Genomic DNA, 57671 nt, shown 5'->3' on the forward strand with positions numbered 1-57671 from the left:
GCGCCGGACGCGGCCCCAGCGCCGGACGCGGCCCCAGCGCCGGTCGCCGACTTTGCGCCGGACATCGGCGTCGTGCCGGACGCCGGGCTCGCGCCGGACTCCGGATTCCTGCCGGGCTGCGGCTTCGCGCCGGGCTCCGGCTTCGCGCCCGCCGGCGGCCGGGCGTCCGGCTCCTGGTGCATGCCCGTCTGTGGCCCGGTGTCCGGCTCCCGGCCAATCTGCGGCTCGGTGTCCCGTGCATCGTCCGCGCCGGTCGGCGGCCGGGCGTCCGGCTCCTGGAACGCGCCGGTCGGCAGCTCGGCGTCCGGCTCCCGCTGCACGTCGGCCGGCCCCTTCGCGCCCGGCGTCCGATGCGCGCCGGACGACGACTCCGCGCCGGACCGTGGCGGTGCGGACAGCGGCGCTGCCTCGGACCGCGGCGCTGTCTCGGACTCCGGCTTCGCGTCCATCACCTCGAAGTAGCGCTCCGTGGCCGTCGCCGCCTCCTGGCTCATCGCCAGCAGGAAACCGATCGACTCGACGGGCCACCGCAGGGCGAGCGCCGTGGACAGGAACGCGACCAGCGTGCCGGCCGACAGGTCGCCGTCGGCCACCTGCACCGTCCCGAGCACGAGGGCCGCGCCGACGGCGAGTTCGGGCAGCGTCGTGATGGCGGCGAAGATCCCCGCGAGCAGCCGCGCCTTGGCGAGTTCCGTACCGCGCAGCGTCCGGGAGAGCTCGCGAAAGGCGAGGGCCTGACTGCGATGGCGCCCGAACCCCTTGATGATCCGGATGCCGAGCACGCTCTCCTCGACGAGTGTCGTCAGGTCGCCGACCTGGTCCTGGGCCCGCCGGGCCACCTGCGAGTACCGCTTCTCGAAGAGCCAGCAGACGACCATCACGGGCAGCGCGGGCGCGAGCAGCACGAGTCCCAGCGTCCACTCCTGGGCCAGCATGATGAGGACGCCCACAAGGATCGTCACCGAGTTGACCAGCAGGAACGTCAGCGGGAACGCGAGGAACATCCGCAGCAGCATCAGGTCGGTCGTGCCCCGCGACAGCAACTGCCCGGAGGCCCAGCGGTCGTGGAACGCAATGGGCAGCCGCTGCAGATGCCGGTACAGGTCCGCCCGCATCGCCGCCTCGACCCCGGCCAGCGGCCGGGCCACCAGCCAGCGCCGCAGCCCGAAGAGCAGTGCCTCCACGATCCCGAGCAGCAGCAGGCACAGCGCGCCGAGCCACACGCCGCCGGTGCTCCGGTCGGCCACCGGGCCGTCCACGATCCACTTCAGGACGAGCGGGATGACCAGCCCCGTACAGGAGGCGACGACCGCGACGACGGCCGCGGTGAGCAGCCGTCCTCGCACGGGTCTCACGTACGGCCACAGGCGCAGCAGAGCGCGCACGGTGGAACGGCTCCTGGCGGGCTCGGTCTTGTGGGCTTCCTCGGTGGGCGCGGGTGTAGTCGGCATCAGCAGCGAGCCTACGGATCGGCACTGACATCGCCCACCGAGTTTTGGCCGGGTCCGGATCCGTCGCCGGTCCTACGACCTGCGTGTTCGAGGAGTCGTACAGCCGGGACCGTAAGGTGCACAGGCGCCACCGGCCGTCGCCGGGGAGCGGGGGATCTTCGGCGTCCTCGGCCCGTCCGGCGCGGGCCGGACCACCACCGGCGACGCCCCGCCGCGGTCCGGGCGACGTCCCGACTCGGTCCGGGCAACTCCACGACGCCGCCGGGCGGCCCCCCGACGGGGTCCGGGGCGACGCCCCCGCGCATCGCCCCGGACGCGCCCTCCTGTCACCGCACCCGCAGCAGCAGGACCGCCCGTCCGGGCACCGTGACCGTTTCCCCCGCCCGGTGCACCACCCCGGGCGGAGCGCCCTGCTCCTCCCACGACGTGTCGACGACGACCTCGTACGCCTCGGCCCACGGCGGGCCCGGCAGGACGAAGTCCGCGGGCCGGTCGCCCGCGTGCAGCACCGCGAGGAAGCTGTCGTCCGTCACGGGCACGCCCCGCGCGTCCCGCCCGGGGATGTCCCGGCCGGACAGGTACATCCCCAGCGTCCCCGCGGGCGCGTACCAGTCCCGTTCCGTCATCTCGGTGCCGTGCGCGGTGAACCACGCCAGGTCCCGCAGTCCGTCGGCCGAATGGGCCCGGCCGGAGAAGAAGGCGCGCCGCCGGAGCACGGGGTGGGCGTGGCGCAGCGCGATCAGACGGGACGTCAGGTCGAACAGGGCCCGCCAGCCGGGGTCGTCCAGCAGGCTCCAGTCGAGCCAGCTGATCTCGTTGTCCTGGCAGTACGCGTTGTTGTTGCCGCCCTGGGTCCGGCCCAGTTCGTCGCCCGCGACCAGCATCGGGACGCCCGTGGAGAGCAGCAGGGTGGTCAGGAGGTTGCGCAGCTGGCGGCGCCGCAGACCGTGTACCCGGGCGTCCTCGGTCTCGCCCTCCGCCCCGCAGTTCCACGCCCGGTTGTCGTCGGTGCCGTCCCGGTTCCCCTCGCCGTTGGCCTCGTTGTGCTTGCGCTCGTACGACACCAGGTCCCGCAGGGTGAACCCGTCGTGCGCGGTCACGAAGTTCACCGACGCGTACGGCCGCCGCCCGCCCCACGCGTACAGGTCGCTCGACCCGGACAGCCGGTACCCGAGGTCCCGCACGTCCGGCAGCGCGCCCCGCCAGAAGTCCCGTACGGCGTTGCGGTAGCGGTCGTTCCACTCCGTCCAGAGCGGAGGGAAGGCCCCCACCTGGTAGCCGCCGGAGCCGACGTCCCAGGGCTCCGCGATCAGTTTCACGCGGCGCAGCACCGGATCCTGCGCGATGACGGCGAGGAACGGGGACAGCATGTCGACGTCGTGCATGGACCGGGCCAGCGCGGCAGCCAGGTCGAACCGGAAGCCGTCGACGCCCATCTCCGTCACCCAGTAGCGGAGCGAGTCCGTGATCAGGCGCAGCACGTGCGGCTGGACGACGTGCAGCGTGTTCCCGCAGCCCGTGTAGTCCGCGTACCGGCGGGCGTCGTTCTGCAGCCGGTAGTAGCCGCGGTTGTCGATCCCGCGCAGCGACAGCGTCGGGCCCAGTTCGCCCGCCTCCGCCGTGTGGTTGTAGACCACGTCGAGGATGACCTCGATCCCGGCGGCGTGCAGCGCGCGCACCATGCGCTTGAACTCGCCGACCTGCTGGCCGTTGGTCCCGGAGGCCGCGTATCCGGCGTGCGGGGCGAAGTAGCCGATGGAGTTGTAGCCCCAGTAGTTCTTCATGCCCCGGCGCAGCAGATGGTCCTCGTGCGCGAACTGGTGCACCGGCAGCAGCTCGACGGCCGTGACCCCGAGCGCCACGAGGTGCTCGATCGCCGCCGGGTGCGCCAGCCCGGCGTACGTACCGCGCAGCTCCTCGGGGATGCCCGGGTGCAGCTTCGTGAACCCCCGGACGTGCAGTTCGTAGATGACGGAGTCCGCCCACGGCGTCTTGGGGCGGCGGTCGTCCGTCCACTCGTCGTCGGGGGTGTCGTCGTGCACGACGACACCCTTGGGGACGTACGGCGCCGAGTCCCGGTCGTCGCGCACGGTGTCGGCGACCTGCTGCTGGGGCCAGTCCCGCACATGCCCGTACACCTGCGGCGGCAGGCTGCCGTACTCGTCCTGTCCGGCGCCGTCCACGGCACGGGCGTACGGATCGAGGAGCAGCTTCGCGGGGTTCCAGCGAGCCCCCGTCCACGGGTCCCAGCGGCCGTGCACCCGGAAGCCGTACCGCTGTCCGGGCCGTACGCCGGGCACGAAGCCGTGCCAGATCTCGTGGGTCAGTTCGGTCAGCGGGACCCGGATCTCGGTGTCCCCGCCGTCCCCGCGGCCCTCGCCGTCCTCCGTGCCGAAGAGGCAGAGCTCGACCGACTCGGCCCCGCCCGCCCAGAGCGCGAAGTTGGTGCCCGAGACGCCGTCGGGCCCGGTCCTGAAGCGTGCCCCGAGCGGGGTCGGGGTGCCCGGCCACACGGAGACGCCCGGCTCCGACCGCGCCGTGCCGTTCAGCACAGGGCCGGGCTGGACGGGTCCGGGCTGGACGGGCAGCCCACGGCCGGGGGCGAGCCCCTCCCGCACTGCCTCCTGATCGGCTGCGCTCGACACCTGACGCCCTCCCGCGGCTCGGTCGGAGCGGCACGAGGAGGGCCGCGGCGTCCCGGCCGCGGCTCCCTGTCGTGTCGTCCTCCCCACTGTTCTGCCCAGAGCCGGGCTCGCACTCACGTTTCCCGAGGCGGGTGCTGACCGGCCCCGGCAGGCGGGCCGCGCCGCCTCACCCGTCACGGCGGGCCGCGGAACCACCCCACTTCCCCGGGGCCGCCTCGGTCGTTGGGTCCCACGTGATGCACGCACAGAGGCGCGCGCGGCGCGCAGGGGCCGCGCTGGCCGCCGTACTGACATGGGCGGGCCTGCTCGCCGGAGCCGCGGGATGCACCTCGCACGGCACGGACGGGATGCTCGGCAAGCCCCGGTCGGCCGAGGACACCATCCGCGTCTCGCCGGACGACGGCAGCCGGGGCGTACGCCCCGAGGAGGGGCTGAGGGTGCGGGTACCGGCCGGGCGCCTGGAGTCGGTGAAGGTCGTGAAGTCGCAGGACGCGCAGGACTCCCCGGTGCCCGGCCGGATCGGCGAGGACGGCACGACCTGGAGGCCCGACGACCCGAGGCTCGCGCTGGCCGCCAAGTACGCGGTGGACGCGGTCGCGCTCGACGGCCACGGCCGGCGGGTGGCCCGGCACGTGACGTTCACGACGTACGTCCCCGACGAGCGGTTCATCGGATACGTCGTGCCGGAGAACCGCTCGACCGTCGGCACCGGGATGATCGTGTCGCTGGAGTTCAACCGCCGGATCCGCGACCGGGCGGCGGTCGAGCGCGCGGTCCGCGTGACGTCCGTGCCGAAGGCGGAGATCGCCCCGCACTGGTTCGGCCGGAACCGGCTGGACTTCCGCCCCGAGACGTACTGGAAGCCGGGCACGAAGGTCACCGTCGAGCTGCGGCTGCGGGACGTCGAGGCGGCTCCGGGCGTGTACGGGCTGCAGTACCGGACGTTCTCCTTCACGGTCGGCCGCAGTCAGGTCAGCGTCGTCGACGCGGCAGCCCACACCATGGAGGTACGCCGCGACGGAGCGCTCCTGTCCACCGTGCCGATCACCGCGGGCGCCCCCACGAGCACGACGTACAACGGGAAGATGGTCGTCACCGAGATGCTGGAGGTGACCCGGATGAACGGGGCCACCGTCGGTTTCAAACGGGCCGACGGCAAGGGCGAGTACGACATCCCGGACGTGCCGCACGCGATGCGCCTCACCTCCTCCGGGACCTTCCTGCACGGCAACTACTGGGCGCGGGGCGTGTTCGGCACCGCCAACGTCAGCCACGGCTGCGTGGGCCTGCGCGACGTGAAGGGCGGCAGCTCCGCGACCCCGGCGGGCTGGTTCTTCGACCGCAGCCTCGTCGGTGACGTCGTCGAGGTGGTCAACAGCGACGACAAGAAGGTCGCTCCCGACAACGGCCTCGGCGGATGGAACATGGACTGGAAGGCGTGGAAAGCGGGCTCCGCGGTGAAGTAGACCGACATAGGGGTACGCACAGGGAGGGATCCGGTGGCGCGGCCGGCACCGTGAGTTGGGACTGAACGGTGACATTCCCGGGAGGCCATCACGCCTGGCAGTGTGATTAATTAGCGCGATGCGCGGCGTGGGACGCGCGGTAGTGCGGGCCTGACCAGGCCGTGCGAGGGGAGAACGAACTTGAACGGGCGACCGATATCGGGGGCGTCGGTTGGCGCGCGGACACGAAGTGGCAAGGGGGCCCTGGCACTTCTGCTCGGGGTGCTGCTGCTCTTCGTGGCCGCCTGCGGCGGGGGAGGGGACTCGGACTCCGGGTCCGACGAGGGGAAGGGCAAGGGCGAGGATTCGAGCCAGGCGGACACCAAGGTCTCGCAGGCGGTCGTCACGATAGCCCCGAAGAACGGCACGGACGCCGTGAAGACCAGCGGCGCGCTGAAGGTGACGGCCGCCAAGGGCAAGCTGACCGAGGTCAAGGTCGAGGACACCAAGGGCAACCCGGTCGAGGGGAAGATCACCGACGGGGGCGCGACCTGGACGCCCGCCACGCATCTCGCGGCGTCCACCAAGTACAAGGTCCACGCGGTGGCCAAGGACTCCGACGGCCGGCAGGCCGCCGAGGAGTCCGCCTTCACCACGCTGACCCCGAAGAACACCTTCGTGGGCATCTTCACGCCGGAGGACGGTTCCAAGGTCGGCGTCGGCATGCCCTTCTCGGTCCGCTTCACACGGGGCATCACACACCCCGAGGACATCGAGAAGGCGATCGACATCAAGACCGAGCCCGCGGTCGACGTCGAGGGCCACTGGTTCGGCAACGACCGCCTCGACTTCCGCCCGGAGAAGTACTGGAAGCCCGGCACGAAGGTCACCGTCACGCTCAACCTCGACGGCGTCGAGGGACGGCCGGGTGTCTACGGCGAGCAGGCCAAGACCGTGAAGTTCACGATCGGCCGCAGCCAGGTCTCCACCGTCGACGTGAAGACCAAGAAGATGGTGGTCAAGCGTGACGGCAAGGTCATCAAGACCATCCCGGTGACCACGGGCAAGCCCGGCTACGAGACCTGGAACGGCCAGATGGTCATCAGCGAGCGCCTCAGGGTGACCCGCATGAACGGCGAGACGGTCGGCTACGGCGGCGAGTACGACATCAAGGACGTGCCGGACGCGATGCGCCTGACCACGTCCGGCACCTTCCTGCACGGCAACTACTGGGCCGGCGGCGCCTTCGGCAACTACAACGCCAGCCACGGCTGCATCGGCCTGCGCGACCAGCGCGGCGGCGGTGACCGGGGGGCGCCGGCGGCATGGTTCTTCGACCGCTCGATCATCGGTGACGTGGTCGTCGTGAAGAACTCCAACGACCGGATCGTGAGCCCGGACAACGGGCTCAACGGCTGGAACATGTCCTGGGAGAAGTGGACGGCGTGATCGCCAGGGGGCGCTGACTCCGCCCCCGCGGCCTGCGGGTCCCCGGTTTGCCGGGCCCTCAGGTCCTCAGGACCCCTACGGCCCCGGTGTGCCGCTCTGTGACGGAGCACACCGGGGCCGTTGTCGTTAGTCACCGTTAACCTGCCCTCATGACTGTGCATCTCGAAGTCGCCGAAGGTGTCGGCACGATCCGCCTCGACCGTCCGCCGATGAACGCGCTGGACGTCGCCACCCAGGACCGCCTCAAGGAGCTCGCCGAGGAGGCCACGCGCCGCGAGGACGTGCGCGCGGTGATCCTCTACGGCGGCGAGAAGGTGTTCGCGGCCGGCGCGGACATCAAGGAGATGCAGGCCATGGACCATGCGGCGATGGTCGTACGCTCCAGGGCCCTGCAGGACTCCTTCACCGCCGTGACCCGCATCCCCAAGCCGGTCGTCGCCGCCGTCACCGGTTACGCGCTGGGCGGGGGCTGCGAGCTGGCGCTCTGCGCCGACTTCCGCATCGCCGCGGACAACGCGAAGCTGGGCCAGCCGGAGATCCTCCTGGGCCTGATCCCGGGCGCGGGCGGCACCCAGCGCCTGTCCCGCCTCATCGGCCCCTCCCGGGCGAAGGACCTCATCTTCACCGGCCGCATGGTCAAGGCCGACGAGGCGCTGTCCCTCGGCCTGGTGGACCGCGTCGTACCGGCCGCCGACGTGTACGCCGAGGCGCACGCGTGGGCCGCGAAACTCGCGCAGGGACCGGCGCTCGCGCTGCGCGCGGCCAAGGAGTGCGTCGACGCGGGTCTGGAGACGGACATCGAGACCGGGCTCACCGTCGAACGGAACTGGTTCGCCGGTCTGTTCGCCACGGAGGACCGGGAGCGCGGGATGCGGAGCTTCGTCGAGGAGGGCCCGGGCAAGGCGAAGTTCCTCTGACGGGGCACGGCCCGGTCGGGTGACGGAGGCCTTCCGCCCTCTCGGAAAGGCCCTGCCGTGCCGCGAAACTCACCCATCAAGTTCCGCTGATCCACTTGCAGTTGACGCGATGTCTTACCCGCGTCCCCCGAAGGGGCGGTTTATCCGAGCCTTAAGGCAGCCTTAAGGGTTCCTTGTCGGGGAACGCGGGCGATTGCCCCCGCGAGGGCCGTCGGTGCAGGTCAGGTGGGCTGTACGGACGGCCGAACTGCCCCTGGCATATGCCGTTCGAATTCAGCGGAATGAATGCCTCCGGGGGGCGTATTCCTCCGGAACGCCCCCGGAACGACCCCTGGGCGGCCATGATGGGGTCATGGCGGGGCTGGAGGGTATCGAACAGCCGCGGCGGCACGGGAGTGCGACCGCGGCGCGCTGGTCGCCTGCTGTCGAGGACGAACACGCGCTGAAGGCGCTGGAGTTGTTCGGCAATCCGACCGAGGCGGAGGTACCCCTGCCGTCGCGGCCGGAGTCGGCCGCCACCGCGCGCCGGCTCGCCCAGGTCGTGGTGCTGCGCCACTGGGGACTCTCACCGAAGATGACCGAGGACGCGGTCCTGCTCGTCTCGGAGCTGGTGGGCAACGCCGTACGTCACACGGGCGCCCGGGTCTTCGGCCTCCGTATGAGACGCAGGCGGGGCTGGATCCGCGTCGAGGTCCGCGACCCCTCCCGCGGCCTTCCCTGCCTGATGCCGGTCCAGGAGACGGACGTCAGCGGCCGCGGCCTCTTCCTCGTCGACAAGCTCTCCGACCGCTGGGGCGTCGACCTCCTCCCACGCGGCAAGACGACATGGTTCGAGATGCGCGTCGCGGACCGCTAGACAGGGCCTGGGGGTCACCCCGGCATCCTCCGCCGCACCGGGCCCCGCCTTGAGTCTCCACCCGCTGGAAGGCCCAGACTCCAGAAATGATCGACGACGGCACCGGACTCTTCACCATCGGCGAGCTGGCCCGGGCCACCGGGCTGACCGTACGCACCATCCGCTACTGGTCGGACGTGGACGCCCTGCCGCCCGTGACCCGCTCCGAAGGCGGCTACCGGCTGTACGACGCCGCGTCCGTGGCCCGCCTCGAACTCATTCGTACGCTGCGGGAGCTGGGCCTCGGCCTGGACGACGTACGCCGGGTGCTGGCGGGTGAGACGACGGTCGCGGAGGTGGCGGCGACCCATGTGGCGGCCCTGGACGCCCAGATCAGGTCGCTGAAGGTGACCCGGGCGGTGCTGTCGACCGTGGCGCGACGCGGTTCGACCGCGGAGGAGATGACCCTGATGAACAAACTGGCGCGACTGTCGGCGACCGAGCGCAAGCACATCATCGACCACTTCATGGAGGAGACCTTCCAGGGGCTCGACACCGCGGACCCCGACATCCGCACCCGGATGCGGTTCGCGGTCGCCGACCTGCCCGAGGACCCCACCCCCGAGCAGGTGGACGCCTGGGTGGAACTGGCCGAGCTGATGCGGAACCCGGATTTCCGCCGGCGTATGCGCAGGACGGTCGAGTTCAACGCGGCGGACCGCGGGCCGCAGGTGCCGGCCGGGACGTCCCTGTGGTTCATGAGCCGCCTGGTGCAGCTCGCGGGCGAGGCACTGGAACAGGGCGTCGCTCCGGAGTCGTCCCGCGCCGAGGAGGTGCTGGACGGGCTTCTGGGCACCGCCGACCGGGCCGCCGTACTGGAACGCATGGAGTCCGCGGCGCACGTGGAGCTCGCCCGCTTCCGGGAGCTGACGGCGCTCGTCCGCGGAACGGGGCCCCTGCCCGCGCACACCGAGGAGTTCGCCTGGGTGGTCGCCGCGCTCCGCGCCCGGCCGGAACGTTAATCTGACCTCGTCAGATAGGCACCAAGAAGGGGCGGGTCCGGTGGCGGACATCGAGGAAGCACGCAAGGCGTTCGAGCGCATCGACGTGGACGGGGACGGCTACATCACCGCCGCCGAGTTCAAGAAGGCTCTGGCCCAGGGCGGGGACTGGAACGTCACCGAGTCGGTGGCCGAGGCCGTCATCGCCGCCCAGGACCTCAACGGCGACAAGCTGCTCTCGTTCGACGAGTTCTGGTCCCACGTCAACAGGTGACGTGAGGGACAGGGGCGCCCGCCGGTCCACGGGGGGCGCCCCTTCGTCGTGTCCGCCCTCCGGGCGCGGCCCGGAATAGCCCGATCCGTCCCGGGGTTGCTACTGCGCACAGGAGTCATCCACCCCCGAAAGGCGAGTCGGACATGAGGATCGGCATCATCGGAGCAGGCAACATCGGCGGCAACCTCACCCGGCGGCTCACCGCCCTGGGCCACGACGTGTACGTCGCCAACTCCCGGGGCCCGCAGACGCTCACCGAGCTGGCGCGGGAGACCGGAGCGACCCCGGTCACCGTGGAGGAGGCCCCGCGGGACGCCGAGATCGTCATCGTCACGATCCCCCTGAAGGCGGTCCCCGGCCTGCCGTCCGGGCTGCTGGACAAGGCGGCCGACGGGGTGAGCGTCATCGACACCGGCAACTACTACCCCAAGCAGCGGGACGGCAGGATCGCCGAGATCCTCGACGAGGGCCTGACGGAGAGCCGCTGGACGGCCCGGCAGCTCGGCCACACCGTCGTCAAGGCGTTCAACGGCACGTTCGCCCAGGACATCCTGGACCGGCACCGTCCGGCCGGCGCCGCCGACCGCGTCGCCCTCCCGGTGGCCGGCGACGACGCGACCGCCAAGCAGGCCGTACGCGACCTCATCGACGAACTCGGCTTCGACACCGTGGACGCGGGCGGCCTCGACGACTCCTGGCGCCAGCAGCCCGGCACGCCCGTCTACGGTCTGCGGGAAGGCGTCGAGGGAGTGACGAAGGCGCTGGCCGAGGCGTCGCCGGAGCGTACGACGGACTTCCGGGCGTAGGGCCGCCGCTCAGACGATCTGCAGGGGCAGGTGCGGCCCCTCCGGTAGATCGACCTCGACGGGGTCGCCGGGCCGCACCACCCCGCCCGTGACGACCACGCTCATGATCCCGGCCCTGAAGCGGGGCTTCCCGTCCCCGTCCCGGCCCACGACCTGCTTCATGAGCCCCTTCTGGAAGCCGTCGATCTGGGCGCAGGGATTCCGCAGACCGGTGACCTGCACCACGGCCTCGTCCCCGAGGCGCAGCAGCGTCCCCGCGGGCAGCCCCAGCAGGTCGAGGTTCCGGGTGGTGACGTTCTCCCCGAGTTCTCCGGCGGCGACCTCGAAGCCCGCCTCGCGCACCTCGTCGAACAGTTCCTCGTGGATCAGGTGCACCTGCCGCAGATTCGGCTGCGAGGGGTCCTTCGCCATCCGGAACCGGTGCTTCACCGTCGTCCCGGCATGGACGTCCCCCTCGACCCCGAGCCCGGCGAGCAGCGTGATGCTCCCGCGGTTCGGCTTGGTGAACGCGTACGTCCCGTTGCTGCTGACCGCAGCGATACTCCCACCCATGCGGGGCAGCCTACGGGGTCGCCCATTCGCGCAGGTCGGCGATGGTGTCGAAGCGTGCGACGTTCTTGTCCAGCGGGTCGTCGGTGTACTGGTGGAAGCGCCACTTGGCCTGGATGCGGGGCTTGCCCGCGGTAACGTAGTCGGCGATCCACAGACCGTCACCGGCGTACGAGGTGTCGTCGATGTTCAGCCAGAAGTGCCGGTTGCAGTACAGCACCACCCGGTTGTTCGGCCGGAGTTCCTTCACCTTGCGGATGAAGCGGTCCTTCTCGGCGTTGCTCGCGTGGGTGCCGTCGCTCGTCGTCTCCCAGTCGACGGCGAGGATGTCGCCCGCCCTCTCCGGGGCCTTGCCGACGAAGTACTCGGCCTGGGCCGTGATGTTGCCCGGCCACAGGAAGTGGTAGAAGCCGACCACGCAGCCGGCGTCCCGGGCCCTCTTCGCCTGCGCGCCCAGCTTCGGGTTGACGTAACTCCGGCCTTCCGTCGCCTTGACGAAGACGAAGGACAGGCCCTCGGTGCTGTACGAGGACGACTGGTAGGAGCTCACGTCGATGCCGCGCAGCATGGTGGTTCCTCCGTGCGATGGGGGGATGGGGCTGATGGTGCGTGTGGGGTCAACTCCCTCTGCTCCTGCCCCTCTTCGCCCGTCCCACCCTCAGCACTCGATGATGTTCACCGCCAGGCCGCCCCGGGCCGTCTCCTTGTACTTGACGCTCATGTCCGCGCCCGTCTCCTTCATCGTCTTGATGACCTTGTCGAGGGAGACCTTGTGGGAGCCGTCGCCGCGCATGGCCATCCTCGCCGCCGTCACGGCCTTGACCGCGGCCATGCCGTTGCGCTCGATGCAGGGGATCTGGACGAGACCGCCGACCGGGTCGCAGGTGAGGCCGAGGTTGTGCTCCATACCGATCTCCGCGGCGTTCTCGACCTGCTCGGGGCTGCCGCCGAGGACCTCGGCGAGGGCGCCGGCGGCCATCGAGCAGGCCGAGCCGACCTCGCCCTGACAGCCGACCTCGGCGCCCGAGATGGAGGCGTTCTCCTTGAAGAGCATGCCGATGGCGCCGGCCGCGAGCAGGAAGCGGACCACCCCGTCCTCGTCCGCGCCGGGCACGAAGTTGATGTAGTAGTGCAGGACCGCCGGAATGATGCCCGCGGCGCCGTTCGTGGGGGCGGTCACGACACGGCCGCCCGCCGCGTTCTCCTCGTTCACCGCCATCGCGTACAGCGTGATCCACTCCATGGCGTGGGCCAACGGGTCGCCCTCGGCGCGCAGTTGGCGGGCGGACATGGCCGCGCGGCGGCGGACCCTGAGGCCGCCGGGCAGGATGCCCTCGCGGGACATGCCGCGCGTGACGCACGCCTGCATCACCCGCCAGATGGCGAGGAGCCCTTCGCGGATCTCGTCCTCGGTGCGCCAGGCCCGCTCGTTCTCCAGCATCAGGGCGGAGATGGACAGGCCCGTCTCCTTCGTCAGCCGCAGCAGCTCGTCGCCCGTACGGAAGGGGTACTTCAGGACCGTGTCGTCCAGCTTGATGCGGTCCGCGCCCACCGCGTCCTCGTCGACGACGAAACCGCCGCCCACCGAGTAGTACGTCTTCGACAGCAGTTCGGCGCCCGAGGCGTCGTACGCCCACAGCGTCATGCCGTTCGCGTGGTACGGCAGGGTCTTGCGGCGGTGCAGCACCAGGTCGTCGTCGAAGGAGAAGCCGACCTCGTGCTCGCCGAGCAGGGCGATACGGCCCGACGCCTTGATCTTCTCGACGCGGTCGTCGGCGCCCTCGACGTCCACCGTGCGGGGCGAGGCGCCCTCCAGGCCGAGCAGCACCGCCTTCGGTGTCCCGTGGCCGTGCCCGGTCGCGCCCAGCGAGCCGTACAGCTCGGCGCGTACCGAGGCCGCCGAGGACAGGACGTCCTCGGTGCGCAGGCGGCGGGCGAACATCCGGGCCGCACGCATCGGACCGACGGTGTGGGAGCTGGACGGGCCGATGCCGACCGAGAACAGGTCGAAGACCGAGATGGCCACGGTGACTCCTCAAAACAGGGTGAAGCGGGTGGAACAGGGGTGGGGCGGATGGGCCGGTGAAGGCCCGGGGGCGCGGGGCGCCGTGGCGGGGCGGTGGTGGGTGACGGGCGGGGTACCGCGCACACCTTCCAGTGTGCGCGGTACCCCCGTGAAACGGGACTACTTGCCCAGACCGGGGTACAGCGGGTGCTTGTCCGCCAGTGCGGTCACCCGGGCCTTGAGCGCCGGGGCGTCGTAGGACGGCTTGAGGGTCTCGGCGATGACGTCCGCGACCTCGGTGAAGTCCTCGGCCGTGAAGCCGCGGGTCGCCAGGGCCGGGGTGCCGATCCGCAGGCCCGACGTCACCATCGGCGGCCGCGGGTCGTTCGGGACGGCGTTGCGGTTGACTGTGATGCCGACCTCGTGGAGGCGGTCCTCGGCCTGCTGCCCGTCCAGCTCGGACTCGCGCAGGTCCACCAGGATCAGGTGGACGTCGGTACCGCCCGACAGGACGTTGACACCGGCCTCGCGGGCGTCCGGCGCGGTGAGGCGCTCGGCGAGGATGCGGGCACCCTCGACCGTACGGACCTGGCGCTCCTTGAAGTCCTCCGAGGCGGCGACCTTGAAGGAGACGGCCTTGGCCGCGATCACGTGCTCCAGGGGGCCGCCCTGGAAGCCCGGGAAGACGGACGAGTTCAGCTTCTTCGCGAAGGCCTTCTTGGCGAGGATGATCCCGCCGCGGGGCCCGCCCAGCGTCTTGTGGGTCGTGGAGGTGACGACGTCCGCGTGCTCCACCGGGTTCGGGTGGAGGCCGGCCGCGACCAGGCCCGCGAAGTGCGCCATGTCGACCCACAGGTAGGCCTCGACCTCGTCCGCGATCCGGCGGAACTCGGCGAAGTCCAGCTGCCGCGGGTACGCCGACCAGCCCGCGATGATCACCTTGGGGCGGTGCTCCTTGGCGAGCCGCTCGACCTCGGCCATGTCGACCAGGCCGGCGTCGTCCACGTGGTAGGCGACCACGTTGAACTGCTTGCCGGAGAAGTTCAGCCGCATCCCGTGGGTCAGGTGGCCGCCGTGGGCCAGGTCGAGACCGAGGATGGTGTCGCCGGGCTGGGCCAGCGCGAACAGCGCGGCCTGGTTGGCGGAGGCGCCCGAGTGGGGCTGCACGTTGGCGTACTCGGCGCCGAACAGCTCCTTGACCCGGTCGATCGCGATCTGCTCGGCGACGTCCACGTGCTCGCAGCCGCCGTAGTAGCGGCGGCCCGGGTAGCCCTCGGCGTACTTGTTGGTGAGGACCGAGCCCTGGGCCTCCATGACCGCGACCGGAGCGAAGTTCTCCGAGGCGATCATCTCGAGGGTGGACTGCTGGCGGTCCAGCTCGGCGTCGACGGCGGCGGCGACGTCCGGGTCGAGCTCATGGAGGGACTGGTTCAGAAGCGACATCGGTCAGGAGTCCTTAGCTGCCGGAGAATTCGGTGTACTCGTCCGCGGAGAGCAGGTCCTTCGGCTCCTCCGAGGTGCGCACCTTGAACAGCCAGCCGCCCTCGAACGGGGCGGTGTTCACCAGCGCGGGGTCGTCCACGACGTCCTGGTTGATCTCGGTGATCTCGCCGGTGACGGGCGAGTACAGGTCGCTGACCGACTTGGTCGACTCCAGCTCACCGCAGGTCTCGCCCGCGGTCACCGTGGCACCGACCTCCGGGAGCTGGACGTACACGACATCGCCGAGCGCGTTGGCCGCGTGCTCCGTGATACCGACCGTCGAGACGCCGTCCTCGGCGCCCGACAGCCACTCGTGCTCCTTGCTGTAGCGCAGCTGCTGGGGATTGCTCATGGCCTGAATTCTCCTGTACGCCGGGGAGTGCTGATGCAGGGGGACTGGGGTGGCCGGGCGGATGTGCCCGGGGTCACGTCTGATGCTGTCGAGCGGCGCTGTCGCGCCGTGTCACCTGTGGAGTCCGCGGACCGGTGTCGTCCGGGGAGCCCGGACCGGGTGCCTCACTTCCGGCGCCCGCGGACCAGTGTCACTTCTGGCGCTTGTAGAACGGCAGCGCCACGACCTCGTACGGTTCGTGGCTGCCCCGGATGTCCACGCCGACACCGCTCGTGCCGGGCGCGGAGTGCTCCGCGTCGACGTACGCCATCGCGACCGGCCTGCCGAGCGTCGGGGACGGCGCACCGGAGGTGACCTCGCCGACGACCCTGCCGTCGGCGACGACCGGGTAGCCGGCGCGGGGGACACGGCGGCCCTCGGCCAGCAGGCCGACGAGGACGCGCGGAGGCTGCGACTCGGCCCGGGCGGCGGCCTCGGACAGCGCCTCGCGCCCGACGAAGTCGCCCTCCTTCTCGAACTTCACGACCCGGCCGAGCCCCGCGTCGAACGGCGTGAGCGAGGTGCTCAGCTCGTGCCCGTACAGCGGCATGCCCGCCTCCAGGCGCAGGGTGTCCCGGCAGGAGAGCCCGCAGGGGGCGAGCCCCACGGGGGAGCCCGCGTCGGTCAGCGCCTGCCACAGCTTCTCGGCGTCGGCCGGGGCGACGAACAGCTCGAAGCCGTCCTCGCCGGTGTAGCCGGTGCGCGCGATCAGGGCCGGAACACCGGCGACCGTGCCGGGCAGGCCCGCGTAGTACTTCAGCCCGTCCAGGTCGGCGTCGGTCAGCGACTTCAGGATGCCGGGGGACTCCGGGCCCTGGACGGCCAGCAGGGCGTAGGCGTCCCGGTCGTCGCGCACCTCGGCGTCGAAGCCCTCGGCGCGCTCCCGGACGGCGTCCAGGACCACCTGGGCGTTGGAGGCGTTCGCCACGATCATGTACTCGGTGTCGGCGAGGCGGTAGACGATCAGGTCGTCGAGGATGCCGCCGTCGGCCCGGCAGATCATCGTGTAGCGGGCGCGGCCCGTCTTCACGCCCCCGATGTTGCCGACCAGCGCGAAGTCCAGGAGAGCGGCCGCCTGGGGGCCGGTGACGGTGATCTCGCCCATGTGGGAGAGGTCGAAGAGGCCGGCCCGGGTACGTACGGCGAGGTGCTCGTCGCGCTCGGAGCCGTACCGCAGGGGCATGTCCCAGCCGGCGAAGTCGGTCATCGTCGCGCCGAGCGAGCGATGCAGGGCATCGAGCGCGGTCCGGCGCGGCTGAACGGGGGCGTTGCTGCTCATCGGTGGGGCTCCCAAGGCATGACGGCGAGGTCGTTCCTCCCCATCTGTCATCGGAACCTGAGAGGTTCGCCGTGAACACCCATGAACGTGGTGGTCACTGACTTGCACCTTGGGTGGAGCCGACGCCCTGGCGGTCAGGGGGCGGCCCGCTTTTCAGATGTGCCTCGCCCGCGCGGTAACGGGGCCTGAGAGATTCAAGGGAGGGACTTGCTCCTTCGGCGCCCGGGCACTCGTACACCTGCGTGTACACGTACCCGGAACTCTCCCGCGCGGATTCAAGCGGCCGGTATGCAGTTGGCGCGCACATCATTGCACGCATCGGACCGGGGCGGCAGGGGCCTCGGCGGGGCGGCGGACCGGCCCGTACCGGGCCGGACAGTGTCCGGACAGGGCTCACAGGCGTTCACAGTGATCTGTGACGGGGCTGTGGCAGGACGAGAACAGAAATGAGGGGACCAGCGCATTACCTTCTCTTTACACTCGACGGGGATGGGTCTCCCGACCCCATGGGGAGGACGATCAGGGTGAACAGGACCACGGCGTACGCGACCAGTACGGGCATCGCGCTGCCCAAGCAGCCCACCGCACCGGCCAGGGAGGCGTGCGACCCGCTTCCGGCGCCCGTCGTCCGTGATCTGCGGGAGCGCGCGGGTCACAGCCCTCACGGCCTGCGGTTCGGAGCCGCCGACCTGGTCGTGGTCACGGGCCTGCCGGGCAGCGGCAAGTCGACCCTGATGCGCCGGGCGGTGACCGGCCGCCGCATCGACTCCCAGGACACCCGCGACCGCTGGGACGGCAGGCTGGCCCGTTTCCTTCCGTACGCGGTCTACCGCCCCCTCGTGCGCGCCGCGCACTACGCGGGCCTGCGCGGGGCCCTGCGCTCCGGCGAGGGCGTCGTGGTGCACGACTGCGGTACGCAGGCCTGGGTGCGCAACTGGCTCGCCCGGGACGCCCGGCGCCGGGGCGGCACCCTGCACCTGCTGCTGCTCGACGTCGATCCCGGCACCGCGCTGGACGGCCAGCGCGAGCGCGGCCGGGGCGTCTCGCGGTACGCGTTCGCGCGGCACCGCGGCGCCGTCGCCAGGCTGCTGCGTTCCGTCGAGAAGGGCGACCTCCCCGAGGGCTGCGGCTCCGCCGTCCTCGTCGACCGCGCCGCGGCGGACGTGCTGCGGCGCATCGACTTCGGCGACTGAGCGCCGCTCCCGGTCGGCGGGTTCCGGCTTCCGCGGGTCTCGGACGCGGTGGACGGGCGGGCAGGCGCGTAATCTCGACAACCGCAGAAGGCGGTTCGAGCAGGCGGTAGAGATGGACTTCCCGGCACAGGACATTCCGGCGCAGAACTTTCCCACACAGGACTTTCCGGCACGGGCGCACCCGCATCCCCATACCGGCTGGCCCGGCAACGAGGTGGAGGAGGTGCTCGCGGCCTCCCTCGGGCTTCCCCCGTCGCCCTCGACGGGCGCCCGGATCGTGGAGGCCGTCGGGCGCGCCTTCCTCTGGGTGCCGCTGCCGGAGGGCGGCGGCCCGCACAGCGGCCCGCTCGACCTGCCCACGGTGGAGCTCGGCGGGCAGGCGTACGTGCCGGTCTTCACCTCGGACCAGCAGTTCCGCCAGGTCGTCGGCGACCACATGGCGTACACCGTCGCGCCCGCCGTGGAGTTCGCGCGCGGCCTGCCGCCCCAGGTGGGCATCGTGCTGAACCCGGACGGCACGGTCGGGGTGCCGCTGCCCCCGCCGGCCGTGGCCGAGCTGTGCCGGGCCGGGCGGACCCAGCTGGACGGGGCCGCGAGCGGCGGCCGGGTCCGGCTGTTCCAGCCCGACTGGCAGGACGACCCGGTGGACTTCCTCGCCGCGGCCTCGGCGGAGTTCGCCGCCGCCGGCGTCGTGCTGAGCGCCCGCCGCTGTCTGGCGAGCATCGAGGGCGGCGACCCCGTGATGTTCGTCGGCATCGAGGCGGTCCACTGGGACGAGAGCGCGCGCACGCTTCCGCTGGACGCCCTCGGCCGGGCCCTGGGGCGCGTTCCCCTGGCACACCCGGTGAGCCTCGTCTTCCTCGACGTGGCCCAGGACCCGGTGGGCGACTGGCTGAGGGCCCAGGTCCGCCCCTTCTACACCCGGACTTTCTAGGAGGGGCTCACCCGGGCGCGCCCCGGCAGGGGCGCGGGGAACGGCGCGCTCGACCACATCCGACCCGCGGGCGGCGGACAACAGAAAGCCCCGACCTCTCAACACCAAACCCAGCGGAGCGCAACGGTGCTGTCGGGATCGCCACTTAAGCTGGTTTCATGGCTCGGTCGGGGTGGTGTCGTGTTCACGTGAGCACAGCGCCCCGCCGAATGGACCCGTATGTCAGGGATGTCGCGAAGGGGCGGTAGAAGGTGAGCGCGTCGGGCACGGCCGCGGCCGGGCAGGTCGAGCACATGCTGCGCCAAGTGACGCCCGGGCGTTACGACGCCTACGAGGCGCTCCTTCGCGCGCTCGCGACCCCGTCGTCCGGCCAGGTCTGGATGCTGCTCTGGCACGGCCAGGCGGGCTCGCCCGACGCCCAGTACGGGAACATGCAGGTGGACGGCTTCGGCTACGCCCCCTGTGTGACCTCCGCGCAGGAGCTCTCGGCCAGCGGCTGGAACCGTTCGTACGAGGTCGTCGACGGGCTCGACGTCGCCCGGACCCTCTACCCCGACCACTACGGCCTCTGGTTGAACCCGCACGCGCCGGGCGGCGGCGTCGGCATCCCCTGGCTGGATCTGCGCCGTATCGCCACCGGTCTGGAGCGGCAGCCCGCGGGCCCGCTGAGACTGTCCGAACCGGGCATCGAGATCCCGCAGTTCTACGCCCTCCTCACGCAGAACGCCCACCGGACCACCGCGGTCCGCTCGCTGCGCCGCGCCTGGGTGCAGCCCTCGCTCGGGGCGCCGTATCTCGCCATCGGGCTCGACGTGTACGACACCAGTCCGCCCGCCGTGGACTCGGTGCGGGCGATGATGCAGCAGTCGATCGGCGCGGTGCCGGACGGCCTGCCGGTGTCGACCGTCGCCATGTCGGACGAGTACGACCCGGTGGCCCTGTGGCTGCGGGCGCACGCCCGGCCGTTCTACGACCGGGAGGCGCACGCGGCGCCCGTCCAGGCTCCGGCGGCCGGCGGGTACGGGTTCCCCGGCGCGTACTGAGATGATCGGGGTGGACCGCGTCCACCTCGTGGAGTTCCTCCTCGCATCCCCGCACCGCCTCCGGGCGGAATGTCCCGATCTACGCGGGTAAATGGGATGCAAGGCCCGTTCCGCCCCAAATGTCATGCGTCCGACCCCCGTTACCCGGCGTTCGGATAACGGAACCCCCCAGACAGCATCACGTTTGCGCATCCATTCACCGTCAGGTCTGGCTACAGATCGCTGAGGCGTTGAAGACTCCCGGTCCAGGGGGTTTCGCCCCTGTGTACGACGGACTGATCACGCCGCTACAGCGGCAAGCGTGGGCCGGCTACCGCCGGTTGAGAGGGGTCCCTGCCACGATGACGGCACCATTGCACGAGCCGACGACCGAAGCCGCCCCGAGTGCGGCCGAGGAGGCGGCGCTCGCCGCGGGCTCCGCCGAGGCGAAGGCGGTACAGGGGCGTTCCCTCGGCCGCATCGCCTGGGAGCGCCTGAAGCGGGACAAGCTCGCCCTGACGGGCGGTGTCGTCGTACTCGTGCTGATCCTGATCGCGCTGTTCGCTCCCGTGATCACGAGTCTGGTCGGCCAGGACCCCGAGACGCACCACGAGGACCTGATCGACCCGCTCTTCTCGACTCCCACCGGGTCCTTCGGCGGTATCAGCGGGGACCACCTCTTCGGTGTCGAACCGGTCAGCGGCCGCGACATCTTCGCCCGGATCGTCTACGGCGCCCGGGTGTCGCTCCTGGTCGGCTTCCTGTCGGCGTTGGTCGCGGTGGTGCTCGGCACCGTCCTCGGCGTACTCGCCGGCTACTTCGGCGGCTGGCTGGACGCCGTCATCAGCCGCGTGATGGACGGCCTGCTGGCCTTCCCGCAGCTGCTCTTCATCATCGCGCTGGTCTCGGTCATGCCGAACGAGATGCTGGGCCTGACCGGCACGGGTGTGCGCCTGTTCGTCATGATCCTGGTGATCGGCTTCTTCGGCTGGCCCTATGTCGGACGTGTGGTGCGCGGCCAGACGCTGTCCATGCGCGAGCGCGAGTACGTCGAGGCCGCGCGCAGCCTCGGGGCGGGCCGCTTCTACATCCTGTTCAAGGAACTGCTGCCCAACCTGGTCGCGCCGATCATCGTCTACACGACGATGATGATCCCGACCAACATCCTGACCGAGGCGGCGCTGAGCTTCCTGGGCGTGGGCGTCAAGCCGCCCTCCGCCTCGTGGGGGCAGATGCTCTCCTCCGCGATCGACTACTACGACTCGGATCCGATGTACATGGTCATCCCGGGTGTAGCGATCTTCATCACCGTGCTCTCCTTCAACCTCTTCGGCGACGGCGTACGCGATGCGCTCGACCCGAAGGGTTCCCGCTGAACTGCCGTACCCCCAGGGCCCGTCATCTGTCGACGGGCCGCTACACACACGGAGGATCCGAGTGATTACCCAACGCACCACAGGGCGGCGTAAGCAGGCTGCGGCCGCCGCAGCCGTGGTCGCTGCACTGCTGTCCACGGCGGCGTGCGGCGGCGGCGGCAACGACGACGACGGCGGCTCGAAGAACGGCGCGGCCGGCTTCAACGCGGCGAACAACAAGGTCGCGCAGGCCTCCCTCGCCAAGAAGGGCGGCACGCTGAAGTTCGCGGGCGTCCAGGACGCCGACTCGTGGGACACCACGCGTGGCTACTACGGCTTCGCCTGGAACTTCATGCGGTACTACAGCCGCACGCTGGTGACCGGCAACGCCGAGCCCGGTGCCAAGGGTGCCGAGCTCTCCCCGGACCTCGCCACCAGCACGGCGAAGATCAGCGACGACGGCAAGACGTACACCTACACGCTGCGGGACGGGGTGACCTGGGAGGACGGCAAGCCGATCACCTCCAAGGACATCAAGTACGGCATCGAGCGCCAGTGGGCGCAGGACGTGCTGTCCGGCGGTCCGGTCTACCTGAAGGACGTCCTCGACCCCAAGGGCGAGTACAAGGGCCCGTACAAGGACAAGTCCGCGGACAAGCTGGGTCTGAAGGCGATCGAGACGCCGGACGACAAGACCATCGTCTTCAAGCTGCCGCAGGCCAACTCGGACTTCGAGGACATGCTGGCGCTGGCCTCCTCCTCGCCGGTCCGCCAGGACAAGGACACCAAGTCCAAGTACGGCCTGAAGCCGTTCTCGTCCGGCCCGTACAAGTTCCAGTCGTACACGCCGAACAAGTCGCTGACCCTGGTCCGCAACCCGGAGTGGAAGGCGTCCTCGGACAAGATCCGCAAGGCGTACCCGGACAAGATCACGCTGACGCTGTTCACCAACGCCAACGACATGGACCAGCGTCTGATCAACGGCGACTACGACCTGGACATCAACCAGACCGGCATGTCCCCGCAGGGCCGCACCACCGCCCTGAAGCAGCACAAGGGCAACCTGGACAACCCGGTCTCCGGCTACGTCCGCTACGCGGTCTTCCCGCAGAGCGTCAAGCCGTTCGACAACGAGCACTGCCGCAAGGCCGTGATCTACGGTGCCGACCACGAGTCGCTGCAGACCGCGCGCGGTGGCCCGGTGGCCGGTGGTGACATCGGCACGAACATGCTGCCGCCGTCCGTCCCGGGCGCCGAGGGTCAGAAGTACGACCCGTACGAGTCGGCCACGACGAACAAGAAGGGCAACGCCGCCAAGGCCAAGGAAGAGCTGAAGGCCTGCGGCCAGCCGAACGGCTTCAAGACCACCATCGCGGTCCGCAACAACAAGCCGGTCGAGGTCGCCACCGCCGAGTCCCTCCAGGCCTCGCTGAAGAAGGTCGGCATCACCGCCGAGATCGACCAGTACGACGGCGCGCAGACCAGCGGCATCATCGGTAGCCCCGCGAACGTCAAGAAGAAGAACTACGGCATCATCATCATGGGCTGGGGTCCGGACTTCCCGACCGTCCAGGGCTTCGGTCTGCCGCTGTGGAGCGGCAAGTACATCCTCGAGAGCGGCAACAACAACTTCGCCCTGATCAAGGACAAGACGATCGACGGCCTCTTCGACGACTACGTCAAGGAGCTCGACGAGGCGAAGAAGGTCGAGCTTTCCACGGAGATCAACCACAAGGTCATGGAGGGCGGTTACTACCTGCCCTTCGTCTTCGAGAAGTTCGTCAACTGGCGTGGCAGCAACCTCGCGAACGTCTACACGACCGACAACTACAGCGGTCAGTACGACTTCGTGAACCTGGCTCTGAAGAAGTAATCCCGACCGGCGCACCCGCCATACGGCACGAAAGGCAGGTGAAGGCCGGCGCGGCGTGACCCGCGGGCCACCGGACGACCTCCGGTGGCCCGCGGCCCCGCCGTCGGGCCGAGAGCAGTGCTCGCTTACCTCATCAGGCGGCTCTTCGCCGCCGCAGTGATGCTGGTGGTCATCATTCTGGTGGTCTTCTGCATCTTCTTCCTCGTCCCCCGCTGGGCGGGCGTGGACCCGGCCACGATGTTCGTGGGCAAGCAGGCCGACCCCGCGGCGATCGAGGCCGTACGGCAGAAGCTCGGGCTGGGCGAGCCGATCTTCGTCCAGGTCTGGGAGTTCTTCAAGGGCATCTTCGTCGGGCGCACCTACGCGTCCGGCGGCGACGTCACGAACTGCGCGGCCCCGTGCTTCGGTTACTCGTTCCGCAACGAGCAGGCCATCTGGCCCGTGCTCACCGACCGCTTCCCAGTGACCCTGGCTCTCGCGCTCGGTGCCGCGGTCCTGTGGCTGATCTTCGGTGTCGCGGCGGGTGTGCTCTCCGCGCTCAAGCGCGGCTCCCTGTGGGACCGCGGTGCGATGATCGTCGCCCTCAGCGGTGTCTCGCTCCCGATCTACTTCACCGGTCTGCTGTCACTGGCGGTCTTCAGTTACGGCCTCGGATGGATCGACGGCCAGTACGTCCCACTGGAGGAGAGCTTCAGCGGCTGGCTCGGGGGCATGATCCTGCCCTGGGTCACCCTGGCCTTCCTCTACGCGGCCATGTACGCCCGGATCACCCGCGCCACCATGCTGGAGATCCTGGGTGAGGACTACATCCGCACGGCCAGGGCCAAGGGCCTGCGCGAGCCGGTCGTCATCGGCAAGCACGCCATGCGTTCGACCATGACGCCGATCCTGACCATGTTCGGAATGGACCTGGGCGCCCTGATCGGCGGCGCGATCCTCACCGAGACCACGTTCAGCCTGCCGGGCCTCGGCCAGGCCGTGCTGACGGCGATCAACACCAAGGACCTGCCGATCATCCTGGGCGTCACGCTGATCACCTCGCTCGCCGTGATCTTCGCCAACCTGGTCGTCGACCTCCTGTACGCCGTGATCGACCCCCGTGTGAGGCTGTCATGACCGAACCCAGCAAGACCGGAGCGGCCATGACCGAGCCCGTCAAGGACTCGCCCGCCCCCTCCGCCTTCCTCGAAGTCCGCGACCTGAAGGTCCACTTCCCGACCGACGACGGCCTGGTCAAGTCCGTCGACGGGCTCAGCTTCACGCTGGAGAAGGGCAAGACCCTCGGCATCGTGGGCGAGTCGGGCTCGGGCAAGTCGGTGACCTCGCTCGGCATCATGGGTCTGCACACCGCCGGTCAGTACGGCAAGCGCAAGGCGCAGATCTCCGGCGAGATCTGGCTCGACGGCACGGAACTGCTCTCCGCCGACCCGGACTACGTGCGCAAGCTGCGTGGCCGCGAGATGGCGATGATCTTCCAGGACCCGCTGTCGGCGCTGCACCCGTACTACACGATCGGTCAGCAGATCGTGGAGGCCTACCGGATCCACCACAAGGTCGACAAGAAGGTGGCCCGCAGGCGGGCCGTCGAGATGCTCGACCGGGTGGGCATCCCCCAGCCGGACAAGCGGGTCGACAACTACCCGCACGAGTTCTCCGGCGGTATGCGCCAGCGCGCGATGATCGCGATGTCGCTGGTCAACAACCCCGAACTGCTGATCGCGGACGAGCCGACGACCGCCCTGGACGTGACCGTCCAGGCGCAGATCCTCGACCTCATCCGTGACCTGCAGAAGGAGTTCGGCTCCGCGGTCATCATCATCACCCACGACCTGGGCGTCGTCGCCGAACTGTCCGACGACATCCTGGTGATGTACGGCGGCCGCTGCATCGAGCGGGGCCCCGCCGAGAAGGTCTTCTACGAGCCGAGGCACCCGTACACCTGGGGTCTGCTGGGTTCGATGCCGCGCCTCGACCGTGAGCAGACCGAGCGGCTGATCCCGGTCAAGGGCTCACCGCCCTCGCTGATCAACATCCCGTCGGGCTGCGCCTTCAACCCGCGCTGCCCGTACGCGGACGTCCCCAAGGACAACGTCACCCGCACGGTCCGCCCCGAGCTGTCCGAGGTGGGCAGCCAGCACTGGGCCGCGTGTCACATGACGCAGGAGCAGCGGGAACGGATCTGGACCGAAGAGATTGCGCCGAAGCTGTGAGTGACAACGCAGAGGACAAAGCAGTGGCCATCCCTGCACAGAGCGACGGCTCGGCCTCGGGTGCGGTCCTCACGAAGGACGCCGCCCCCGGCGAGACGATCCTCAAGGTGACCGGGCTGCAGAAGCACTTCCCGATCCGCAAGGGACTGCTCCAGCGGCAGGCCGGCGCGGTGCGGGCGGTCGACGGCATCGACTTCGAGGTCAGGTCCGGCGAGACCCTGGGCGTCGTGGGCGAGTCCGGCTGCGGCAAGTCGACGATGGGCCGGCTGATCACCCGGCTGCTCGAACCGACCGCGGGCACCGTGGAGTTCGAGGGCAAGGACATCACGCACCTCGGGGTGGGCGCGATGCGTCCGATGCGCCGTGACGTCCAGATGATCTTCCAGGACCCCTACTCGTCGCTGAACCCGCGCCACACCATCGGCACGATCATCAGCGCCCCCTTCAAGCTCCAGGGCGTCACGCCCGAGGGCGGTGTCAAGAAGGAGGTCCAGCGGCTGCTGTCCGTGGTCGGTCTCAACCCCGAGCACTACAACCGCTACCCGCACGAGTTCTCCGGTGGCCAGCGCCAGCGCATCGGCATCGCCCGCGCGCTCGCGCTCAACCCGAAGCTGGTCGTGGCGGACGAGCCGGTCTCCGCGCTCGACGTGTCGATCCAGGCGCAGGTGGTCAACCTGCTGGACGACCTCCAGCAGGAGCTCGGCCTCACGTACGTGATCATCGCGCACGACCTGTCCGTCGTACGCCATGTCTCGGACCGTATCGCCGTGATGTACCTCGGCAAGATCGTGGAGCTGGCGGACCGCGAGTCGCTGTACAAGGCGCCGATGCACCCGTACACCAAGGCGCTGATGTCGGCCGTGCCGATCCCGGACCCCCGGCGCAGGTCGGCCAAGAGCGACCGGATCCTGCTCAAGGGTGACGTTCCCTCGCCGATCTCGCCGCCGAGCGGGTGCCGCTTCCACACGCGGTGCTGGAAGGCCACGCAGATCTGCACGACCACCGAGCCGCCGATGCTCGAGCTGAAGCCCGGTCAGCAGGTGGCCTGCCACCACCCGGAGAACTTCGAGGACCAGGCCCCGCAGGACACGGTGCTGCTGACCGTCGCGAAGGAGGCGGCGGAGCTGGTGGCCGACGAGGTGCTCGCGGAGTCCGCGGAGACGTCGGCGGCCGTCGCGGCGGAGGTCGCGGATTCGGCCGCGGACTCGGCCACCGTCACGGAGGCTCCCGCCGGGACCGCTCCCGAGGGCGACGCTCCCGAAGCCGACGCTTCCGAGGGCGACACTCCCGCCAAGGAGAAGTAGGCCACAGGGAAACAGGCCGCAGAGAAGTGAGCAGCACTGAGCCCCTGCCTTGCAACGCAAGGCAGGGGCTCAGTGCTGGGTGAGAATGTGCAGGTGCTCCAGCAACTCTTCACTCCCTCCGTTCAGCACACGCTCGAACTGATCGGCATCTTCGTCTTCGCGATCTCCGGGGCGCTGCTGGCCGTGCGGAAGAACTTCGACGTCTTCGGTATCGCCGTCCTCGCCGAGGTCACCGCGCTGGGCGGCGGACTGTTCCGGGACCTGGTCATCGGGGCCGTGCCGCCGGCCGCCTTCACGGACCTGGGGTACTTCCTCACGCCCCTGCTCGCCACCGTCCTCGTGTTCTTCCTCCATCCGGAGGTGGAGCGGATCCAGCTCGGGGTGAACGTCTTCGACGCGGCCGGGCTCGGCCTCTTCTGCGTCGCGGGCACGACGAAGGCGTACGAGTACGGGCTGGGCCTCACCGCCTCCGCGACCCTCGGACTGGCGACGGCCGTCGGCGGCGGTGTGCTGCGGGACGTCCTCGCCAACGAGGTGCCCTCGCTGCTGCGCTGGGACCGCGACCTGTACGCCGTGCCCGCCATCGTCGGCGCCACGATGGTCGCCCTGTGCATCCGCTACGACGTGCTGACGCCCTACACGTCCGCGCTCGCCGTCGTCACCGCCTTCGCGCTGCGGCTGCTCGCGATGCGCTACCACTGGCGCGCGCCCCGGGCGTGGCACCGGCGCTCGACGGCGGTCGAGGTGCCGGACTGAGGGCTCCCGCCCCCGCGTCCGCCGGCGGGGTTCATGTGACGGAAACAGAGAAAGCTACCGCTTAGTAATTTCCTGTTGTAGCGTTCAGGCATGCCAGAAGCAGCTTCCCTGCACGCGACACGGGCCAGGATCGGCGACAGCGAGTTCGACCGCGACACCGCGGTCACCCGACGCGAACCCGGCGTCTACGACATCGACCTGTCCGCCGGGTGGACCATCATCAGCGCCGTCAACGGCGGCTATCTCCTCGCCGTCCTCGGCCGCGCGCTCGCGGACGCACTGCCGCACTCCGACCCGTTCACGATCTCGGCGCACTACCTGACGGCGTCCCAGCCGGGCCCGGCGGTCGTCCGCACCGACGTCGTCCGCACCGGCCGCACCCTCTCCACCGGCCAGGCGTCCCTGTTCCAGTACGACGACGAGGGTCGCGAGACCGAGCGGATCCGCGTACTCGCCTCGTACGGAGACCTCGACAGCCTGCCCGACGACGTCCGTACGACCGCGAAGCCGCCCGCCATCGCCCCGATCGACCAGTGCTTCGGGCCCGCGGACAGCCCCGCGCCCGTCCCCGGCAGCTCCGCCATCACCGACCGCCTGATGCTCAAGCTCGACCCCGCCACGCTCGGCTGGGCCCTCGGGGCGCCGTCCGGCAAGGGTGAGATGCGGTCCTGGTTCGGCCTCGCCGACGGCCGCGACGCGGATCCCCTCTCGCTGCTCCTCGCGGTGGACGCGCTGCCGCCGACCGCCTTCGAGATCGGCCTGACCGGCTGGGTGCCCACCGTCGAGCTGACCGTCCACGTGCGCTGCCGTCCGGCGCCGGGACCCCTCCGGGTCGCCATCACCACCCGCAACCTCGCCGGCGGCTTCCTGGAGGAGGACGCCGAGGTCTGGGACAGCGCGGACCGACTCGTCGCGCAGTCGCGCCAACTGGCCCGGGTGCGCCTCGGCTGACGACGCCTGGGCGGAGCCTCCGCGGTGTGGGGGACCGGGCACGGGTGGCGGCCTTCGTCACGGAGCTGTACCAGCGGGGGAGTTGAACCGCGCCCGTAAAAGCGCAGGTCGGCGGCGGTTCGTGGCGTCGCGCCGCGCCCTGGCCACAGGTGGCGCACAGTGCGCGCCCATGCGGCACCCAAGGACCGTTGGTTGCATGCGCCTCTCAGAACAGGCTCATACAACGGGAGTTGCCCCCATGAAGCGTGTACGTCACGTCCCGGCCGTCGCCCTGCTGGCCCTCTCGCCGCTCCTGCTGACGGCCTGCGGCTCGGGCGACTCCTCGTCCTCGGGCAGCGGCAGCGGTAGCAGCAGCGGCACCTCGGGACAGCAGAGTTGCCAGGCGCCGTCGGGAGCGCCGAGCGGGGCTCCTTCGGGAATGCCGAGCGGCGCGCCCTCGGGGGCGCCGTCCGGCGCCCCCACGGGGGAGGCCCGGTCGGGCGCGCCTTCCGGCAAGCCGTCGGGTGCGCCCAGCGGCGGCCCCGGCGGGCAGGGAGGCGGCCAGGGCGGCGGTCAGGGTGGCGGCTGCGGCCCCGGCGGCGGTCAGGGCCAGAACCAGAACGGGAACCAGGGGCAGCAGACGCAGGGCTGACCTGCGCTCGCGCCAGGCAGGGCGCAAGAGAGAGCGAAGGGTGCGTACGGGGCGGTCCCCGTACGCACCCTTCGCGCATGTCCGGTGACGTGCCTGGTGGCGTGCCGGTGGACGCGGACGTGGTGGCGAGTCGTGCGCCGGCGGGCGTCAGCCCAGCCAGTGGCGGCGGCCGATGCTGATCAGGCGCATCCGGCGCACGGCCACCCGGGCCACCCGGTCCTCCTCCTCGGGGGCAGCCTCCAGGAAGGTGCCGGCGGTCATCAGCATCTGGTCGACGTACAGCCCGGCGAGCATCCGCAGATCGTCCTCGGTCCAGCCGGCCGACTCCGGCTGCCTGGCCAGCTCGGCCGTCACCTCGTCGGTGAACCGGTCCATCTGCTCCGCGATCGCGGCCCGGACCTTCTGCACACCGCCGTTGCGCTCGCGGGCGATGAACCGGATGTGCGCGGGGTGCTCGCGCACGTGACCGGCGATCAGGGTGACGGCCCGGTCTATGCGTTCGTCGCTGTCGCCGGACGCGGACACCGTGCCGGAGATCATCGGATGCAGGCTGCCCAGCGCCTCCTCGACCAGGGCGACGCCCAGATCCGCGGTCGAGTGGAAATGCCGGTAGAACGCGGTCGGGGCCACGCCGACGGCCCGGGTGACCTCGCGCAGGCCCAGGCTGCTGAGGCTCTGCTCCTCCAGCAGGCCCAACGCGGCGTCCAGGAACGCCTGTCGGGTCTTCTGTTTCTGGGCCTGCCGGACGCCGAGACTGTGACTCATGCCATGCAGTTAACAACTGTTCTCCGGGATTGGAAAGTCGCCGGACGCGCTAGACTCTGGAGTCAGTGAACAACTGTAACCACAAGCGTTCACCGAATCGTCGGCTCCCTGAAACATCCGGGGACACCCGGACCGGGCACGGCGACTCGCCGGACTTCCACGGGAGGCATCACATGCTGTTCCTCGTCGCAGCGCTTCTGCTGCTGGGCGTCGTGCTGGGCACCGTGGCCCACGCACCGCTGTCCTTCACCCTCGTCGCCGCCGCGGTCATCGGCGTCTGGCTGGCCGTCTTCGCGGTCCGCGAGCGCCACGGCCGACGGCGCCAAACCTCCAGCTGAACCGACCGCACCCTCCACCCGTCCCCGTACGACTGCCTGCTGGGAGCAGACACATGGAACTCACCACCGCCGCGCCGCGGCCCCGGAGCGCCGCCCGTGACGCCGACGGCATGGCCGTCGCGTCCTTCATCCTCGGCCTCGTCGGCCTGCTGGCGCTGAACATCTTCCTCGGCCCCGTCTCCATCGCACTCGCCTCCGTGGCCCTCTACCGGGGCACCACCCGCCGCGGGCGCGCCTTCCTCGGACTCGGCCTGGGCGTCGCCGACCTCCTGGTCCTGGCCGCCTTCATGTCGGCGGACAGCACCCTGTCCTGGAGCTTCTGACGGCGGCGCCGCCACCGGAGCGGCCCCCTCGCGGCGAAGAGGCCGCCGGCAACCGCCGTGCGGCGGGCTGTCGTTCCGCGGACCGGCGAGGCTCCGCCCCGGCGGACCCAGGGGCGGGGAGGGTGCGTGGCCGGGTCCGGTCCCGGGTGCATGCCCGGCGGACCGGGCACGGGCACCGGCGGAGGCCGTCGGCTCCGGCACCGGGGCCGTACACCCCCCGCCCGACCGGCCCGGCAGACGGCGGGCCATAGAATCGGGCCACCATGGCATACCTCGACCACGCCGCGACCACCCCCATGCTTCCGGAGGCGGCCCTGGCGATGACCGCCCAGTTCGCCGTCACCGGCAACGCCTCCTCCCTCCACGCCGCCGGCCGCCGCGCCCGCCGGACGGTCGAGGAGGCCCGCGAGACCCTGGCGGACGCCCTGGGCGCCCGCCCCAGCGAGGTGGTTCTCACCTCCGGCGGCACCGAGGCCGACAACCTCGCGGTGAAGGGCCTGTACTGGTCCCGCCGCGACGCCGACCCGGCCCGCACCCGCGTCCTCGCCAGCCCCGTCGAACACCACGCCGTCCTCGACGCCGTCCACTGGCTGGGCGAGCACGAGGGCGCCACCATCGAGTACCTCCCCGTCGACCGGTACGGCCGCGTCCACCCCGACGCCCTGCGCGAGGCCATGGCCCGCAACCCCGACGACGTCGCCCTCGCGACCGTCATGTGGGCGAACAACGAGATCGGCACGGTCATGCCGGTCCGTGAACTCGCGGACGTGGCAGGGGAGTTCGGCATCCCGCTGCACGCCGACGCGGTCCAGGCCTTCGGTCAGATCCCGGTCGACTTCGGCGCCTCGGGACTTGCCGCGATGACCGTCTCCGGGCACAAGATCGGCGGCCCGTACGGCATCGGGGCGCTGCTGCTCGGCCGGGAGTACAGCCCCGTACCGGTCCTGCACGGCGGCGGCCAGGAGCGCCATGTGCGCTCCGGCACCCTCGACGTGCCCGCCGTCGCCGCGTTCGCCGTGGCGGGCCGGACCGCCGCCGAGCAGCGCGAGTGGTTCGCCCGCGAGATCGGCGCGCTGCGCGACGACCTGGTCGACGCGGTCCGCGCGGCCGTGCCCGACGCGATCCTCGGCGGCGACCCGTCGGACGGGGGCCGGCTTCCCGCGAACGCCCACTTCACCTTCCCGGGCTGCGAGGGCGACTCCCTGCTCCTGCTGCTCGACGCCCAGGGCATCGAGTGCTCCACGGGCTCCGCGTGCACGGCGGGCGTGGCCCAGCCGAGCCACGTCCTCCTCGCCACCGGCACCGACCCCGACCTGGCCCGCGGCACCCTCCGCTTCTCCCTCGGCCACACCTCGACGGAGGCGGACGTCGAGGCGGTCGCCAAGGCGATCGGCCCGGCCGTGGAACGGGCTCGGTCGGCGGGCCTGAGCTGACGGCTCCGCCGGTTCGCTTCGCTCGGGTGGCGGGCGTGGCTGCTGTCGTGTGTGGGCCGCGGGCCGGCGGGGGTTTGTCGCGCAGTTCCCCGCGCCCCTCGCGGGGCGGGGCCTCGGGCGGCTATGCGCCGGCCGTCGGTGTGGCTGTCGCTGCCTGCTTCGCCGCCTTGCGGACGAGCGGTATGTAGCGGTCCCAGTCCCAGTGCGGTCCGGGATCGGTGTGGTCCGTGCCCGGGACCTCGACGTGGCCGATGACGTGCTGCCGGTCGATCGGGAGGTCGTACCGGGCGCAGATCCGGGCCGTCAGACGGGCCGACGCCTCGTACATCGCGTCCGTGAAGTCCTGCGGCCGGTCGACGAAACCCTCGTGCTCGATGCCCACACTCCGCTCGTTGAACTCGCGGTTGCCCGCGTGGAAGGCCACGTCCAGCTCGCGGATCATCTGGGTGATGCGGCCGTCCTGGCGGACGATGTAGTGCGTGGCGGCGCCGTGGGCGGGGTCCTGGAAGACCTTCACCGCGCTCTTGTAACTGCCCTGCGTGACATGGATGATCACGCGGTCTATGCCGAAGTCGTCGGGACGGTCGGCCCTGCGCCAGTTCCCCGAGGACGCCGCCACCCAGCGCGCACCCCGGAAGTCGACCTCGCCCTCCTTGCGCGGCTTCTCCACGCTCGGCAACCGCCACCACAGGCGCCCCAGCTCGTCCCGGGCCAGCACGGCGGTGCCCACGGCGGCCGCGGCGCCGCCGATGAGCAGGCCGCGGCGCCCGATGCGCCGGTCCGAGTCGTTCGTCGAGTCGCCCATGTGATCGTGAACGGATACTCGCGGGCTCCGGTTCCCGGCGACCCGTACCCTTGAAGCGTTATGACTGAGACCACGCAGCGCCCCCGCCCCCTCCGAGTACTGGCCGCCATGTCCGGCGGTGTGGACTCCGCCGTCGCCGCCGCCCGCGCCGCGGAGGCCGGGCACGACGTGACCGGAGTCCACCTCGCCCTCTCGGCGAACCCGCAGTCGTTCCGCACGGGCGCGCGTGGCTGTTGCACCATCGAGGACTCGCGCGACGCCCGCCGCGCCGCGGACGTCATCGGCATCCCGTTCTACGTGTGGGACCTCGCCGAGCGGTTCCGCGAGGACGTGGTCGAGGACTTCGTCGCCGAGTACGAGGCCGGCCGCACCCCGAACCCCTGCCTGCGCTGCAACGAGAAGATCAAGTTCGCGGCCCTGCTCGACAAGGCCCTCGCCCTCGGCTTCGACGCGGTCTGCACGGGCCACTACGCCAAGGTCCTGGTGAACGAGGACGGCACACGCGAGCTGCACCGCGCCTCCGACATGGCCAAGGACCAGTCGTACGTCCTCGGCGTCCTGGACGACCGCCAGCTCGCGCACGCGCTGTTCCCCCTCGGCGACACGCTCACCACGAAGGACGAGATCCGCGCGGAGGCCGAGCGGCGGGGCCTGGCCGTCGCCAAGAAGCCCGACTCGCACGACATCTGCTTCATCGCCGACGGCGACACCCAGGGCTTCCTGTCGAAGCGTCTCGGCAAGGCGGAGGGCGACATCGTCGACGAGTCCGGCGCGGTCCTCGGCAGCCACGAGGGCGCGTACGGCTTCACGATCGGCCAGCGCAAGGGCCTGCGCATCGGCACCCCGGCCGCCGACGGCAAGCCGCGCTACGTCCTCGACATCTCGCCGGTGAACAACACCGTGACGGTGGGCCCGGCCGACGCCCTGGACGTCTCCGGCCTGACGGCGATCAAGCCCCGCTGGTGCGGTGCGGCGCCCGTCGGTTCCGGCACGTACACGGCCCAGCTCCGCGCCCACGGCGGCGAGACGACGGTCACCGCCGAACTCGTCGACGGCGAGCTCCGGGTGCGCTTCGCCGAGCCCGTCCGCGGCGTCGCCCCCGGCCAGGCGATCGTCCTCTACGACGACACCCGTGTGGTGGGCTCGGCGACGATCGCGACGACCACCCGCGCGGCGGCCGCGGCGGTCTGAACCCGCCGACGGCCCGGGCGCGGGGCCCGGACCGGCCGACGGCTCAGACGACCTCCACCTCGTAGAAGCACAGGTGGTCCTTGATCTCCGCGACCTCCGGCTTCGGGTCGGGGTACGTCCAGACGAGATCGGGGGCGTCCGGCAGCGACCAGTAGGACGCGTCACCCTTGAACGGACAGTGGGTGTGGGTCTGCGACGGCGTCAGCAGGTCGAGGCGTACGTCCTCCACGGGGAGGTAGTAGCGCACGGGCAGGCCCGTCTCGCGCAGCAGCAGGGGGCGTGTGCTCTCCGCGAGCACCTGCCCTCCGCGGACGACGCGGACATGCTCGGTGCCCTGCTCGACGGTGATGCGATGGCCTGCGGTCACGGCTTCTCGGCCCCCTCGGGTAGCGGTCCCGCCCGGTACAGCGCAGGCTGCTGTCGTGTTCTTCCCCGGTTCCGGGGCCGGTTTCCCGGCCCCCACGCCGTCGAACTCCCCACTGGCATCTCTCCGCCGGAGGTCCTCATGGGCGCCACCAGCCTGACCCGCGACCGCGGGAGCCTCACCCACCGGGCGCGCTACGCCCTGCGGAACCCGGGGAGAGTGCCCGCCCACGCGCGCAGGGCCGCGCGGGACGCCTGGCTGCGGCTGAGGTACGGCCACGACCACATCGCCTACTACCGGGCCGTGATGGCCTCCGACGCCGCCCGCTGCACCGAGGCGGCGGTGGGCCACAACCCGTCCCCCGACCGGTGGGCGCAGATCGGCCGGATGCAGTTCGACTACCTGGTGCGGCACGGACTGAGGCCGGAGCACCGGATGCTGGAGATCGGCTGCGGGAACCTGCGCGCCGGACGGCTGTTCATCGACCACCTGGACAGCGGCAACTACTACGGGATCGACATCTCGCCCGACATCCTCATCGCCGCCCAGGACACCCTCGTACGGGAGGGGCTCCAGGCCAAGCTGCCCCATCTGACGCTGACCGACGACCTGACGTTCGCGTTCCTGCCGGACGCCCACTTCGACGTGGTGCACGCGCACAGCGTGTTCTCGCACTCGCCGGCGCACGTCATCGACGAGTGCCTCGCCCACGTCGGCCGGATCCTGGCGCCCGGCGGCTTCTTCGACTTCACCTTCGACCGGACCGAGGGCACCGAACACCAGGTCCTGCACGAGGACTTCTACTACCGCACGGAGACCCTCGCCGGACTCGCCGCCCGGCACGGTCTGTCGGCCCGCTTCCTCGACGACTGGGAGGCCCTCCCGCACCGGCAGTCCAAGCTGCGCGTCACCGCCGCTCCCGAGCGGGCCCGTGAGGCCGGATCCGTCTCGTGACGCCCGCGCGGGCCCGTAGCGTGGAGCCATGAGAATCTGTGTCTTCCTCTCCGCCGCCGACCTCGACGAGCGCTACACCCGGCCCGCCCGCGAGTTCGCCGAGCTGCTCGGCAAGGGCGGGCACACCCTCGTGTGGGGCGGTTCGGACGTCGGACTCATGAAGGTGGTCGCCGACGGCGTCCAGGAGGCGGGCGGACGGCTGGTGGGCGTCTCCGTCGAGTTCCTCGTCGCCAAGGCACGGACGGGCGCGGACGAGATGGTGGTCGCCCGGGACCTCGCCGAGCGCAAGGCCCTGCTCCTGGAGCGCGCCGACGCCGTCGTCATCATGGTCGGCGGTACGGGCACCCTCGACGAGGCGACCGAGATCCTCGAGCTGAAGAAGCACGGGCACACGGACAAGCCGGTCGTCCTGCTGAACACGGCGGGGTTCTACGACGGCCTCAAGGAGCAGTTCCGGCGCATGGACGCCGAGGGCTTCCTGCCGAGGCCCCTCACGGACCTGGTCTTCTTCGCCGAGGAGCCGGTAGGGGCGCTGGCCTACCTGGAGGAGAGCCGGGGCACGCAGTGAGCCGGGGACGTCCGGGCACCGGCCGCAGGGTCCGGCGGGGGCGGGACACGCGCGTGCGAGCATGGCGGGCATGGCTACTCATGTGATCACCGGGGCCGGCTCCGGCATCGGCGCGGCCGTCGCCCGCCGCCTCCACGCGCGCGGGGACGATCTCGTGCTGCACGCGCGCGACGCGGGCCGCGCGAAGGAGCTGGCCGCCGAGTTCCCCGGGGCCCGGACCCTCGTCGGCGACCTCGCGGAACCGGACCGGCTCTCCTGGGCGTTCTCCCACCAGACGCTGCCCGACCGGGTGGACTCGCTCCTGCACGTCGCGGGCGTCATCGACCTCGGCCGGGTCGGCGACCTGACGCCGAAGACCTGGCGCCACCAGCTCGACGTCAACCTGATCTCGCCCGCCGAGCTGACCCGCCACTTCCTGCCCCAACTCCGGGTCGCCCAGGGCCATGTGATCTTCGTCAACTCCGGCTCCGGTCTCAAGGCCGGCCACGAGTGGTCGGCGTACGCCGCGTCCAAGCACGGCCTGAAGGCCCTCGCCGACTCCCTGCGCCACGAGGAGCACGCGAACGGCGTCCGCGTCACCTCCGTGTACCCCGGCCGCACCGCGAGCCCCATGCAGGCCAAGGTCCACCAGCAGGAGGGCAAGGAGTACGACGCCGCGCAGTGGATCGACCCGGAGTCCGTCGCGACGACCATCGTGATGGCCCTGGACCTGCCGAGGGACGCCGAGGTCAACGACCTGACGGTGCGCCCGGGCCGCTGACCGGCCGGGGCGCCGGGCCGTCGGCCGGGCGTGGCACCGGCCCGCCGGTTCCGTAGGCTTCCCGGGTGAGCGAAAACAGCAAGTTCAGGCCCGGCCCCGCGACCGGGATCGGGTCGATGCCGGGCGGCGACGCCCGGGAGGCCGCGAGGACCGTCGCCGGGACCTTCGAAGGCCCGGAGACGGGCATGCCGTTCCTCGCGGAACTGCCCGCCCGCGGACCCGGCGCCGACATGATCGGCCGGACCGCCGGGATGCTGGCCGAGCTGTACGCGCGCGTGGAGCCCAGCGGCTGGCGCCTAGGTGACCGGCCGGGACGCGACACCAAGCGGGCCAGGTCCTGGCTCGGCGAGGACCTGGACGCCCTGGAGGAGTTCACCCAGGGCTACACGGGACCGGTGAAGGTACAGGCGGTGGGCCCCTGGACCCTCGCGGCCGCGCTGGAGCTGCGCAACGGCGAGGTGGCCCTCTCCGACGCCGGAGCCTGCCGGGACCTCGCCGGGTCGCTCGCCGAGGGCCTGCGCGAGCACCTGGCCGACGTGCGGCGCCGCATCCCCGGCGCCGAGATCGTCCTGCAGCTCGACGAACCCTCACTCATGGGCGTACTGCGCGGCCAGGTGAGGTCCGCGAGCGGCTATCGCACCCACCGGGCCGTGGACCGGCAGCTCGTCGAGGCCACCCTGCGGGACGTCATCGGGGTGCAGGGCTCCGGCCCCGCCGTCGTCCACTCGTGCGCCCCCGACGTTCCGTTCGCGCTGCTGCGCAGGGCCGGAGCGACCGCCGTCTCCTTCGACTTCGCCCTCCTCACCGAACGTGACGACGACACGATCGGGGAAGCGGTGGAAGGGGGGACCAGGCTCTTCGCCGGTGTCGTCCCCGGCACGGACGGCCCATTGTCGGACCCTGCCGGTAGCGTCATGGGTGTCAGGACGCTGTGGCGCAGGCTGGGGCTGAGTCCGGGGCTTCTCACGGACGCGCTCACCCTCACCCCGTCGTGCGGACTCGCGGGCGCCTCCCCCGAGTACGCGCGCAGAGCGCTCGCCCACTGCGTCCGGGCGGCGAGATCCCTCGCGGACAACCCAGAGTAACGGGAGGACGACACGGTGGCCGGCGACAAGGACGCACAGACCGCCTCGACCGAGGCCATGGCTGCGGGGCCCGTGCCCGCCGAGGCACGGGAGAAGCACGCTCAGCTCGCCGAGCAGGTCGAGGAGCACCGCTTCCGGTACTACAAGAATGACGCGCCGATCGTCAGCGACGCGGAATTCGACACACTCCTGCGCGCCCTGGAGGCCCTGGAGGACGAGTATCCCGAGCTGCGGACCCCGGACTCGCCGACCCAGAAGGTGTCGGGGGCGGACGCGGTCGACTTCACGACGTTCTCGGCCGTCCAGCACCGCGAGCGCATGCTCTCCCTGGACAACGCCTTCGACGACGAGGAGCTGGCCGCCTGGGCCGACCGCGTCGCCAAGGACGTCGGCGCGTCCGCGTACCACTTCCTGTGCGAGCTGAAGGTCGACGGCCTCGCGGTCAACCTCACGTACGAGCAGGGGCGCCTGACCCGCGCGGCGACCCGCGGCGACGGCCGCACGGGCGAGGACATCACGCCCAACGTCCGTACGATCGCGGAGATCCCGGACCGGCTCAAGGGCGAGCGCATCCCCGACCTCGTGGAGATCCGCGGCGAGGTCTACTTCCCGATGGAGAAGTTCGAGGAGCTCAACGCCCGCCTGGTGGAGGCCGGCGACAAGCCCTTCGCCAACCCGCGCAACGCGGCGGCGGGTTCACTGCGCCAGAAGGACTCCCGCGTCACGGCGACCCGCCCGCTGCACATGGTCGTGCACGGCATCGGCGCGCGGGAGGGCTTCGACATCGACTGCCTCTCGCACGCGTACGGGCTGCTGCGCGAGTGGGGCCTGCCGACGACCCGCTACGCCAAGGTCGTCGAAGGCCTCGACGGGGTGCGGGAGTTCATCGCCTTCTACGGGGAGAACCGCCACTCCGTGGAGCACGAGATCGACGGTGTCGTCGTCAAGCTCGACGAGATCCCCCTCCAGGGCCGCCTCGGCTCGACCTCCCGCGCCCCCCGCTGGGCCATCGCGTGGAAGTACGCGCCGGAGGAGGTCAACACCAAACTGGTCAACATCCGCGTGGGCGTCGGCCGAACGGGCCGCGTCACTCCGTACGCGCAGGTGGAGCCCGTCACGGTGGCGGGATCCGAGGTCGAGTTCGCGACGCTGCACAACCAGGACGTGGTCAAGGCCAAGGGCGTCCTCATCGGTGACACCGTGGTGCTGCGCAAGGCCGGCGACGTCATCCCGGAGATCCTCGGGCCGGTCGTCGACCTGCGTGACGGCAGCGAGCGGGAGTTCGTGATGCCCGCCGAGTGCCCCGAGTGCGGCACGGCGCTGGCGCCCGCCAAGGAGGGCGACATCGACCTGCGCTGCCCGAACGGGCAGACCTGCCCGGCCCAGTTGCGCGAGCGCCTCTTCTACCTCGGCGGCCGCAAGTCCCTGGACATCGAGAACTTCGGCTACGTGGCCGCCGCGGCGCTCACCAAGCCGCTGGAACCGGCGGAGCCGCCCCTGAGGGACGAGGGAGACCTCTTCGACCTCACCATCGAGCGGCTGCTGCCCATCAAGGCGTACGTCCTCGACCAGGACAGCGGCCTGCCCAAGCGCGACCCGAAGACGGGCGAGGAGAAGATCGTCACGGTCTTCGCCAACCAGGAGGGTGCGCCGAGGAAGAACGCCCTCGCGATGCTGGAGAACATCGCGGCGGCCAAGGAGCGGCCGCTGGCCCGGATCATCACCGGCCTGTCCATCCGGCACGTGGGTCCGGTCGCGGCCGAGGCCCTGGCCCGTGAGTTCCGCTCGATCGACCGGATCGAGCAGGCCACCGAGGAGGAACTCGCCGCCGTCGAGGGCGTCGGGCCCACCATCGCCGCCTCGCTGAAGCAGTGGTTCGCGGTGGACTGGCACCAGGAGATCCTCCGCAAGTGGAAGGCCGCGGGCGTCCGCATGGAGGAGGAGAGCTCCGGCGAGGACGAGGGGCCCCGCCCGCTCGAAGGGCTCACCGTCGTCGTCACCGGCACTCTGGAACGTCACACACGCGACGGAGCGAAAGAGGCACTGCAGAGCCGGGGAGCGAAAGTGACCGGTTCGGTTTCGAAGAAGACGGCTTTTGTTGTCGTTGGTGAAAATCCTGGATCGAAATATGACAAGGCGATGCAACTCAAAGTGCCGGTTCTGAACGAGGAGGGCTTCGCCGTTCTTCTCGAACAAGGACCGGAGGCGGCGGCCGAAGTCGCGCTTCCGATCGAGGAGTAGCGGTTGAAGACCACCCGTTCGGCGCATACCAGATGCATACGGGTGGCCGGGTCGCATTCGGGCAACCGTCGACGACCGCTGCCCGTAGAAGCCTTCTGCGGCCTACTGTTGAGGTGTGCGCCTGCCGTGCCCAGCTGCGGTCGGGGCAGCCTCCTGCTCCTCAGGAGCCGGGGGAAGGGTTTTCAGACGCGGTGCCGCTGAGGGATTTGTCGGGCATCGGGCCGCGTGGCGTGGGCACCGCCGGCTGTGAGAGGGACGGGAATGGAACCGACCGAGAGCGCCTCCCCGGACTCACGGCTGCGCCCACGCTGGATGACCGGCGTGCGGCGGTGGGGTCACCCCTTGCTCCAGCGAAGCCGGGAGTTCGCAGCGGGTCTCGGGGCCACCGGTCCCACGGTGCGGCCGGGCCCGCCGGGATACGTCGCCGGACAGCGGAGCACGGCGCACGGACTCGGCCCCGGCCATCTCACCGCCGTCCCCGGAGCCCCCTCCCGGATGCCGGGTCAGGAGCCGGAACAGAAGTCCTGGCCCGCGCTGCCCGCTGCGGTCGTCACGGCCGCCGCCTTCGTGCTGGGCGCGGGGTTCTACCGGGCCTTCACCGGGCACCACGCGCTGTTTCCCTCGGGGTCCGTCGGCTGGGCGCTGGCCGTCCTGGTCGGCGTCATCGTCGGCCACCTCGTCGCGCTCGGCCGTTCCCGCTGGTGGGGCGGCACCGGTTCGGGAGCGGCCCTCACGCTGGCCGTCCTGCTGCTCTACGGCTGGGTGCCGGCCGGAATGGTCAGCCTCACCGTCGTCGTCCTCGTCGGCATAGCCCGCCGCCACCGCTGGCGCCAGGGTGTCCTGCACGGTGCGGTGGACATACTGGGCATCGGCGCCGGGGCGCTGGTGCTGGCCGCCTTCGGCCGGGTGCCGTCCGTCGAGACGCCCTGGAAGCCGGAGACCTGGACCGTCTACACCGCACCTTCGGTGGTGTTGGTGGCCGGGGCGTATCTCGGGGTGACCCGCGCGCTGCTCTGGTACCTCCACGCGCCGCGTACCGCCGGACTGCCGACCGTGGCCCGTACCGCCCTGGTCAGACAGGGGCTGCTGGCCGTCGCGCTGCTCGGTATCGCCCCGCTGATCTGTGTCGTCGCCATCGCCCTCCCCGTGCTCCTGCCGCTCTTCTCCGTCCCGCTCATCGCTCTCGACTCCACGCTCTGGATAGCGCGCGCCCGGGCCGAGGAGCAACTGCGTGACCCCCTCACCGGACTGCCCAACCGGCAGTGGCTTCTCGAACGGACCTGGCGGGCGCTGGACGATGCCGAGCGAATCGGTGCACGTTCCGCGCTGATGCTGATCGACCTCGACCGTTTCAGGGCCGTGAATGACACGCTCGGGCATCTCGCCGGGGACCGGCTGCTGTTGCAGATAGCGGACCGGCTGCGGGTCGCCCTGCCGCGCGGGGCGGAGGCCGCGCGGCTCGGTGGGGACGAGTTCGCCGTGTTACTGCCCATCGTCGACTCGACGACGTCCGCGACGCGGGTCGCCCGCAATCTCGTGACGATGCTGGGGTCACCGCTCGACCTGGACGGGCTGACGCTCGTCCTGGAGGCCAGCGCGGGGCTCGCGGTCTTCCCCGACCACGCACTCGACGCGGAGGGGCTGCTGCGGCGGGCGGACGTCGCGATGTACCAGGCGAAGAGGGACCGCACGGGGGTGGAGGTCTACGAGTCCAAGCGGGACTCCAACACCCCTGACCGGCTCGGGCTGCTGGGGGATCTGCGACGGGCGCTCGACACGGGCGACGTCGAGCTGCACTACCAGCCGAAGGTGCGGTTCGACGGGCAGGTGGCCGGGCTGGAGGCGCTCGTGCGGTGGGTGCATCCCGAGCGCGGGAAGGTACCGCCGGACGAGTTCATAGCCATCGCCGAGTCGTCCGGTCTGATGCCGCATCTGACCGAGTACGTACTGGAGAAGGCGCTCGCGCAGGTGGCGAGCTGGCGGGCCCGTGGACTGCGGGTCCCGGTCGCCGTCAACGTGTCACCGCGGGACGTGCACACGCCCGGGTTCGCCGGATCGGTGGCCGCGCGGCTGGCCCGGCACGGGGTTCCCGCGGGGGCGCTTCAGCTGGAGATAACGGAACACGTGCTGCTGGAGGACCCGCAGCGGGCCGCGGACACCCTGGCCGGGCTGACCGCACACGGCGTGAAGATGTCGCTCGACGACTTCGGGACCGGGTACTCGTCGCTGGTGCATCTGCGGCGGCTGCCCGTGAGCGAGCTGAAGATCGACCGGTCCTTCGTGGCCCGGCTCGCGGTGGACACCGAGGACGCCGAGATCGTCCGGTGCACCATCGATCTCGCCCATTCGCTCGGGCTGGTGGTCGTCGCCGAGGGTGTCGAGGACGACGAGACGTGGGAGCGGCTGCGGGACCTCGGGTGCGACGCCGTTCAGGGGTGGCTCGTGGCCGCGGCGATGCCTCCGGAGGAGGCCACCGCGTGGCTGCTCGCCCGGGGGTCGCGAGGGTGGCAGCGGCCCGCCGCGGCGCTCCCCGCGGCGTTGCCCGCGGCGGCCGACGAGTAGGCGGGTGCGGGTCGGTGGGTTTGGTTCTCTCCCATCCGCACCATCCGTGACCGGCGCCCGACGGGCGAAGGTCTCCCGCGGGGGTCCCCACCGTCGGCGGCTCCCGGTCCGTCGTACGCCGGCGCCCGCTGAGCCCGCGCCACCCGCGCACGGCTCCCGTGGCTCTCCGTACGGCGTGCGGTCGTGCACCCCCGCTGACCGGCACGGCCCCCAGCGGCTCCCCGCCCGCCCTGCGGCGCCGCCGCCCCCTGGCCGGGCTCGGTCGAACCCCAGTTGCTCCCTGCCCAGCCTCCGGCCGCGCGCCCCTTCGGCCGGAGCGCCCGCCTGCCCTGCGCCGGTGGTGCGGTCCTCGTATGTGCCGGGCCGGGTGGTGCGGGGGAAACCGGTGTACGGGGATCGGCGTGCGACCCATAGGATTGGGCCAAACCACACTCACTCACCCCTGAGGATCGCTGCATGCCTGGCATCACGCGCGAGGAGGTCGCCCACCTCGCCCGGCTGGCGCGTCTGGAGCTGAAGGGCGAAGAGCTCGACCACTTCGCCGGCCAGCTCGACGACATCATCGGCGCGGTCGCCCGCGTCAGCGAGGTCGCCGACCAAGACGTACCGCCGACCTCCCACCCGCTGCCGCTGACGAACGTCATGCGCGCGGACGAGGTCCGTCCGTCGCTCACCCCCGAGCAGGCGCTCTCCAGCGCCCCGGCCCAGGAGCAGCAGCGTTTCAAGGTGCCGCAGATCCTGGGGGAGGACTAATCACCATGACGGACAGCAACGTCAACATCATCAGGCTCACCGCCGCGGAGATCGCCGCAGGCATCGCCGCCGGTGAGCTCACGGCCGTCGAGGTCACCGAGGCCCACCTCGCGCGCATCGAGGCCGTCGACGAGAAGGTGCACGCCTTCCTGCACGTCGACCGGGAAGGGGCGCTCGCCCAGGCCCGTGCCGTCGACGAGAAGCGGGAGAGGGGCGAGAAGCTCGGCCCGCTCGCCGGTGTCCCCCTCGCGCTCAAGGACATCTTCACCACCGAGGGCATTCCGACGACCGTCGGTTCGAAGATCCTCGAAGGCTGGATCCCGCCCTACGACGCGACGCTCACCAAGCGGCTCAAGGCCGCCGACGTCGTCATCCTCGGCAAGACCAACATGGACGAGTTCGCCATGGGGTCCAGCACCGAGAACAGCGCGTACGGGCCCACCGGCAACCCCTGGGACCTGACGAGGATCCCCGGCGGCTCCGGCGGCGGTTCGTCCGCCGCCCTCGCCTCCTTCCAGGCGCCCCTCGCCATCGGCACCGACACCGGCGGGTCCATCCGCCAGCCGGCCGCCGTCACCGGCACGGTCGGCGTGAAGCCGACGTACGGCGCCGTCTCGCGCTACGGCATGGTGGCGTTCTCGTCGTCCCTCGACCAGGGCGGCCCCTGCGCCCGTACGGTCCTGGACGCCGCGCTCCTCCACGAGGTCATCGCCGGCCACGACCCCCTCGACTCCACCTCCATCGACGCGCCCGTACCGGCCGTCGTCGAGGCCGCCCGCAACGGCAGCGTGGCGGGCATGCGTGTCGGCGTCGTGAAGCAGTTCCGCGGCGAGGGCTACCAGGCCGGTGTCGTGCAGCGCTTCGACGAGTCGGTGGAGCTCCTCAGGGAGCTGGGCGCCGAGATCGTCGAGCTGGACTGCCCGTCCTTCGACCTCGCCCTGTCGGCGTACTACCTCATCGCCCCGTCCGAGTGTTCGAGCAACCTCGCCCGCTTCGACGGCCTGCGCTACGGCCTGCGCGTCGGTGACGACGGCACCCGCTCCGCCGAGGACGTCACCGCCCTCACCCGTGAGGCGGGCTTCGGCGACGAGGTCAAGCGCCGCATCATGCTCGGCACGTACGCCCTCAGCTCGGGCTACTACGACGCGTACTACGGCAGCGCCCAGAAGGTCCGTACGCTCATCACGCGGGACTTCGAGAAGGCGTTCGAGCAGGTCGACGTGATCGTGTCGCCCACGACGCCGACCACCGCCTTCCCGATCGGCGAGCGCGCCGACGACCCGATGGCGATGTACCTCGCGGACCTGTGCACCATTCCCACGAACCTCGCGGGCAACGCCGCGATGTCGCTGCCCTGCGGCCTCGCGCCCGAGGACAACCTGCCCGTCGGCCTGCAGATCATCGCGCCGGCCCTCAAGGACGACCGCCTTTACAAGGTGGGAGCCGCCGTCGAGGCCGCGTTCGTGGAACGCTGGGGCCACCCGTTGATCGAGGAGGCTCCGTCGCTGTGAGTGCCATGGGCAAGAAGGCAAAGAACTTCAAGAAGTCGAAGGCCGGGCTGTACGTGTCGCTCGGCAGTACCGCGTTCGGCGTGATCAGCGTCGCCAAGCAGGCCAAGCTGGCCCGCAGTGACGGCGACACCCTGAGGCTCATCGACGCCGCCGTATCCGCCGCCGCCATCGTCACCGGACTCGCCATCCTCTACCGGGAGCTCAAGCGCCTGGGCGACGAAGACGTCCTGCTGGGCTGAGAGGGAATGTTTCACCGTGACTGCCACGACTGACCTGGTGTCGTACGAGGACGCGCTGGCGTCGTACGACCCCGTCATGGGCCTCGAGGTCCATGTCGAACTCGGCACCAGGACCAAGATGTTCTGCGGGTGCTCCACCGAGCTGGGCGCCGAGCCCAACTCGCAGACCTGCCCGACCTGCCTCGGCATGCCCGGCGCACTGCCGGCCGTCAACGCGATCGGCGTCGAGTCCGCCATCAAGATCGGTCTCGCGCTGCACTGCGAGATCGCCGAGTGGTGCCGCTTCGCCCGGAAGAACTACTTCTATCCGGACATGCCGAAGAACTTCCAGACCTCCCAGTACGACGAGCCGATCGCCTTCAACGGCTATCTGGACGTCCAGCTGGAGGACGGCGAGGTCTTCCGTGTGGAGATCGAGCGCGCCCACATGGAGGAGGACACCGGGAAGTCGCTGCACGTCGGCGGCGCCACGGGCCGTATCCACGGCGCCTCGCACTCGCTGCTCGACTACAACCGCGCCGGCATCCCGCTCATCGAGATCGTCACCAAGCCGATCGAGGGTGCGGGCGAGCGCGCTCCCGAGGTCGCCAAGGCGTACGTCGCCGAGCTGCGCGAGCTCATCAAGGCGCTCGGTGTGTCCGAGGCCCGTATGGAGATGGGCCAGATGCGCTGCGACGTGAACCTGTCGCTGCGCCCGCACGGCCGGGAGAAGTTCGGCACGCGCAGCGAGACGAAGAACGTGAACTCGCTGCGTTCCGTCGAGCGCGCGGCCCGCTTCGAGATCCAGCGGCACGCGGCCGTTCTCAACGACGGCGGAACGATCATCCAGGAGACCCGTCACTTCCACGAGGACACGGGCTCCACGACCTCGGGCCGGGTGAAGGAGGAGGCGGAGGACTACCGCTACTTCCCCGAGCCGGACCTCGTCCCGGTCGCCCCGTCCCGCGAGTGGGTCGAGGAGCTGCGCGCGGGCCTGCCCGAGCAGCCGCTGGCCCGCCGCAACCGGCTGCGCGAGGAGTGGGGCGTCAGTGCCCACGACATGCAGTCGATGCTCAACGCCGGTGCCATCGACCTGATCGTCGCCACCATCGCGGCGGGTGCCGACGCGGCCTCCGCGCGCAAGCGGTGGATGGGTGAACTGTCGCGCACGGCCAACGAGTCGGGGGTCTCCCTGGACGCGCTGGCCATCACGCCCGAGCAGGTCGCCCGGGTGACCGCCCTGGTCGACGAGGGCTCCCTCAACGACAAGCTGGCCCGCCAGGTCATCGAGGGTGTCCTCAAGGGCGAGGGCACACCCGACGAGGTCGTCGAGAAGCGCGGTCTGAAGGTCGTCTCCGACGAGGGCGCCCTGACGGCCGCCGTCGACGAGGCCATCGCGGGCAACCCCGGTGTCGCGGACAAGATCCGTGCCGGCAAGGTGGCCGCCGCGGGCGCTCTCGTGGGCGCCGTCATGAAGGCCACGCGGGGGCAGGCCGACGCGGCCCGCGTCAAGGAACTGATCCTGGAGAAGCTCGGCGCCGAGGGCTAGCCCGCGGTTCCCCTTGCTCTTCTGCCCGAAGGGGCGGTGCGCCTGTGGTCAGGTGCACCGCCCCTTCGGCGTTCCGCCAGAAGCGCGGCCGCCCGTGACCCCGCGGGCCGGACGGGGAGCAGCCGCGCAGTTCCCGCGCCCCTGAAACGGTGACGGGTTGGCGGGGGTGGTCGGCCCACGGCGGCCACCTGGCGCGGGGCCGGCCCGTCCGGCCCGCGGGGTCACGGGCGGTGCCTCGGCAGGCGGGCCGCCATCGGCAGGGCCAGCAGCATCAGGGCCGCCCCGCACAGGAGTGTCGTACGGAAGCCGTCCGTCGCCGTCAGGAGCAGGGCCGCCAGGGCCGTGCCGACCGACGCGGCCATCTGGAGGACGATGCCGAGCGCCGTGCTGCCGGCGGCGACCTCGGCGTCCGCGAGGCCGCGCGTGGCGGAGGCCATCACCGGCATGCTGGTCATGCCGACACCGGTGCCCATGACGGCGAGGGAGGCGACCAGGCGCCAGTACGGCGTGTCCGGACCGGCCTGCACGGCGAAGGCCAGGAAGCCCGTGACGGCGACCAGGACACCGGGGACGACGATCGCGCGCGTCGCGACCCGGTCCGAGACCCGGCTGGAGATCTGCATCACCGTGCCGCTGAAGAGGAACTGAGGAGCCATCAGCAGCCCGGCCTCGGTGGCGGACAGGCCGCGTTCCTGCTGCCAGTACAGCGGTACGAGGATCATCGAGCCGAAGTACGCGGCCGAGAACGGCATCATCGTCGCCACCGCCCGGCCGACCGAAGCCCCGCGCAGCAGGCGCAGATCGAGCAGGGGGTGCTCCACCCGGAGGGCCCGTACGGCGAAGGCCGTCACCAGTGCCGTACCGGCGACGAGCGGGACGACGACCCCCACCGAGTCCAGGCCGCCGCGCTCGCCGCCCAGCGTCAGCCCGTACAGCAGGGCCGCGAGGCCGGGGGAGAGCGTCAGCAGTCCGGCCAGGTCCAGCGGGCGGCGGGCCCGCTCGTCGTCGCCGCGCAGCACGCGCGCCCCGAGCAGCAGGGTGAGGGCGCCGACGGGGACGTTGACGAAGAAGATCCAGCGCCAGGACAGCGAGTCGGTGAGGAAGCCGCCCAGGACCGGGCCCGTCATCGGGCCGACGAGGACGGGAATCCCGAGGATGCCCATCATCGTGCCCTTGCGCTCGGGCGGGGCGGCGCGCAGGACCACCGTCATCGCGACGGGCACGATCATGCCGCCGCCGAGCCCCTGCACCACCCGGAACGCGATCAGTGAGCCGGCGTCCCAGGCGAGGCCGGTGAGTGCCGAGCCGAGCGTGAAGAGCGCGACGGCGGTGAGGAAGACCCGCTTGGCGCCGTGGCGGCCCACCGCCCACGCGGTGACGGGGATGACGGTGGCGAGCGCCAGCGAGTAGCCGGTCACCGTCCACTGGACGACGGACAGGGGTGCGTCGAAGGCGTGCGACAGGCGGTCCAGCGCCACGTTGACGATGGTCAGGTCGAGCACCGTCATGAAGGACCCGAGGACCACGACGCCCGCGAGGGCCAGGACGTCCCGGGGTATGGCGGGCAGGGGCGGATCGCCCTTCTCCCCGCTGCCTCCGGCCCGCGTCGGCAGGGTGGAGCTCATCGTGCCCCGTACGGGGATGAGGTGAGAGAGTCGGTCATGACGAGAAAGTACAACGGTGATGGCAATAAATGCAACGAGCGTTGTAATGACCTTGATCCGGATACCGTGACGGGCGACAGGAAGGGGCAGGCGCGTGAGGCAAGGGCTCGCGGAGAAGCGGCAGGCGATCGTGCGGGGAGCCCGCCGTGTCTTCGGGCGCGACGGCTACACCCGCGCCGCCGTCGACTCCATCGCCGAGGAGGCCGGGGTCTCCTCCCGCACGATCTACAACCACTTCCCGCAGGGCAAGGCGCAGCTCTTCCGGGTCGTCGTCGTGGAGGGGTCGGAGGAGGTCGTGCGGGCCCTCCACGACGCCGTCGACCGGCGGCTCCACAAGGTCACCGACCTGGAGGCCGACCTCGTGGCGTTCGCGCACGCCTGGACGTCGCCGATGCACCTGTATCCCGACCACTTCGCCGTCGTACGGCAGCTGCGGGCCGAGGTCGGCCACATCCCGCAGGAGTTCCTGGACGCGTGGCGTGCCTCCGGCCCCGACCGCGCTCTGGAGGAGGTGGCGGCCCGCTTCCGCGAGCTGGCCGAGGAAGGGCTCCTCGACGCCCCCGACCCGCGGCGGGCCGCCACCCACTTCCTCCAGCTGGCCGTCGGCGAGCTCAGCGACCGCACCTACCAGGGCGCCGTACCCGTCACGGACGAGGAGCGCGACGAGCTGATCGCGTCCGGGGTCCGGGCGTTCCTGCGGGGTTATGAACGGCGCTGAGGCCGTTCGCGTACTCCCTGTCGGTCGACCGGGGGATGCGCCGACGCCGACGCGCGTCACTCCTGGCGTGCCTGCGGACGCCGGGAGGGGCGACAGAGTTCATTGGATTGTCGTGTGAACTGCCTCGCACTCTTGTGAGTAAACCCACGAATGAGGCCGACGATCACTTTTGGCTGCAAGAGTGACAACGCATCGGTCATGCGTTCTTTGCGGGCAGTTCCCGATAAAGATCCACAAAATACCCAGGGAGCTCGTCCGTGGCAGCCCTCGCACGTTGGTGTGTGCAGCACCGCCTCGTCGCCGTACTGCTCTGGCTCCTCGCCTTCGGCGGGACCACCGCCGCCGCCTCCGTGGCCGGTGCCGCGTACTCGAACGACTACCAGGTGCCGGGCACCGAGTCGGGCAATGCCGCCCAGCTCCTCCAGGACAACTTCCCCGGCCTCGGCGGCGACAGCGACACCGTCGTCTGGCACTCCGGCCCCGGCACGGTCCGCGCCGCCGACGTCGAGCAGACCATGACCCGCACCCTCGACAGGATCGCCGCCCTGCCCGGGGTGGCCACGGTCGTCAGCCCCTACGGGGACCAGGGAGCCGGCCGGATCAGCGGCGACGGACGCACCGCCTACGCCACGGTCACCTTCGACGACCCGGCCGAGGACATCGACCAGGGCGAGGCCCGCGCGGTCGTCGACACCGCGAAGGCCGCCGAGGCCGACGGGCTGCGCGTCGAGCTGGGCGGCCAGGCGGTCGCCCTCACCGAGTCCTCCGGCGGGCACATCGCCGAGATCGTCGGCGTGGCCGTCGCCGCCGTGGTCCTCTTCCTCGCCTTCGGCTCCCTCGCCGCCTCGCTGCTGCCCATCGCCACCGCCCTGGTGAGCGTCGGCACCGCGTACGCGGGGATCGTGCTGCTCGGCCACGTGATGACCGTCGCCGACTTCGCGCCGATGCTCGGCATGCTGATCGGCCTCGGTGTCGGCATCGACTACGCGCTGTTCATCGTGACCAGGCACCGCCGCGGTCTGAAACGCGGTCTCCCGGTCGAGGAGGCCGCCCGGAACGCGGTCGCCACCACCGGCCGCGCGGTCGTCTTCGCGGGCGCCACCGTCTGTATCGCCCTGCTCGGCATGCTCATACTGCGGCTCAGCTTCCTCAACGGCGTCGCGATCGCCGCGTCCCTCACCGTGATCCTCACCGTCGCGGCCTCCGTGACCCTGCTGCCCGCGCTGCTCTCCCTCATCGGCATGCGCGCCCTGAGCCGCCGCGAACGCCGCCGGCTGGACGAGCACGGGCCCCAGCCGGAGATCCCCACCGGGCTCGCCGCCCGCTGGTCCGCCTTCGTCGAGCGGCACCCCAAACTCCTCGGCGGCGTCGCACTCGCCGTCATGGCCCTGCTCGCCCTGCCGACGTTCTCCCTGCACCTGGGCACCTCCGACCAGGGCAACAACCCGGAGACGGCCACCACACGGCAGGCGTACGACCTGCTCGCGGACGGCTTCGGACCGGGCCTCAACGGGCCGCTGACCCTCGTCACGCCCGTCTCCGGCGGCCAGGACCGGCTCGCCCTGGACAACCTCGACGCCACGCTCCGGGGCACCGAGGGCGTCCGCGCCGCGACCCCGGTGACGTACGACAACGACGGAGACACCGCCTACCTCACCGTCGTACCGGAGTCCTCGCCGCAGTCCCAGCGGACCAGCGAACTCGTCGACCGGCTGCGCACCGAGGTGCTGCCGCGGGCCGAGACCGGGACCACGCTCGACCTGCGCGTCGGCGGCATGACCGCCGGATACGACGACTTCGCCGACGTCATCGTCGGCAAACTGCCCCTCTTCGTGGGCGTGGTGATCGGCCTCGGCTGCATCCTGCTGCTGCTCGCCTTCCGGTCCATCGGCATCCCCCTGAAGGCCGCCGCGATGAATGTCGCGGCCGTCGCCGCCGCCTTCGGAGTCGTCGTCGCGATCTTCCAGTGGGGCTGGGGCAGCGAACTGCTGGGCCTCGGCCGGGCGGGCCCCATCGAGCCCTTCCTGCCCGTGATCATGGTCTCCGTGCTCTTCGGGCTCTCCATGGACTACCAGGTGTTCCTGGTCAGCCGGATGTACGAGGAGTGGCTGGAGACCGGCGACAACCGCAGGGCCGTCCGCGTGGGCCTCGCGGAGACCAGCAGGGTGATCAACTCCGCCGCCGTCATCATGATCTCAGTCTTCCTGGCCTTCGTGCTCAGCGGCGACCGCGTCATCGCGATGTTCGGCATAGCGCTCGCCGCCGCCGTCGCCCTCGACGCGTTCGTGCTGCGTACGCTCCTGGTGCCCGCCCTCATGCACCTGCTGGGCGGCGCCAACTGGTGGCTGCCCGGCTGGCTCGACCGGCGCCTGCCGCGCCTGAGCATCGAGCCGCCGGAAACCCGTACCGCCGCCGACCCGCGTGCGAGGATCCCGGGGGCGCGCGGCGACGCGCTCGTGGACGTACTCGTGAAGGAGCGGCAACAGGATGTACGCGATATCCCTGGGTGACGACGGCGCCGAACTCAGGCCCCTGGAGCCGTGGCACGCGCAGGAGTTCCTCGCCCATCTGGACCGCGGCCGCGAGTTCGTCCAGCAGTACATCCCCTTCGGCTCACGCGCCACGGACACCGAATCCGCCAGGGAGCTGCTCCAGGCGTACGCCGACAAGAAGGCCGCCGACACGGGCAGCCTGCACGGGGTGTGGCTGGACGGGAAGCTCGTCGGCGGAGTGCTCTTCCGGGTCTTCGACGCCGAGAACAACACCTGTGAGGTCGGCTGCTGGCTGGAGCCCGCCGCGGCCGGCCGCGGACTGATCACGCGCGCGGTGGGCGTCCTCATCGACTGGGCGGTCGACGAACGCGGCATCCACCGCGTGGAGTGGCACGCCGCCTCCGGGAACGAGCCCAGCCTGAACGTGGCGCGACGGCTCGGCATGAGCCGTGACGGCGTCCTCAGGGAGAGTTATCCGTACCGCGGAGTACGGCAGGACACCGAGGTGTGGTCGGTGCTGGCGGGGGAGTGGCGGGCCGCACGCGCGCGGGGGAAGTGACGGCGCGGGCGCGTCCCCGGCGGCGGCCGGCGAGGCGATGTGACGACCACGGCGTGACGATCCCGGGATCTTAAAGAAATTCTCAGACAGCGTCCGTACGGTGCGGAGCATGGGAACCAAGACAGAGACCGAGGCCGGAACCGAGACCGGCACCGAGGCACAGCGCGACGACGAGGCCGTGAAGCTCTCCAAGAGCGACGGAACGGCAGCGATCGGGGAGGTCGAGGAGACCGACGCCGCGAAGGCCGACGACCGGGCCGACGCCGAGATCCTGGGCGAGGACGAGGACGAGCAGGTGGGGGCCACGCCCGCCGCCGGATCCGGGGTGGGCCTGGGCGCAGCCGCCGTCGTCTCCGCCGGACTCGGCATCGTCTCGCTCACCGGCAGCTGGGTCGGCACGATCGCGCAGGCCCGCGACTCGCTGTACGGCCAGCTGGAGACCGTTCAGGGCCAGCCCGTGGCCACGCAGATCAAGCAGGTGTACTCCGACTCCTGGAACGCCAACGCGCTGGTCGCCGGCTTCTTCGCACTGGCCGCGCTGATCGTCGGCGTCGTGGTGCTGGTCCGGCCCGCGTTCGGCAACCCCGACCGGATCCCCGCCCAGTCCCCGTGGGTCAAGTCCGTCGCCTGGGCGGGCGTCTCGCTCGGCGTCGTCGGCCTGCTGCTGGCCGTCCTCAAGTACTCCGACATCCTCCTGTCCATGCCGTCCGCCGGCTGACGAACCGCACGTCCTGAGGGGCCTTAGTCCCGCCGTAGGCCACTTACGGCGGGACTAAGGCCCTTCGTGCGCGCAAGATGCGGAACTCTCCCGATGTGGCGCACCCCCCTCGGAGGCGAAAGTAGAGGCATCGCAAACGAGCGAAGCCGACAGTGACTCTCCCCGAGTCACTCAGCCCGAGGGGTACCAGATGTTCGAGCACGAGCTCCAGCAGATCCGTTCCGCGGAAATGATCCGCAACGCCGACAACTACCGCATGGCCCGCGAGGCGGCCCGCAGCCGTCGCGCCGCCAGGCAGGCCGCGCGCTCCGGCGGCGACGACAGCGAGGGGCGGGTGAACGGCCACAGCCACCGCAGGCCCCGGTTCGCGCGCGCCGCATGAGCCCCGGGGCAGCGGAGGGCGGCCGCACGGGGGTCGGCCGCCCTCCGCGGGGCGGGAGCCCGGTGGCCGCTCTCCCGGCCACCGACAGTTCCGCCACGACATCGGGCCCGTCCGCGACCGCGGACGGGCCCGAGGCCGTGGCCGGACCCCGGATAACCAGTGCCGCGACATCGGACCCCTGTGCGATGCTCGGCGCTGTGGAGACCAGGTCCGTCAGTCCTGTCTTCGTCGGCCGGGCCGACGAACTGGACGTACTGAACGACGCGTTCGCCCGAGCCGCCACGGGCGAGCCGCAGGCACTGCTGCTCGGCGGTGAGGCCGGCGTGGGCAAGACCCGCCTCATCGAGGAGTTCGCGGTGAGGGCCTGCCGCGAGGGCGCCGTCGTGGCGGTCGGCGGCTGTGTCGAGATCGGCGCCGACGGCCTGCCGTTCGCCCCGTTCTCCACCGCCCTGCGGGCCCTGCGCCGCCGGCTGCCCGACGAACTGGCCGCCGCGGCCGCCGGACAGGAGGACGAGCTGGCCCGGCTGCTGCCCGAACTGGGCGAGACCTCCCGCGGGCGGCACGACGAGGACGGCATGGCCCGCCTCTTCGAACTCACCGTCCGCCTCCTGGAACGCGTCGCCGCCGACCGCCCGGTCGTCGTCCTCCTGGAGGACCTGCACTGGGCCGACGCCTCGACCCGCCACCTCCTCGCCTACCTCTTCCGGACGCTGCGCAGCGGCCGCCTCCTCGTCGTCGCCACCTATCGCGCCGACGACATCCACCGCCGCCACCCGCTGCGGCCGCTCCTCGCCGAACTCGACCGGCTGCGCACCGTCCGCCGCATCGAGCTCGGCCGATTCAGCCGCACCGAAGTCGGCTGCCAGATCGCCGGAATCATCGCCTCCGAACCCGATCCGGCCCAGGTCGACGAGATCTTCGCGCGCTCCGACGGCAACGCCTTCTTCGTCGAGGAACTGGCCGTGGCCGCCCACGAAGGCTGCTGCGCCGGCCTCACCGACTCCCTGCGCGACCTGCTCCTCGTCCGCGTCGAGAGCCTGCCCGAGAGCTCCCAGCAGGTCGCCAGGATCGTCGCCGAGGGCGGCTCCACCGTGGAGTACCCGCTGCTCGCCGCCGTCGCCCGGCTCTCCGAGGACGACCTCATCGAGGCGCTGCGGGCCGCCGTAGGCGCCAACATCCTGCTCGCCACGGCCGACGGCAGCGGCTACCGCTTCCGCCACTCCCTGGTGCGCGAGGCCGTCGGTGACGACCTGCTGCCCGGCGAGCGCTCCCGCCTCAACCGCCGGTACGCGGAGGTCCTGGAGGCCGACCCCGCGCTCGTCCCGGCCGACGAACGAGCCGCCCGGCTGGCCAGCCACTGGTACCACGCGCACGACGCCGCCAAGGCTCTGCCCGCCGTCCTCGAAGCCTCCGTGGAGGCCCGCCGCCGGCACGCCTACTCGGAGCAACTGCGGCTCCTGGAGCGGGCGATGGAGCTGTGGGACACGGCCCCCGAGGCCGTACGCGCCGAGCTGCGGCCCGTCGACTACGCCGAGGTCTACCCCCCGTGCGGCTGCGACCCGCAGACCACCCCGCTGCGGTACCTCGACCTGATGGCCGAGGCCGCCGTGGCGGGCCGGTTCAGCGGGGAGCGCGAGCGCGCCCTGAAGATCACGAAGCGTGCCCTGCACCTCCTGGAGGACGAGGGCGACCCGCTGCGCGCGGCCTGGTTCTGGATCCAGCGCTCCCGGCTGATGGAGGCGCGGTCCCGGGGCGACGGCTGGAAGGAACTGTCCACCGCCCAGGACCTGGTCCGCGGACTGCCGCCGTCCGCCGTGCACGCCGACGTCCTCGCCAACGTCGCCAACTGGTCCATGCAGCACCGCCCCGGCCCGGAAGCACTCCTGGCCGCCGAGCGCGCCGTGGAGTACGCCCGGATGGTGGGCGCCCGTGACATCGAGCTGCACGCACGGCTCACCCTCGGCGGGCTCCTCGTCGAGTCGGGGGACATCGAGGCAGGGCTCGCCGAGGTGCACGAGGTCAAGAAGCAGGCCTCGGAGGCCGGTGCCGCCTACGTGGTGGGCCGCGTCCACATCAACCTGCCGTCCCACCTGGAGGGCCTCGGCCGCTCCCGGGAAGCCGTCCGCATCCTCCGGGAGGGGGTCGAACTCGCCCGGAAGTTCGGCCTGGTGTACTCCGAGGCCTGGGTCTGGGGAAACCTCAGCGAGTCCCTCTTCTCCCTGGGCCACTGGGACGAGGCGGGTGAGGCCGGGGTCAACTCGGAGCGCATCGGCCAGAGCGAGAAGCCCCGCGGCTTCAACGCCACCGTCCAGGCCCGGCTCGCCCTCGCCCGGGGCGACCTGGCCGAGGCGGACCACCAACTGGCCGCCGCTCGGGGCCACTTCGGCACCCATGACGTCGTGCCCCAGCATCTGCTTCCGCTGACCGCCCTCGCGATCGGCGTCGCCGCCGGGGAGGGCCGCCTCCTCGACGCCCGCGCGGAGCTGGACGAGGCTCTGGGCATGGGCTTCCCGCCGGGCACCCACCGCTACGGCTGGCCCCTGCTGCTCGCCTCCGCGACCGCGGAGGCCGACGCCCGCCGACTCCCCGGCGCCGACGAGGGCCGCGCCGACGTCCTCGAACGCCTGCGAGGCGCCGCCAAGGGCCTCACCACGAACGTGCCCGTCTGGCAGGGCTACGAGCGCTGGGTGCGGGCCGAGCTGCTGCGCGCCGAGAGCCGGGACGCCCCGGACGAGTGGGCCGAGGTGCTCGACGCCTTCGAGCTCCTCGAACGCCCCTACGACCTCGCCTGCGTCCGGTACCGCCTGGCCGAGTCCCTGCTGGTCGCCGGAGGCGGCGAGGAGGAGCGGGACCGCTCCACGGAACTGCTGAGGCTGGCCCGGGCCGCGGCCGACCACCTCGGCGCGCGCCCGCTCGCGGACGCCGTCTCGCTGCTCGCGCAACGCGCCCGCCTCACCCTCTCCCGCACTCCCGAGCGGACCTCCCCCGCTCCCGCCGACCCGGCCGAGGCGCTCGGCCTCACCAGCCGGGAGCGGGACGTCCTGCGCCTGGTGGCCGCCGGCCACACCAACCGCCGGATCGCCGAGGAACTCTTCATCTCCCCGAAGACGGCCAGCGTCCACGTCTCCAACATCCTCGCCAAGCTGAACGTCTCGGGCCGCGGCGAGGCCGCCGCGCTGGCGCACCGGCTGCGGCTGTTCCCACCGGAGACGGTGGACGCCCGGACGACAGGGTGAGATCGGCCCGCCGAGGTCCACTCGGTGAGATCCGCCCGGGGACACCTACGCTGGAGGAGACCCCGGGCCGAGGGAGGCACCGTGTTCAACATGATCAACGAGCTCTTCGCACCAGGCCGCAAGCACACCGACGAGGAGCGCAAGCGGCTGGAGCTGACGCGCGTCGACCTGAACGACGGTGACCCGGGCAGGGGACCGATAGACCTGACCTCCGGCAAGGTGGTCGTGCGCCTGCCGGGACAGCCCGCGAGCGGCGCCCCGGACGGGCATGACCGTCAGGGGGATCCGGACGGCCAGGGCGACCACGACGGCCAGGGCGGCCACGACAGCCACGACGACCAGGACGATCAGGGCGACCACCGACGGTAGTGACGGTCAGGACGATCGAGACCCCACGGCGGCATCCAGGGACTCCGGGGCCCGGAGCGATCCGGATGCCCCGCCCGCCCAGGCGCGGCCCTTACGTCACCTCCAGCTGCAGAATCCGGTCGTCCCCGCTGCCGGGGGTTCCCCTGCCGTCCGTCTCGCTCGTGACCAGCCACAGCTTGTTGCCGCCCGCCGAGACCACGGTGCGCAGACGGCCGTAGTCGTCCTCCAGGAAGGCCTGGGACTCCGCCGACGCCTCGGTGCCGTCGAGCGGGATGCGCCACAGCCGCTTGCCGCGCAGGCCCGCCATCCAGATCGAGCCCTCGGCGTAGGCGATGCCGCTCGGGGAGGCCTCGTCGGTCTTCCACTGGTCGACCGGGCTGTGGTACTCGGAGTCGTCGGACTTGCCCTCCGCCTCCGGCCAGCCGTAGTTGTCACCCGGCTTGATGTGGTTCAGCTCGTCCCACGTGTCCTGGCCGAACTCCGAGGCGAACAGGCGCTGCTTGCTGTCCCAGGCCAGGCCCTGCACATTGCGGTGGCCGTACGAGTACACGGGGGAGTCGAACGGGTTGCCCGGCGCCGGCTCGCCGTCCGGCGTCAGACGCAAAATCTTGCCGCCCGTCGACTTCTTGTCCTGGGCCAGCTCGGTCACGTACGTCTCGCCCGTGCCCGCGTAGAGCATCTTGTCCGGGCCGAAGGCGATCCGGCCGCCGTTGTGGTTCGTGCCCTTCGGGATGCCCCTGAACACCGTGTCGGGTGCGCCCAGCTGCTCACCGGCCGGCCTCTTCTCGTCGTACAGCATGCGCACGATGCGGTTGTCGGAGTCCGACGTGAAGTACGCGTAGACCATGTGGTCCGACGCGTACGACGGGGACAGGGCCAGGCCCATCAGGCCGCCCTCCCCCGCGGGAGCGACTCCCGGTACCGAACCCAGCTCGGTCTTCTTCCCGGTCTCGCCGTCGACCCTGGTGATCGTCCCCTCGTCCCGCGAGGACACCAGGAGGTCGCCCTCGGGAAGCGGGGCGAGACCCCAGGGTGTCTTCAGGCCTTCGGTGACGGTCCGCACGACCTTCACGGAGCCCTTGGCGGGAGGCGTCTCCTCGGCCGCCCGTCCGGAGGGCGGGGCCGACGCCCCCGGCTCCGGGCTGCTCGCGGGCGCGCTGGTGCCGTCGCCCGGATCCTCCCCGTCACCGGAGGAGCACCCGGCCGTCAGCAGGAGCGCGGCCGCGGCCAACACAGCCGTCACAGCTCGACGTTGCACGATCAGGATCCCTTCGACGCGGCAGGTTCTACTTTTCATACACCGCTCGGGCCCCACGAGTTCCCGATCACGGAACACCGAATCGCCGGACCCCGCC

The 57671-nt window shown here is 71.3% G+C and carries 52 protein-coding genes and 1 riboswitch; of the genes, 39 read left to right on the forward strand and 13 right to left on the reverse strand.

What is annotated here, in order from left to right; all coding sequences use genetic code 11:
• The coding region (locus KUF83_RS09365) for an ABC transporter ATP-binding protein (RefSeq protein WP_254643594.1) at positions 1 to 1451 on the reverse strand (1451 nt) is incomplete at its 3' end.
• A 326-nt stretch (positions 1452 to 1777) separates the two neighbouring features.
• Positions 1778 to 4096 carry a glycogen debranching protein GlgX gene (glgX, locus tag KUF83_RS09370; RefSeq protein ID WP_217454135.1) on the reverse strand — a complete coding sequence of 773 codons (2319 nt, stop codon included), beginning with the start codon at positions 4094 to 4096 and terminating at the stop codon, positions 1778 to 1780.
• Positions 4097 to 4329: 233 nt separating this feature from the next.
• Here glgX and KUF83_RS09375 point away from each other — a divergent pair, with 233 nt between their 5' ends.
• The 7 genes from KUF83_RS09375 to KUF83_RS09405 all read left to right on the forward strand — a co-directional run bounded on the left by KUF83_RS09375 (position 4330) and on the right by KUF83_RS09405 (position 10823).
• Positions 4330 to 5562: an Ig-like domain-containing protein gene (locus KUF83_RS09375; RefSeq protein WP_217454136.1), complete on the forward strand. Its 1233-nt coding sequence runs from the start codon at positions 4330 to 4332 to the stop codon at positions 5560 to 5562.
• Between the two features lie 180 nt (positions 5563 to 5742).
• Complete coding sequence (locus tag KUF83_RS09380) at positions 5743 to 6990, forward strand: Ig-like domain-containing protein (protein WP_217454137.1); 1248 nt, start codon at positions 5743 to 5745, stop codon at positions 6988 to 6990.
• A 149-nt stretch (positions 6991 to 7139) separates the two neighbouring features.
• Positions 7140 to 7907, forward strand: a complete 768-nt coding sequence (locus tag KUF83_RS09385; protein WP_217454138.1) for an enoyl-CoA hydratase/isomerase family protein — start codon at positions 7140 to 7142, stop codon at positions 7905 to 7907.
• Between the two features lie 247 nt (positions 7908 to 8154).
• Positions 8155 to 8763 (forward strand): ATP-binding protein, encoded by a 609-nt coding sequence (locus KUF83_RS09390; protein ID WP_217454194.1) that lies wholly within the window; start codon positions 8155 to 8157, stop codon positions 8761 to 8763.
• Between the two features lie 86 nt (positions 8764 to 8849).
• A complete protein-coding gene (locus KUF83_RS09395; protein WP_217454139.1) occupies positions 8850 to 9764 on the forward strand; it encodes a MerR family transcriptional regulator in 915 nt (304 codons plus the stop codon).
• Positions 9765 to 9804: 40 nt separating this feature from the next.
• Complete coding sequence (locus KUF83_RS09400; RefSeq protein ID WP_217454140.1) at positions 9805 to 10017, forward strand: EF-hand domain-containing protein; 213 nt, start codon at positions 9805 to 9807, stop codon at positions 10015 to 10017.
• Between the two features lie 83 nt (positions 10018 to 10100).
• Positions 10101 to 10823, forward strand: a complete 723-nt coding sequence (locus KUF83_RS09405; RefSeq protein ID WP_308402953.1) for an NAD(P)-binding domain-containing protein — start codon at positions 10101 to 10103, stop codon at positions 10821 to 10823.
• A gap of 9 nt (positions 10824 to 10832) precedes the next feature.
• Here the strand turns inward: KUF83_RS09405 and KUF83_RS09410 are convergent, their stop codons facing one another.
• From KUF83_RS09410 to gcvT, 6 genes are all read right to left on the reverse strand, one after another.
• Positions 10833 to 11375, reverse strand: a complete 543-nt coding sequence (locus tag KUF83_RS09410; protein ID WP_217454142.1) for an MOSC domain-containing protein — start codon at positions 11373 to 11375, stop codon at positions 10833 to 10835.
• A 10-nt stretch (positions 11376 to 11385) separates the two neighbouring features.
• On the reverse strand, positions 11386 to 11940 hold the full coding sequence (locus KUF83_RS09415; RefSeq protein ID WP_217454143.1) for a glycoside hydrolase family 25 protein: 555 nt from the start codon (positions 11938 to 11940) through the stop codon (positions 11386 to 11388).
• A gap of 90 nt (positions 11941 to 12030) precedes the next feature.
• Positions 12031 to 13398 carry an L-serine ammonia-lyase gene (locus KUF83_RS09420; RefSeq protein WP_217454144.1) on the reverse strand — a complete coding sequence of 456 codons (1368 nt, stop codon included), beginning with the start codon at positions 13396 to 13398 and terminating at the stop codon, positions 12031 to 12033.
• Between the two features lie 159 nt (positions 13399 to 13557).
• The gene (gene glyA / locus KUF83_RS09425) at positions 13558 to 14820 is read right to left on the reverse strand and encodes a serine hydroxymethyltransferase (protein WP_217454145.1); all 1263 of its coding nucleotides are present in this window, start codon (positions 14818 to 14820) and stop codon (positions 13558 to 13560) included.
• 13 nt (positions 14821 to 14833) lie between these two features.
• Entirely contained in the window at positions 14834 to 15211 is a 378-nt protein-coding gene (gene gcvH, locus KUF83_RS09430) for a glycine cleavage system protein GcvH (RefSeq protein WP_217454146.1), read from the reverse strand.
• A 190-nt stretch (positions 15212 to 15401) separates the two neighbouring features.
• Positions 15402 to 16529: a glycine cleavage system aminomethyltransferase GcvT gene (gene gcvT / locus KUF83_RS09435; RefSeq protein WP_217454147.1), complete on the reverse strand. Its 1128-nt coding sequence runs from the start codon at positions 16527 to 16529 to the stop codon at positions 15402 to 15404.
• Positions 16530 to 16692: 163 nt separating this feature from the next.
• Positions 16693 to 16807: riboswitch (glycine riboswitch) on the reverse strand.
• A gap of 228 nt (positions 16808 to 17035) precedes the next feature.
• On the opposite strand from gcvT, the gene KUF83_RS09440 reads away from it, so the two are divergent.
• The 11 genes from KUF83_RS09440 (at position 17036) to KUF83_RS09490 (ending at position 28758) form a co-directional block, all read left to right on the forward strand.
• Positions 17036 to 17722 (forward strand): AAA family ATPase, encoded by a 687-nt coding sequence (locus KUF83_RS09440; protein ID WP_217454148.1) that lies wholly within the window; start codon positions 17036 to 17038, stop codon positions 17720 to 17722.
• A 112-nt stretch (positions 17723 to 17834) separates the two neighbouring features.
• A complete protein-coding gene (locus KUF83_RS09445) occupies positions 17835 to 18656 on the forward strand; it encodes an enhanced serine sensitivity protein SseB (protein WP_217454149.1) in 822 nt (273 codons plus the stop codon).
• A 251-nt stretch (positions 18657 to 18907) separates the two neighbouring features.
• Positions 18908 to 19699, forward strand: a complete 792-nt coding sequence (locus tag KUF83_RS09450) for an enhanced serine sensitivity protein SseB C-terminal domain-containing protein (RefSeq protein WP_217454150.1) — start codon at positions 18908 to 18910, stop codon at positions 19697 to 19699.
• 341 nt (positions 19700 to 20040) lie between these two features.
• Positions 20041 to 21054, forward strand: a complete 1014-nt coding sequence (locus KUF83_RS09455) for an ABC transporter permease (protein WP_217454151.1) — start codon at positions 20041 to 20043, stop codon at positions 21052 to 21054.
• Positions 21055 to 21115: 61 nt separating this feature from the next.
• Positions 21116 to 22906 carry an ABC transporter substrate-binding protein gene (locus tag KUF83_RS09460; protein ID WP_217454152.1) on the forward strand — a complete coding sequence of 597 codons (1791 nt, stop codon included), beginning with the start codon at positions 21116 to 21118 and terminating at the stop codon, positions 22904 to 22906.
• Positions 22907 to 23023: 117 nt separating this feature from the next.
• Positions 23024 to 24022, forward strand: a complete 999-nt coding sequence (locus tag KUF83_RS09465) for an ABC transporter permease (protein WP_217454153.1) — start codon at positions 23024 to 23026, stop codon at positions 24020 to 24022.
• Positions 24019 to 25116, forward strand: coding sequence for an ABC transporter ATP-binding protein (locus KUF83_RS09470; RefSeq protein WP_217454154.1), 1098 nt, complete (start codon positions 24019 to 24021; stop codon positions 25114 to 25116). The genes KUF83_RS09465 and KUF83_RS09470 overlap by 4 nt, the downstream gene beginning before the upstream one ends.
• 23 nt (positions 25117 to 25139) lie before the next feature.
• Positions 25140 to 26420 carry an ABC transporter ATP-binding protein gene (locus tag KUF83_RS09475; protein ID WP_217454155.1) on the forward strand — a complete coding sequence of 427 codons (1281 nt, stop codon included), beginning with the start codon at positions 25140 to 25142 and terminating at the stop codon, positions 26418 to 26420.
• Between the two features lie 93 nt (positions 26421 to 26513).
• The gene (locus tag KUF83_RS09480) at positions 26514 to 27176 is read left to right on the forward strand and encodes a trimeric intracellular cation channel family protein (protein WP_217454156.1); all 663 of its coding nucleotides are present in this window, start codon (positions 26514 to 26516) and stop codon (positions 27174 to 27176) included.
• Between the two features lie 90 nt (positions 27177 to 27266).
• On the forward strand, positions 27267 to 28127 hold the full coding sequence (locus KUF83_RS09485; RefSeq protein ID WP_217454157.1) for a thioesterase family protein: 861 nt from the start codon (positions 27267 to 27269) through the stop codon (positions 28125 to 28127).
• A 238-nt stretch (positions 28128 to 28365) separates the two neighbouring features.
• On the forward strand, positions 28366 to 28758 hold the full coding sequence (locus tag KUF83_RS09490) for a hypothetical protein (protein ID WP_217454158.1): 393 nt from the start codon (positions 28366 to 28368) through the stop codon (positions 28756 to 28758).
• Positions 28759 to 28905: 147 nt separating this feature from the next.
• Here KUF83_RS09490 and KUF83_RS09495 read toward each other — a convergent pair whose 3' ends face one another.
• Positions 28906 to 29523, reverse strand: coding sequence for a TetR family transcriptional regulator (locus tag KUF83_RS09495; RefSeq protein ID WP_217454159.1), 618 nt, complete (start codon positions 29521 to 29523; stop codon positions 28906 to 28908).
• A gap of 173 nt (positions 29524 to 29696) precedes the next feature.
• Here KUF83_RS09495 and KUF83_RS09500 point away from each other — a divergent pair, with 173 nt between their 5' ends.
• The 3 genes from KUF83_RS09500 to KUF83_RS09510 all read left to right on the forward strand — a co-directional run bounded on the left by KUF83_RS09500 (position 29697) and on the right by KUF83_RS09510 (position 31617).
• On the forward strand, positions 29697 to 29861 hold the full coding sequence (locus KUF83_RS09500) for a hypothetical protein (RefSeq protein ID WP_217454160.1): 165 nt from the start codon (positions 29697 to 29699) through the stop codon (positions 29859 to 29861).
• A gap of 53 nt (positions 29862 to 29914) precedes the next feature.
• The gene (locus tag KUF83_RS09505; RefSeq protein ID WP_217454161.1) at positions 29915 to 30184 is read left to right on the forward strand and encodes a DUF4190 domain-containing protein; all 270 of its coding nucleotides are present in this window, start codon (positions 29915 to 29917) and stop codon (positions 30182 to 30184) included.
• Positions 30185 to 30447: 263 nt separating this feature from the next.
• Entirely contained in the window at positions 30448 to 31617 is a 1170-nt protein-coding gene (locus KUF83_RS09510) for a cysteine desulfurase family protein (RefSeq protein WP_217454162.1), read from the forward strand.
• A gap of 121 nt (positions 31618 to 31738) precedes the next feature.
• On the opposite strand, the gene KUF83_RS09515 is transcribed toward KUF83_RS09510, so the two are convergent.
• A complete protein-coding gene (locus tag KUF83_RS09515) occupies positions 31739 to 32422 on the reverse strand; it encodes an N-acetylmuramoyl-L-alanine amidase (protein WP_217454163.1) in 684 nt (227 codons plus the stop codon).
• A gap of 60 nt (positions 32423 to 32482) precedes the next feature.
• On the opposite strand from KUF83_RS09515, the gene mnmA reads away from it, so the two are divergent.
• Positions 32483 to 33613 carry a tRNA 2-thiouridine(34) synthase MnmA gene (mnmA, locus tag KUF83_RS09520; protein ID WP_217454164.1) on the forward strand — a complete coding sequence of 377 codons (1131 nt, stop codon included), beginning with the start codon at positions 32483 to 32485 and terminating at the stop codon, positions 33611 to 33613.
• A gap of 43 nt (positions 33614 to 33656) precedes the next feature.
• Here the strand turns inward: mnmA and KUF83_RS09525 are convergent, their stop codons facing one another.
• Positions 33657 to 33980: a DUF427 domain-containing protein gene (locus tag KUF83_RS09525; protein ID WP_217454165.1), complete on the reverse strand. Its 324-nt coding sequence runs from the start codon at positions 33978 to 33980 to the stop codon at positions 33657 to 33659.
• 138 nt (positions 33981 to 34118) lie between these two features.
• On the opposite strand from KUF83_RS09525, the gene KUF83_RS09530 reads away from it, so the two are divergent.
• The 10 genes from KUF83_RS09530 (at position 34119) to gatB (ending at position 46178) form a co-directional block, all read left to right on the forward strand.
• Complete coding sequence (locus KUF83_RS09530; RefSeq protein ID WP_217454166.1) at positions 34119 to 34931, forward strand: class I SAM-dependent methyltransferase; 813 nt, start codon at positions 34119 to 34121, stop codon at positions 34929 to 34931.
• Between the two features lie 28 nt (positions 34932 to 34959).
• Positions 34960 to 35499, forward strand: a complete 540-nt coding sequence (locus KUF83_RS09535) for a TIGR00730 family Rossman fold protein (RefSeq protein ID WP_217454167.1) — start codon at positions 34960 to 34962, stop codon at positions 35497 to 35499.
• A gap of 61 nt (positions 35500 to 35560) precedes the next feature.
• Positions 35561 to 36259, forward strand: a complete 699-nt coding sequence (locus KUF83_RS09540; RefSeq protein ID WP_217454168.1) for an SDR family oxidoreductase — start codon at positions 35561 to 35563, stop codon at positions 36257 to 36259.
• A 65-nt stretch (positions 36260 to 36324) separates the two neighbouring features.
• Positions 36325 to 37344 (forward strand): methionine synthase, encoded by a 1020-nt coding sequence (locus KUF83_RS09545; protein ID WP_217454169.1) that lies wholly within the window; start codon positions 36325 to 36327, stop codon positions 37342 to 37344.
• A 15-nt stretch (positions 37345 to 37359) separates the two neighbouring features.
• Entirely contained in the window at positions 37360 to 39585 is a 2226-nt protein-coding gene (gene ligA, locus KUF83_RS09550) for an NAD-dependent DNA ligase LigA (protein WP_374106028.1), read from the forward strand.
• Positions 39586 to 39846: 261 nt separating this feature from the next.
• Positions 39847 to 42147 carry a bifunctional diguanylate cyclase/phosphodiesterase gene (locus tag KUF83_RS09555; protein ID WP_217454170.1) on the forward strand — a complete coding sequence of 767 codons (2301 nt, stop codon included), beginning with the start codon at positions 39847 to 39849 and terminating at the stop codon, positions 42145 to 42147.
• 456 nt (positions 42148 to 42603) lie between these two features.
• On the forward strand, positions 42604 to 42900 hold the full coding sequence (gene gatC / locus KUF83_RS09560; RefSeq protein WP_217454171.1) for an Asp-tRNA(Asn)/Glu-tRNA(Gln) amidotransferase subunit GatC: 297 nt from the start codon (positions 42604 to 42606) through the stop codon (positions 42898 to 42900).
• 5 nt (positions 42901 to 42905) lie between these two features.
• The gene (gene gatA, locus KUF83_RS09565; RefSeq protein WP_217454172.1) at positions 42906 to 44411 is read left to right on the forward strand and encodes an Asp-tRNA(Asn)/Glu-tRNA(Gln) amidotransferase subunit GatA; all 1506 of its coding nucleotides are present in this window, start codon (positions 42906 to 42908) and stop codon (positions 44409 to 44411) included.
• A 5-nt stretch (positions 44412 to 44416) separates the two neighbouring features.
• Positions 44417 to 44650 carry a hypothetical protein gene (locus KUF83_RS09570; RefSeq protein WP_217454196.1) on the forward strand — a complete coding sequence of 78 codons (234 nt, stop codon included), beginning with the start codon at positions 44417 to 44419 and terminating at the stop codon, positions 44648 to 44650.
• Between the two features lie 16 nt (positions 44651 to 44666).
• Positions 44667 to 46178 carry an Asp-tRNA(Asn)/Glu-tRNA(Gln) amidotransferase subunit GatB gene (gene gatB / locus KUF83_RS09575; protein ID WP_217454173.1) on the forward strand — a complete coding sequence of 504 codons (1512 nt, stop codon included), beginning with the start codon at positions 44667 to 44669 and terminating at the stop codon, positions 46176 to 46178.
• Between the two features lie 221 nt (positions 46179 to 46399).
• Here the strand turns inward: gatB and KUF83_RS09580 are convergent, their stop codons facing one another.
• Entirely contained in the window at positions 46400 to 47803 is a 1404-nt protein-coding gene (locus KUF83_RS09580) for a DHA2 family efflux MFS transporter permease subunit (RefSeq protein ID WP_217454174.1), read from the reverse strand.
• 133 nt (positions 47804 to 47936) lie between these two features.
• Here KUF83_RS09580 and KUF83_RS42775 point away from each other — a divergent pair, with 133 nt between their 5' ends.
• The 7 genes from KUF83_RS42775 to KUF83_RS09615 all read left to right on the forward strand — a co-directional run bounded on the left by KUF83_RS42775 (position 47937) and on the right by KUF83_RS09615 (position 56316).
• A complete protein-coding gene (locus KUF83_RS42775; protein ID WP_217454175.1) occupies positions 47937 to 48560 on the forward strand; it encodes a TetR/AcrR family transcriptional regulator in 624 nt (207 codons plus the stop codon).
• Positions 48561 to 48817: 257 nt separating this feature from the next.
• Positions 48818 to 51070, forward strand: coding sequence for an MMPL family transporter (locus tag KUF83_RS09590; protein ID WP_217454176.1), 2253 nt, complete (start codon positions 48818 to 48820; stop codon positions 51068 to 51070).
• On the forward strand, positions 51048 to 51611 hold the full coding sequence (locus KUF83_RS09595; protein WP_217454177.1) for a GNAT family N-acetyltransferase: 564 nt from the start codon (positions 51048 to 51050) through the stop codon (positions 51609 to 51611). Before KUF83_RS09590 ends, KUF83_RS09595 begins: the two co-directional genes overlap by 23 nt.
• Before the next feature lie 109 nt (positions 51612 to 51720).
• A complete protein-coding gene (locus KUF83_RS09600; protein ID WP_217454178.1) occupies positions 51721 to 52329 on the forward strand; it encodes a hypothetical protein in 609 nt (202 codons plus the stop codon).
• Positions 52330 to 52519: 190 nt separating this feature from the next.
• On the forward strand, positions 52520 to 52711 hold the full coding sequence (locus tag KUF83_RS09605) for a hypothetical protein (protein WP_217454179.1): 192 nt from the start codon (positions 52520 to 52522) through the stop codon (positions 52709 to 52711).
• Between the two features lie 185 nt (positions 52712 to 52896).
• Positions 52897 to 55947, forward strand: a complete 3051-nt coding sequence (locus KUF83_RS09610; RefSeq protein WP_217454180.1) for a helix-turn-helix transcriptional regulator — start codon at positions 52897 to 52899, stop codon at positions 55945 to 55947.
• A 90-nt stretch (positions 55948 to 56037) separates the two neighbouring features.
• The gene (locus KUF83_RS09615; protein WP_254643609.1) at positions 56038 to 56316 is read left to right on the forward strand and encodes a DUF6191 domain-containing protein; all 279 of its coding nucleotides are present in this window, start codon (positions 56038 to 56040) and stop codon (positions 56314 to 56316) included.
• Between the two features lie 91 nt (positions 56317 to 56407).
• On the opposite strand, the gene KUF83_RS09620 is transcribed toward KUF83_RS09615, so the two are convergent.
• Positions 56408 to 57613, reverse strand: coding sequence for a sorbosone dehydrogenase family protein (locus KUF83_RS09620; RefSeq protein ID WP_217454181.1), 1206 nt, complete (start codon positions 57611 to 57613; stop codon positions 56408 to 56410).
• Positions 57614 to 57671: the final 58 nt, after the last annotated feature.

It is taken from the genome of Streptomyces sp. BV286 (assembly GCF_019090165.1).
GTDB lineage: Bacteria > Actinomycetota > Actinomycetes > Streptomycetales > Streptomycetaceae > Streptomyces.

Bases quoted from the DNA above. Each gene is read 5' to 3' on its own strand.
- gatC (WP_217454171.1), top strand. From the start codon at position 42,604: ATGCCTGGCATCACGCGCGAGGAGGTCGCCCACCTCGCCCGGCTGGCG.
- KUF83_RS09620 (WP_217454181.1), bottom strand. From the start codon at position 57,613: ATGAAAAGTAGAACCTGCCGCGTCGAAGGGATCCTGATCGTGCAACGT.
- KUF83_RS09595 (WP_217454177.1), top strand. From the start codon at position 51,048: ATGTACGCGATATCCCTGGGTGACGACGGCGCCGAACTCAGGCCCCTG.
- KUF83_RS09505 (WP_217454161.1), top strand. From the start codon at position 29,915: ATGGAACTCACCACCGCCGCGCCGCGGCCCCGGAGCGCCGCCCGTGAC.
- gcvH (WP_217454146.1), bottom strand. From the start codon at position 15,211: ATGAGCAATCCCCAGCAGCTGCGCTACAGCAAGGAGCACGAGTGGCTG.
- KUF83_RS09440 (WP_217454148.1), top strand. From the start codon at position 17,036: ATGGGGAGGACGATCAGGGTGAACAGGACCACGGCGTACGCGACCAGT.
- KUF83_RS09500 (WP_217454160.1), top strand. From the start codon at position 29,697: ATGCTGTTCCTCGTCGCAGCGCTTCTGCTGCTGGGCGTCGTGCTGGGC.
- KUF83_RS09610 (WP_217454180.1), top strand. From the start codon at position 52,897: ATGCTCGGCGCTGTGGAGACCAGGTCCGTCAGTCCTGTCTTCGTCGGC.
- KUF83_RS09455 (WP_217454151.1), top strand. From the start codon at position 20,041: ATGACGGCACCATTGCACGAGCCGACGACCGAAGCCGCCCCGAGTGCG.
- glyA (WP_217454145.1), bottom strand. From the start codon at position 14,820: ATGTCGCTTCTGAACCAGTCCCTCCATGAGCTCGACCCGGACGTCGCC.
- gcvT (WP_217454147.1), bottom strand. From the start codon at position 16,529: ATGAGCAGCAACGCCCCCGTTCAGCCGCGCCGGACCGCGCTCGATGCC.
- mnmA (WP_217454164.1), top strand. From the start codon at position 32,483: ATGACTGAGACCACGCAGCGCCCCCGCCCCCTCCGAGTACTGGCCGCC.
- KUF83_RS09600 (WP_217454178.1), top strand. From the start codon at position 51,721: ATGGGAACCAAGACAGAGACCGAGGCCGGAACCGAGACCGGCACCGAG.
- KUF83_RS09470 (WP_217454154.1), top strand. From the start codon at position 24,019: ATGACCGAACCCAGCAAGACCGGAGCGGCCATGACCGAGCCCGTCAAG.
- KUF83_RS09580 (WP_217454174.1), bottom strand. From the start codon at position 47,803: ATGAGCTCCACCCTGCCGACGCGGGCCGGAGGCAGCGGGGAGAAGGGC.
- KUF83_RS09615 (WP_254643609.1), top strand. From the start codon at position 56,038: ATGATCAACGAGCTCTTCGCACCAGGCCGCAAGCACACCGACGAGGAG.
- KUF83_RS09415 (WP_217454143.1), bottom strand. From the start codon at position 11,940: ATGCTGCGCGGCATCGACGTGAGCTCCTACCAGTCGTCCTCGTACAGC.
- KUF83_RS09495 (WP_217454159.1), bottom strand. From the start codon at position 29,523: ATGAGTCACAGTCTCGGCGTCCGGCAGGCCCAGAAACAGAAGACCCGA.
- KUF83_RS09570 (WP_217454196.1), top strand. From the start codon at position 44,417: ATGGGCAAGAAGGCAAAGAACTTCAAGAAGTCGAAGGCCGGGCTGTAC.
- KUF83_RS09410 (WP_217454142.1), bottom strand. From the start codon at position 11,375: ATGGGTGGGAGTATCGCTGCGGTCAGCAGCAACGGGACGTACGCGTTC.
- KUF83_RS09555 (WP_217454170.1), top strand. From the start codon at position 39,847: ATGGAACCGACCGAGAGCGCCTCCCCGGACTCACGGCTGCGCCCACGC.
- KUF83_RS09385 (WP_217454138.1), top strand. From the start codon at position 7,140: ATGACTGTGCATCTCGAAGTCGCCGAAGGTGTCGGCACGATCCGCCTC.
- KUF83_RS09395 (WP_217454139.1), top strand. From the start codon at position 8,850: ATGATCGACGACGGCACCGGACTCTTCACCATCGGCGAGCTGGCCCGG.
- KUF83_RS09530 (WP_217454166.1), top strand. From the start codon at position 34,119: ATGGGCGCCACCAGCCTGACCCGCGACCGCGGGAGCCTCACCCACCGG.
- KUF83_RS09490 (WP_217454158.1), top strand. From the start codon at position 28,366: ATGAAGCGTGTACGTCACGTCCCGGCCGTCGCCCTGCTGGCCCTCTCG.
- KUF83_RS09485 (WP_217454157.1), top strand. From the start codon at position 27,267: ATGCCAGAAGCAGCTTCCCTGCACGCGACACGGGCCAGGATCGGCGAC.
- KUF83_RS09510 (WP_217454162.1), top strand. From the start codon at position 30,448: ATGGCATACCTCGACCACGCCGCGACCACCCCCATGCTTCCGGAGGCG.
- KUF83_RS09535 (WP_217454167.1), top strand. From the start codon at position 34,960: ATGAGAATCTGTGTCTTCCTCTCCGCCGCCGACCTCGACGAGCGCTAC.
- KUF83_RS09540 (WP_217454168.1), top strand. From the start codon at position 35,561: ATGGCGGGCATGGCTACTCATGTGATCACCGGGGCCGGCTCCGGCATC.
- gatA (WP_217454172.1), top strand. From the start codon at position 42,906: ATGACGGACAGCAACGTCAACATCATCAGGCTCACCGCCGCGGAGATC.
- KUF83_RS09445 (WP_217454149.1), top strand. From the start codon at position 17,835: ATGGACTTCCCGGCACAGGACATTCCGGCGCAGAACTTTCCCACACAG.
- KUF83_RS09515 (WP_217454163.1), bottom strand. From the start codon at position 32,422: ATGGGCGACTCGACGAACGACTCGGACCGGCGCATCGGGCGCCGCGGC.
- KUF83_RS09605 (WP_217454179.1), top strand. From the start codon at position 52,520: ATGTTCGAGCACGAGCTCCAGCAGATCCGTTCCGCGGAAATGATCCGC.